This window comes from Mycobacteriales bacterium (assembly GCA_035504215.1).
Lineage (GTDB): Bacteria > Actinomycetota > Actinomycetes > JAFAQI01 > JAFAQI01 > DATAUK01.
Genome location: DATJSI010000104.1, coordinates 1 through 57,671 on the forward strand (window position 1 = coordinate 1; position 57,671 = coordinate 57,671).

At 70.0% G+C, this 57,671-nt stretch carries 56 protein-coding genes (1 of these 56 running past the window's edge); 9 read left to right on the forward strand and 47 right to left on the reverse strand.

Annotated features, from left to right (window positions below; translation table 11 throughout):
* A partial coding sequence (locus VME70_12695; GenBank protein ID HTW21056.1) for a deoxyribodipyrimidine photo-lyase occupies positions 1 to 1,088 on the reverse strand: 1,088 nt, incomplete at its 3' end.
* A gap of 6 nt (positions 1,089 to 1,094) precedes the next feature.
* Between VME70_12695 and VME70_12700 the strand changes: the two genes are divergently transcribed.
* Positions 1,095 to 2,252 carry a hypothetical protein gene (locus tag VME70_12700; protein HTW21057.1) on the forward strand — a complete coding sequence of 386 codons (1,158 nt, stop codon included), beginning with the start codon at positions 1,095 to 1,097 and terminating at the stop codon, positions 2,250 to 2,252.
* A 37-nt stretch (positions 2,253 to 2,289) separates the two neighbouring features.
* Here the strand turns inward: VME70_12700 and VME70_12705 are convergent, their stop codons facing one another.
* Complete coding sequence (locus tag VME70_12705; protein HTW21058.1) at positions 2,290 to 3,696, reverse strand: glycine--tRNA ligase; 1,407 nt, start codon at positions 3,694 to 3,696, stop codon at positions 2,290 to 2,292.
* A 98-nt stretch (positions 3,697 to 3,794) separates the two neighbouring features.
* Between VME70_12705 and VME70_12710 the strand changes: the two genes are divergently transcribed.
* Positions 3,795 to 4,025 carry a DUF6703 family protein gene (locus VME70_12710; GenBank protein HTW21059.1) on the forward strand — a complete coding sequence of 77 codons (231 nt, stop codon included), beginning with the start codon at positions 3,795 to 3,797 and terminating at the stop codon, positions 4,023 to 4,025.
* Positions 4,026 to 4,029: 4 nt separating this feature from the next.
* On the opposite strand, the gene VME70_12715 is transcribed toward VME70_12710, so the two are convergent.
* From VME70_12715 to lepA, 19 genes are all read right to left on the reverse strand, one after another.
* The gene (locus VME70_12715; protein HTW21060.1) at positions 4,030 to 4,404 is read right to left on the reverse strand and encodes a VOC family protein; all 375 of its coding nucleotides are present in this window, start codon (positions 4,402 to 4,404) and stop codon (positions 4,030 to 4,032) included.
* The gene (locus VME70_12720; GenBank protein HTW21061.1) at positions 4,401 to 5,210 is read right to left on the reverse strand and encodes an isoprenyl transferase; all 810 of its coding nucleotides are present in this window, start codon (positions 5,208 to 5,210) and stop codon (positions 4,401 to 4,403) included. Before VME70_12720 ends, VME70_12715 begins: the two co-directional genes overlap by 4 nt.
* The gene (gene recO / locus VME70_12725; protein HTW21062.1) at positions 5,207 to 5,938 is read right to left on the reverse strand and encodes a DNA repair protein RecO; all 732 of its coding nucleotides are present in this window, start codon (positions 5,936 to 5,938) and stop codon (positions 5,207 to 5,209) included. The genes VME70_12720 and recO overlap by 4 nt, the downstream gene beginning before the upstream one ends.
* A gap of 59 nt (positions 5,939 to 5,997) precedes the next feature.
* Complete coding sequence (era, locus tag VME70_12730) at positions 5,998 to 6,891, reverse strand: GTPase Era (protein HTW21063.1); 894 nt, start codon at positions 6,889 to 6,891, stop codon at positions 5,998 to 6,000.
* Positions 6,888 to 7,412 (reverse strand): GNAT family protein, encoded by a 525-nt coding sequence (locus VME70_12735; protein ID HTW21064.1) that lies wholly within the window; start codon positions 7,410 to 7,412, stop codon positions 6,888 to 6,890. Before VME70_12735 ends, era begins: the two co-directional genes overlap by 4 nt.
* Complete coding sequence (locus VME70_12740) at positions 7,409 to 7,723, reverse strand: cytidine deaminase (GenBank protein HTW21065.1); 315 nt, start codon at positions 7,721 to 7,723, stop codon at positions 7,409 to 7,411. Before VME70_12740 ends, VME70_12735 begins: the two co-directional genes overlap by 4 nt.
* Positions 7,720 to 8,472 (reverse strand): DUF2071 domain-containing protein, encoded by a 753-nt coding sequence (locus VME70_12745; GenBank protein ID HTW21066.1) that lies wholly within the window; start codon positions 8,470 to 8,472, stop codon positions 7,720 to 7,722. Before VME70_12745 ends, VME70_12740 begins: the two co-directional genes overlap by 4 nt.
* A 55-nt stretch (positions 8,473 to 8,527) precedes the next feature.
* Complete coding sequence (locus tag VME70_12750) at positions 8,528 to 9,814, reverse strand: hemolysin family protein (GenBank protein ID HTW21067.1); 1,287 nt, start codon at positions 9,812 to 9,814, stop codon at positions 8,528 to 8,530.
* Positions 9,811 to 10,278, reverse strand: coding sequence for an rRNA maturation RNase YbeY (gene ybeY / locus VME70_12755; GenBank protein HTW21068.1), 468 nt, complete (start codon positions 10,276 to 10,278; stop codon positions 9,811 to 9,813). The genes VME70_12750 and ybeY overlap by 4 nt, the downstream gene beginning before the upstream one ends.
* 24 nt (positions 10,279 to 10,302) lie before the next feature.
* Positions 10,303 to 11,292, reverse strand: coding sequence for a PhoH family protein (locus VME70_12760; GenBank protein HTW21069.1), 990 nt, complete (start codon positions 11,290 to 11,292; stop codon positions 10,303 to 10,305).
* 115 nt (positions 11,293 to 11,407) lie between these two features.
* Complete coding sequence (locus VME70_12765; GenBank protein ID HTW21070.1) at positions 11,408 to 11,758, reverse strand: histidine triad nucleotide-binding protein; 351 nt, start codon at positions 11,756 to 11,758, stop codon at positions 11,408 to 11,410.
* A 10-nt stretch (positions 11,759 to 11,768) separates the two neighbouring features.
* A complete protein-coding gene (locus tag VME70_12770; protein ID HTW21071.1) occupies positions 11,769 to 12,512 on the reverse strand; it encodes a 16S rRNA (uracil(1498)-N(3))-methyltransferase in 744 nt (247 codons plus the stop codon).
* 4 nt (positions 12,513 to 12,516) lie between these two features.
* Positions 12,517 to 13,665 carry a molecular chaperone DnaJ gene (gene dnaJ, locus VME70_12775; protein ID HTW21072.1) on the reverse strand — a complete coding sequence of 383 codons (1,149 nt, stop codon included), beginning with the start codon at positions 13,663 to 13,665 and terminating at the stop codon, positions 12,517 to 12,519.
* Positions 13,666 to 13,672: 7 nt separating this feature from the next.
* The gene (hrcA, locus tag VME70_12780) at positions 13,673 to 14,698 is read right to left on the reverse strand and encodes a heat-inducible transcriptional repressor HrcA (GenBank protein ID HTW21073.1); all 1,026 of its coding nucleotides are present in this window, start codon (positions 14,696 to 14,698) and stop codon (positions 13,673 to 13,675) included.
* A 150-nt stretch (positions 14,699 to 14,848) separates the two neighbouring features.
* Complete coding sequence (locus VME70_12785; protein HTW21074.1) at positions 14,849 to 15,505, reverse strand: maleylpyruvate isomerase N-terminal domain-containing protein; 657 nt, start codon at positions 15,503 to 15,505, stop codon at positions 14,849 to 14,851.
* Between the two features lie 219 nt (positions 15,506 to 15,724).
* The gene (gene hemW / locus VME70_12790) at positions 15,725 to 16,945 is read right to left on the reverse strand and encodes a radical SAM family heme chaperone HemW (protein ID HTW21075.1); all 1,221 of its coding nucleotides are present in this window, start codon (positions 16,943 to 16,945) and stop codon (positions 15,725 to 15,727) included.
* 9 nt (positions 16,946 to 16,954) lie between these two features.
* Positions 16,955 to 17,530 carry an adenylate kinase gene (locus VME70_12795; GenBank protein ID HTW21076.1) on the reverse strand — a complete coding sequence of 192 codons (576 nt, stop codon included), beginning with the start codon at positions 17,528 to 17,530 and terminating at the stop codon, positions 16,955 to 16,957.
* A 2-nt stretch (positions 17,531 to 17,532) separates the two neighbouring features.
* A complete protein-coding gene (locus VME70_12800) occupies positions 17,533 to 18,765 on the reverse strand; it encodes an MFS transporter (GenBank protein HTW21077.1) in 1,233 nt (410 codons plus the stop codon).
* 25 nt (positions 18,766 to 18,790) lie between these two features.
* The gene (gene lepA, locus VME70_12805; protein HTW21078.1) at positions 18,791 to 20,632 is read right to left on the reverse strand and encodes a translation elongation factor 4; all 1,842 of its coding nucleotides are present in this window, start codon (positions 20,630 to 20,632) and stop codon (positions 18,791 to 18,793) included.
* Between the two features lie 127 nt (positions 20,633 to 20,759).
* Between lepA and rpsT the strand changes: the two genes are divergently transcribed.
* A complete protein-coding gene (gene rpsT / locus VME70_12810) occupies positions 20,760 to 21,020 on the forward strand; it encodes a 30S ribosomal protein S20 (protein ID HTW21079.1) in 261 nt (86 codons plus the stop codon).
* A gap of 36 nt (positions 21,021 to 21,056) precedes the next feature.
* On the opposite strand, the gene VME70_12815 is transcribed toward rpsT, so the two are convergent.
* The 6 genes from VME70_12815 to leuS form a co-directional block, all read right to left on the reverse strand.
* Positions 21,057 to 22,049, reverse strand: a complete 993-nt coding sequence (locus VME70_12815; GenBank protein HTW21080.1) for a DNA polymerase III subunit delta — start codon at positions 22,047 to 22,049, stop codon at positions 21,057 to 21,059.
* Positions 22,037 to 23,527 (reverse strand): ComEC/Rec2 family competence protein, encoded by a 1,491-nt coding sequence (locus tag VME70_12820; protein HTW21081.1) that lies wholly within the window; start codon positions 23,525 to 23,527, stop codon positions 22,037 to 22,039. The genes VME70_12815 and VME70_12820 overlap by 13 nt, the downstream gene beginning before the upstream one ends.
* 122 nt (positions 23,528 to 23,649) lie before the next feature.
* On the reverse strand, positions 23,650 to 23,823 hold the full coding sequence (locus VME70_12825; GenBank protein HTW21082.1) for a hypothetical protein: 174 nt from the start codon (positions 23,821 to 23,823) through the stop codon (positions 23,650 to 23,652).
* A gap of 86 nt (positions 23,824 to 23,909) precedes the next feature.
* Complete coding sequence (locus VME70_12830; GenBank protein HTW21083.1) at positions 23,910 to 24,422, reverse strand: MarR family transcriptional regulator; 513 nt, start codon at positions 24,420 to 24,422, stop codon at positions 23,910 to 23,912.
* A 66-nt stretch (positions 24,423 to 24,488) separates the two neighbouring features.
* On the reverse strand, positions 24,489 to 25,418 hold the full coding sequence (locus tag VME70_12835) for a ComEA family DNA-binding protein (protein ID HTW21084.1): 930 nt from the start codon (positions 25,416 to 25,418) through the stop codon (positions 24,489 to 24,491).
* Between the two features lie 90 nt (positions 25,419 to 25,508).
* On the reverse strand, positions 25,509 to 27,989 hold the full coding sequence (leuS, locus tag VME70_12840; GenBank protein ID HTW21085.1) for a leucine--tRNA ligase: 2,481 nt from the start codon (positions 27,987 to 27,989) through the stop codon (positions 25,509 to 25,511).
* A gap of 306 nt (positions 27,990 to 28,295) precedes the next feature.
* Between leuS and VME70_12845 the strand changes: the two genes are divergently transcribed.
* A complete protein-coding gene (locus VME70_12845) occupies positions 28,296 to 29,534 on the forward strand; it encodes a L,D-transpeptidase family protein (GenBank protein ID HTW21086.1) in 1,239 nt (412 codons plus the stop codon).
* Between the two features lie 9 nt (positions 29,535 to 29,543).
* Here VME70_12845 and VME70_12850 read toward each other — a convergent pair whose 3' ends face one another.
* The 5 genes from VME70_12850 to VME70_12870 form a co-directional block, all read right to left on the reverse strand.
* Positions 29,544 to 30,116: a DUF1684 domain-containing protein gene (locus tag VME70_12850; protein HTW21087.1), complete on the reverse strand. Its 573-nt coding sequence runs from the start codon at positions 30,114 to 30,116 to the stop codon at positions 29,544 to 29,546.
* A 21-nt stretch (positions 30,117 to 30,137) separates the two neighbouring features.
* Positions 30,138 to 31,181, reverse strand: a complete 1,044-nt coding sequence (locus tag VME70_12855) for a glucose 1-dehydrogenase (protein ID HTW21088.1) — start codon at positions 31,179 to 31,181, stop codon at positions 30,138 to 30,140.
* Between the two features lie 50 nt (positions 31,182 to 31,231).
* A complete protein-coding gene (locus VME70_12860) occupies positions 31,232 to 31,933 on the reverse strand; it encodes a sterol desaturase family protein (protein HTW21089.1) in 702 nt (233 codons plus the stop codon).
* A 16-nt stretch (positions 31,934 to 31,949) separates the two neighbouring features.
* A complete protein-coding gene (locus VME70_12865; GenBank protein HTW21090.1) occupies positions 31,950 to 33,143 on the reverse strand; it encodes a cellulase family glycosylhydrolase in 1,194 nt (397 codons plus the stop codon).
* Between the two features lie 82 nt (positions 33,144 to 33,225).
* Complete coding sequence (locus tag VME70_12870) at positions 33,226 to 33,930, reverse strand: GntR family transcriptional regulator (GenBank protein HTW21091.1); 705 nt, start codon at positions 33,928 to 33,930, stop codon at positions 33,226 to 33,228.
* A 114-nt stretch (positions 33,931 to 34,044) separates the two neighbouring features.
* On the opposite strand from VME70_12870, the gene aroA reads away from it, so the two are divergent.
* The 4 genes from aroA to efeB all read left to right on the forward strand — a co-directional run bounded on the left by aroA (position 34,045) and on the right by efeB (position 39,323).
* On the forward strand, positions 34,045 to 35,343 hold the full coding sequence (gene aroA, locus VME70_12875; protein ID HTW21092.1) for a 3-phosphoshikimate 1-carboxyvinyltransferase: 1,299 nt from the start codon (positions 34,045 to 34,047) through the stop codon (positions 35,341 to 35,343).
* A gap of 215 nt (positions 35,344 to 35,558) precedes the next feature.
* Positions 35,559 to 36,797, forward strand: coding sequence for an alkaline phosphatase family protein (locus VME70_12880; protein HTW21093.1), 1,239 nt, complete (start codon positions 35,559 to 35,561; stop codon positions 36,795 to 36,797).
* A 49-nt stretch (positions 36,798 to 36,846) separates the two neighbouring features.
* Positions 36,847 to 38,043: an EfeM/EfeO family lipoprotein gene (locus tag VME70_12885; protein HTW21094.1), complete on the forward strand. Its 1,197-nt coding sequence runs from the start codon at positions 36,847 to 36,849 to the stop codon at positions 38,041 to 38,043.
* Positions 38,040 to 39,323 (forward strand): iron uptake transporter deferrochelatase/peroxidase subunit, encoded by a 1,284-nt coding sequence (gene efeB, locus VME70_12890; protein HTW21095.1) that lies wholly within the window; start codon positions 38,040 to 38,042, stop codon positions 39,321 to 39,323. The genes VME70_12885 and efeB overlap by 4 nt, the downstream gene beginning before the upstream one ends.
* 16 nt (positions 39,324 to 39,339) lie before the next feature.
* Here the strand turns inward: efeB and VME70_12895 are convergent, their stop codons facing one another.
* The 13 genes from VME70_12895 to VME70_12955 form a co-directional block, all read right to left on the reverse strand.
* Positions 39,340 to 41,016: a peptide ABC transporter substrate-binding protein gene (locus tag VME70_12895; protein HTW21096.1), complete on the reverse strand. Its 1,677-nt coding sequence runs from the start codon at positions 41,014 to 41,016 to the stop codon at positions 39,340 to 39,342.
* Entirely contained in the window at positions 41,013 to 43,070 is a 2,058-nt protein-coding gene (locus VME70_12900) for an ABC transporter ATP-binding protein (protein ID HTW21097.1), read from the reverse strand. Before VME70_12900 ends, VME70_12895 begins: the two co-directional genes overlap by 4 nt.
* Positions 43,067 to 44,029, reverse strand: a complete 963-nt coding sequence (locus VME70_12905; protein ID HTW21098.1) for an ABC transporter permease — start codon at positions 44,027 to 44,029, stop codon at positions 43,067 to 43,069. Before VME70_12905 ends, VME70_12900 begins: the two co-directional genes overlap by 4 nt.
* Positions 44,026 to 44,991 (reverse strand): ABC transporter permease, encoded by a 966-nt coding sequence (locus VME70_12910; GenBank protein HTW21099.1) that lies wholly within the window; start codon positions 44,989 to 44,991, stop codon positions 44,026 to 44,028. The genes VME70_12905 and VME70_12910 overlap by 4 nt, the downstream gene beginning before the upstream one ends.
* Before the next feature lie 15 nt (positions 44,992 to 45,006).
* Positions 45,007 to 46,353 (reverse strand): aspartate aminotransferase family protein, encoded by a 1,347-nt coding sequence (locus tag VME70_12915; GenBank protein ID HTW21100.1) that lies wholly within the window; start codon positions 46,351 to 46,353, stop codon positions 45,007 to 45,009.
* A gap of 26 nt (positions 46,354 to 46,379) precedes the next feature.
* Complete coding sequence (locus VME70_12920; GenBank protein ID HTW21101.1) at positions 46,380 to 47,990, reverse strand: NAD(P)/FAD-dependent oxidoreductase; 1,611 nt, start codon at positions 47,988 to 47,990, stop codon at positions 46,380 to 46,382.
* Positions 47,987 to 49,435, reverse strand: coding sequence for a DUF4147 domain-containing protein (locus tag VME70_12925; protein HTW21102.1), 1,449 nt, complete (start codon positions 49,433 to 49,435; stop codon positions 47,987 to 47,989). Before VME70_12925 ends, VME70_12920 begins: the two co-directional genes overlap by 4 nt.
* Positions 49,432 to 50,730, reverse strand: coding sequence for a phosphopyruvate hydratase (gene eno / locus VME70_12930; protein HTW21103.1), 1,299 nt, complete (start codon positions 50,728 to 50,730; stop codon positions 49,432 to 49,434). Before eno ends, VME70_12925 begins: the two co-directional genes overlap by 4 nt.
* Before the next feature lie 124 nt (positions 50,731 to 50,854).
* On the reverse strand, positions 50,855 to 52,228 hold the full coding sequence (locus tag VME70_12935; GenBank protein HTW21104.1) for a transaminase: 1,374 nt from the start codon (positions 52,226 to 52,228) through the stop codon (positions 50,855 to 50,857).
* A gap of 82 nt (positions 52,229 to 52,310) precedes the next feature.
* A complete protein-coding gene (locus VME70_12940; GenBank protein ID HTW21105.1) occupies positions 52,311 to 53,492 on the reverse strand; it encodes an MFS transporter in 1,182 nt (393 codons plus the stop codon).
* Positions 53,489 to 54,037, reverse strand: coding sequence for a TetR family transcriptional regulator (locus VME70_12945; protein HTW21106.1), 549 nt, complete (start codon positions 54,035 to 54,037; stop codon positions 53,489 to 53,491). The genes VME70_12940 and VME70_12945 overlap by 4 nt, the downstream gene beginning before the upstream one ends.
* Positions 54,038 to 54,099: 62 nt before the next feature.
* Positions 54,100 to 55,182 carry a diguanylate cyclase gene (locus VME70_12950; protein HTW21107.1) on the reverse strand — a complete coding sequence of 361 codons (1,083 nt, stop codon included), beginning with the start codon at positions 55,180 to 55,182 and terminating at the stop codon, positions 54,100 to 54,102.
* Entirely contained in the window at positions 55,179 to 56,048 is an 870-nt protein-coding gene (locus VME70_12955) for an ATP-binding protein (GenBank protein ID HTW21108.1), read from the reverse strand. The genes VME70_12950 and VME70_12955 overlap by 4 nt, the downstream gene beginning before the upstream one ends.
* 165 nt (positions 56,049 to 56,213) lie before the next feature.
* Between VME70_12955 and VME70_12960 the strand changes: the two genes are divergently transcribed.
* On the forward strand, positions 56,214 to 56,924 hold the full coding sequence (locus tag VME70_12960; protein ID HTW21109.1) for an RDD family protein: 711 nt from the start codon (positions 56,214 to 56,216) through the stop codon (positions 56,922 to 56,924).
* Here the strand turns inward: VME70_12960 and VME70_12965 are convergent.
* Both VME70_12965 and VME70_12970 read right to left on the reverse strand, forming a co-directional pair.
* Entirely contained in the window at positions 56,849 to 57,331 is a 483-nt protein-coding gene (locus VME70_12965) for a hypothetical protein (protein HTW21110.1), read from the reverse strand. The two genes, VME70_12960 and VME70_12965, sit on opposite strands and share 76 nt — an antisense overlap.
* A 211-nt stretch (positions 57,332 to 57,542) precedes the next feature.
* On the reverse strand, positions 57,543 to 57,671 hold the 3' portion of the coding sequence (locus VME70_12970) for a response regulator transcription factor (protein HTW21111.1). The gene runs 537 nt beyond the window's last position; 129 of the gene's 666 nt are visible here — the last part of the coding sequence; its start codon lies beyond the right edge, outside the window — the gene reads right to left on this strand; the stop codon is at positions 57,543 to 57,545.

Here is a 57,671-nt window from a genome sequence, read left to right on the forward strand (position 1 = left end):
CGGTTCGGTCGGCTGTCGGTTCCGGTTCCCGCGACCCACTGCCAGTTCAACGTGTTGTTGGCGATGTCCCCGTCGACGAGCAGGTCGAAGAAGTGCCGCGCCCCGAGCCGCCAGTCGAGGTAGAGGTGCTTGGTCAGAAAGCTCGCGGTCACCAGGCGGGACCGGTTGTGCATCCAGCCCTCGCGCGCGAGCTGCCGCATGCCGGCGTCGACCAGCGGATAACCGGTGCGGCCCTCCCGCCAGGCCTCGAACGCGGCGTCGTCCGTGCGCCAGCGGTCGTGCTTGGTCCGCCAGTCCGCGTCCACCACCTCGGGGCGGTCGGCCAGCACCTGGTGGAAGAAGTCGCGCCAGGCGAGCTGGCGGAGGAACGCATCCGCGCCGCGCCGCCGGCGGTCGACCTTCGACGCGAGCTCGACCGGGCTGACGCAGCCGAAGTGCAGGTACGGCGAGAGCCGGCTGGTGACGTCGGCGGCGAGGTCGTCGTGGCCGTCGTCGTACCCGGCGAGGTGCCGGGCCAGCCAGGGGGACATCCGCTTGCGGCCGGCCGTCTCGCCGCCGGCGGCAACATCGGGGCTGCGCGCGCCCCGGCACAGGTCGGCGGCATCGGGCAGGCGGCCGGTCGCGAGCCCTTCCGGGAGCGTGAGCCGCCGGGGCGCGGGCAGGACCGAACGCGGGTGATGGTGCTGCCACTTGCGGTGGTACGGCGTGAAGACGCTGAACGGCCGGCCGTCGCCGGTGGTCACCGAGCCGGGAGGCGCGATCACGTGGGCGTCGTGGACGACCAGCTCACGCCGGCCGAGAGCAGCGGCGAGGCGTTGCTCGCGGCGAACGGCGTACCGGCTGTAGTCGGCGCTGATGTGCACCGCGGCTGCGTCGAGGCTCGCAGCCAGCCGCGCGACCTCGCGCGCGACGTCGCCGCGGCGGATGACGAGCGCGGCGCCGCGCGAGCGCAGGGATGCGTCGAGGTCACTGAGCGATTGGGCAAGGAACGCGGCCGGGTTCGGACGGTTGAACGGAAGGCCGGTGATGGCGGCGTCGACGACGAACAGCGGTACGACGAACTCCGCCGAGCGCGCGGCGGCATGCAACGCAGGATGATCACGAACCCGCAGGTCCCGAGTGAACACCACAACCGCAACCGTCACCCCCCGATCCTCCCCTGCCGCGCACTTCATGGCCGGCTGGCCTGGCTAGAGCGTGTTCAGACGGCCACCGGCTTGGCGTTGCTGTCCACAGATCGGCCCGACGCGCCGATTGGAGGTCACTGGCGACCGCACCCTCGACAAATGCCGCGACGATGCCACACCGATCCTTCGTTTCCCGCCCTGATCCAGAGCCAAGACGAGATCGTGCATCGGGATCAGGCCCTGGATGCGGGTTTGACCCGGCGCGCGATCGACTACCGGCTGGGCACTCACGAGTGGTCCACCCTGCTTCCAGGGGTGTACCTGACCCGCCCCGGCGAAGCCCACCGCCGCCAACTGCTCATTGCCGCTGTTCTCTTCGCGGGCCCCGAGAGTGCAATCGACGGCCCGGATGCATGTCGGTTCCACGGCATCAAATCCGCTCCGGTCGACGACAGTGCGGTACACGTCGTGCTTCCGTGGGGCACACCGATCCGCAGTCGGGGCTTCGTCGTCGTCCGACGGACGATCTTCCCGATCCCGATCGTGCGCACCGACCGAGTGCGATACGTCGACGCAGCAACAGCGGCGATCGCGGCGAGCCGCCTCGTTGGTGCGGACCGAACCGCGCTGGCAATCATGAGCGAAGTCCTGCAGCGACGGCTGACGACGTACGACGAGCTGGTCCGTGCGCACATTCAGGGGCAACGACGCAACGCGCGTCGCGGCGACGCCGCGATCGCGTACCTCGGTGCCGGCATCCGTTCGACGCCTGAGGCCGACTTTCTCCGACTGGTGTCTGCCAGCACTGTTCTGCCAAGACCGCTCTTGAACCCGACGCTTCGACTACCAGGTGGACGTGTGGTCAGCCCCGATGCATTGTTCGTAGATGCAGGCCTCGTCCATGAGACCAACGGCCGCCTGGCGCACGAACGCGCGGATCTCTTCGAGCAGATGCAGCAGCGTCATGACCTCATGACCGCTGCTGGGTTGACGATCCTGCACAACTCCCCACGCCGGCTCGTCACCCACGGGCGCGAAGTGATCGGCGAGATCGAAGCTTGCTATCGACAACTCGCCGGTCGCGGCCTCCCCCGCGGCGTCGCGGTGCTGAGTATGGCCGCCTGACCACGCTCTAGCCAGGCCAGACGGCCATGAGTGCGGGTCAGCAGGCGGGGAGGGTTTGCAGCAGGTAGGACTCCACCTGGTCGATGGCGATGCGGTCCTGGCTCATGGTGTCCCTCGAGCGGATGGTCACCGCGTTGTCGTCGAGCGACTCGAAGTCGATCGTGACGCAGAACGGCGTACCGATCTCGTCCTGGCGCCGGTAGCGCCGGCCGATCGCGCCCGCGTCGTCGAACTCCACGTTCCACCGCTGCCGCAGCGCCGCCGCCAGGGCCTTCGCTCGCGGCGAGAGGTCGGCGTTGCGCGAGAGCGGCAGCACCGCGACCTTCACCGGCGCCAGCCGCGGATCGAGCCGCATCACCGTGCGCTTTTCCATCACGCCCTTGGCGTTCGGCGCCTCGTCGGTCGTGAGCGCCGCGAGCAGGAACGCCAGCACACAGCGCGTGAGCCCGGCCGCGGGCTCGATGACGTACGGCGTCCACCGCTCGCCCTTGTCCTGGTCGAAGTAGGTGAGGTCGGCGCCCGAAGCCTTCGCGTGCGTCTTCAGGTCGAAGTCGGTGCGGTTCGCGATCCCTTCGAGTTCGCCCCACTCCGAGCCGCCGAACCGGAAGCGGTACTCGATGTCGACGGTCCGCTTCGAGTAGTGCGACAGCTTCTCCTGCGGGTGCTCGTAGCGGCGCAGGTCGTCGACCGGGATCCCGAGGTCGACGTACCAGTCCCAGCGGGTCTGGATCCAGGTCTCGTGCCACTCCTCATCCGTTCCGGGCTCGACGAAGAACTCCATCTCCATCTGCTCGAACTCGCGGGTGCGAAAGATGAAGTTGCCCGGCGTGATCTCGTTGCGGAACGACTTGCCGACCTGCGCGATCCCGAACGGCGGCCGGCGCCGCGCCGCCGTCATCACGTTGAGGAAGTTGATGAAGATGCCCTGCGCGGTTTCCGGCCGCAGGTAGTGCAGCGACCCCTCGTCCTCGGTCGCGCCGAGATGGGTGGTCATCAGGCCGTTGAAGGTCCGCGGCTCGGTCCAGGCGCCGCGGGTTCCGCAGTGCGGGCAGGCGATGGTCGACATCGCGATCGAGTCGGGGTCGTCGATCTTCTTCCGCTCCGCCTGCCCCTCGCGCAGGTGGTCCTGGCGGAAGCGATGATGGCAGGACTGGCACTCCACCAGCGGGTCGACGAACGCGTCGACGTGGCCGGAGGCACGCCACACCTCCGGCGCGAGGATGACCGCGGAGTCGAGACCGACGATGTCGTCGCGGGTCTGGACCATCGCACGCCACCACTGGCGGCGGATGTTCTCCTTCAGCTCCACCCCGAGCGGGCCGTAGTCCCAGGCGGAACGGCTGCCGCCGTAGATCTCTGACGAGGGAAACACGATGCCCCGCCGCTTGCAGAGGCTGACCAGCTCCTCGATGCGTACGGCGTCATGAGCGGCGTTGGCAGCCATCGTTCGGTCTCCATCCGGCTGGCGGTCGGCGGCGAAGACGCCAGCCTAGCGGCGATCCGATCGACCCCGCACCGGGCTTCCCTGTGAAGATGGCTTCCATGCCACGCCGGGCCGTCACGTTCGGGATCGCCGTCGCGGTCGGCGCGCTGTTCATCGCCGGCCTCTTCCTGCACGGCGTCGCAAGCTTCGGGCTGCTCGCGCTGACCGACCTGGTGCTGGTCACGCTCGCCGTGACCACGTGGCCGGTGCTCCGTCGCGGCGACCGGCTGATGCGCAGCGTAGTGATCGCCGCGATCGCCGCGGTTGCCGTCGCGCGCCTGGTCGGCTAGCGGGCTACGCCGACCCGAGCCGGCCGCCCGCTTCGAGCAGCTCGATCCGGTTGCCGAGCGGGTCGCGGGTCGACCCGCGTCGAGCACCGAAGATCTCGGCCTGCGGCTGCCACGCCGCACCGGCCCGCTCGAGCCGGCCGAGCACGTCGTCGAAGTCGTCCAGCACCAGCGCGAAGTGGCTGTCGTCGTGCATCGCGGCGTCGGCTCGCTCGCTGATGTGCACCTGCGCGCCGTCGTTGACGTCGAACCACGCACCGCCGGGCGTCGTGCCCTCGGCCGGTTTCTCGACCCGCCGCAGCCCGAGCACGTGGGTGTAGAACGCAGCGACCCGCCCGGTCTCGCCGGGACGGACGACCACGTTGACGTGATGCAGTCTCACAAGTCCTCCTCGGCCCCACCGTAACGCCGGTCCCGCCGGGCATACTCCTCGATCGCCGCCCACAGCGCGAGCCGGTCGTAGTCCGGCCAGAGCGTGTCCTGGAAGACCATCTCGGCGTACGCCGCCTGCCAGAGCAGGAAGTTCGACGTCCGCTGCTCCCCCGACGAGCGCACGAACAGATCAACGTCCGGCATCTCCGGCTCGTCGAGATAGCGAGCGAACGCGCGCTCGTTGACCTTGCCGGGTGCCAGCCGGCCGGCCTCGACATCGCGAGCGAGCGCAGCCGCGGCGTCGGCGATCTCAGCCCGACCGCCGTAGTTGACGCACATGGTGAGCGTCAACACGTCGTTGGCGCGCGTCATCTCCTCCGCGATCTCGAGCTCGTCGATCACCGACTTCCACAGTCGCGGCCGGCGCCCGGCCCAACGCACCCGCACCCCCATCGCGTGCATCTCGTCCCGCCGCCGCCGGATGACATCGCGGTTGAACCCCATGAGGAACCGCACCTCGTCAGGTGACCGCTTCCAGTTCTCGGTGGAGAACGCGTACGCCGACAACCACTTCACGCCGATCTCGATCGCACCTTCGACCACGTCGAACAACGAGCTCTCGCCCTGCTCGTGACCGACCGTCCGCGGGAGGCCGCGCTGCTTGGCCCAGCGCCCGTTGCCGTCCATGACGATCGCGACGTGGTTCGGCACCAACTCCGGCGGGATCACGGGCGGGCGGGCACCCGACACATGTGGCGCCGGAGGGCGGATCGGCTCGCTTCGTCCCCCGCGCCTTCGCGTCGACCTCGACCTCACGGCCGCTCGACCAGACGCAGCGACCGCAGCCCGCGCTCGAGATGCCACTGCAGGTGCGACGCGACGAGACCACTCGTCTCGCGCTGGACCTTCGTGTCCGCCGCGTCCGCGGTAGCCCAGTCGCCCGACAGGAGCGCCACCATCAGCTCGATCGAGGCCGCGGACACGAGCGCTGCACCGGGCGGCCGGTGCTCGGTGCACACGACCCCGCCCAGCGCAGGCGAGAAGTACCGGTGCGGTCCCGGCGTCTCGCAACGCGTGCACGCGTCGAGAACCGGCTCGTAGCCGGCGATCGCGAGCGCCCGCAGGATGAACGCGTCCAGCACAAGGGTCGGCGAATGCTGGGACTCCGCGAGCGCTCGGAGGGCACTGACCACGAGGAGGTAGAGCCGCAGCGACGGCTCGCGCTCCTCCGCACTCAGCCGCTCGGCGGTCTCCAGGACCGCGGTTCCGGCGGTGTAGCGGCCATAGTCGGAAGCGATCCGCTCGCCGTACGGCTCCAGCGTCTCGGCCTGCGTGACCGTGTCCAGCGACCGCCCCTCGTAGAGCTGGAGGTCGACGTGCGAGAACGGCTCGACCCGCGAGCCGAACCTCGAACCGGTACGCCGCACACCCTTGGCCACCGCGCGCACCCGCCCGTGGCGGCGTGTCAGCAGCGTGATGATCCGGTCCGCCTCACCGAGCTTCTGGGTGCGAAGCACGACAGCTTCGTCTCGGTAGAGCGGCACCCGCTCATTGTCTCCCGGGCAGCCGCCGGACCACCGGATCCGGCGCCGCCGCGCCACGGCTAGAAGCCGAGCCGGCGCAACTGTTTGGGATCGCGCTGCCAGTCCTTCGCGACCTTCACCCGAAGGTCGAGATAGACCTTCGACCCGAGCAAGGCCTCGATCTGCCGGCGCGCTTTGGTCCCGACGTCGCGCAGGCGCTCTCCGCCGGACCCAATGACGATGCCCTTCTGGCTGTCGCGCTCCACGTAGAGCTGCGCGTCGATCTCGACCAGGCCGCCGGGCTCGGCCGGGCGGCGGATCTCCTCGACCACTACCGCGATCGAGTGCGGGAGCTCGTCGCGAACCCCCTCGAGCGCAGCCTCCCGCACCAGCTCCGCGACCATCTGTGCCTCCGGCGAGTCGGTCAGCTCGCCGTCGGGATACATCGGCGGTCCTTCCGGCAGCCGGCCGAGCAGCACCTCGGTGAGCAGGTCGACCTGGAAGCCGTTCACCGCGCTCACCGGCACGACCTCGGCCCAGTCGCCCAGCTCGGCAACCTGCAACAGCCGTGCACCGACCGTGTCCCTGTCCACCAGGTCGGTCTTCGTGACGACGGCGACAACCGGCGTCTTCGGCGCCGCGCGGCGGATCTGCTCCGCGATGAACCGATCGCCGGGGCCGACCTTGTCGGAGGCGGGCACGCAGAAGACGACCACGTCGACCTCCGAGACCGTCGCCACCACGAGCTCGTTCAGCCGCTCGCCGAGCAGCGTGCGGGGTCGGTGGAACCCCGGGGTGTCGACGAGCACGAGCTGCGCATCCGGTCGATGCACGATCCCCCGGATCGCGTGCCGCGTGGTCTGCGGGCGGTCCGACATGATCGCGACCTTGGTACCCACCAGCGCGTTGGTCAGGGTCGACTTGCCGGTGTTGGGCCGCCCGAGCAGGCAGGCGAACCCGGAGCGGAAGGTCACTGCTCGCCGCGCACCTTGCTGTACAGAACCATGTCGCGCCACTCACCACCGCGGAAGCAACCCCGGCGGATGACCCCCTCGCGGGTGAACCCGGCGCGCTCCAGCGCCCGCTGCTCGGGAATGTTGCCGGTCTCGGTCGATGCCTCGACCCGCTCGTACAGCGTGTGCTGGAACAGGTACTCGGCCGCGAGCCGCTGCGACTCGGCGCCGTACCCCTTGCCGCGATGCTCCGGCGCGACCCAGATCCCCATGTTCCAGCAGTCCCCGTTCGGCGGCGGGCCGTGGAAGACCTTGATCCACGTCACCGCGCCGACCACGGTGTCCTCGTCGTCGACGATCGCCAGCATCCCCTGGTCGCGGCGAAGGGTCTCGCCGCTCTCGACCCGCTTGCGCACCCGGCCCGCGTCGCTGAAGCCGAACCAAGCGAGGTCGCCCGCGACGTCGGCGGACGCATACTCCGCCTCGAGGATCTCGACATCCGCTGCCTCGACCCGGCGCAGCCTGATCGCGGCGGGGCTCATGGCGCCACTACATGCACGACCGGTTCGCCGAGTCCCGCGAGCACTCCGTCGTCAACCGCGCCGGCGGGCGTCACTACCACGGCTGCCTCCAACGTCGTGGCGCCACTCGATGCCGCGGATGCCACGGCGGCCTGAAGCGCGGTCAACGTCAGCGCGGGCAGCGCAACGCTCGCGGCCACATACGTCCGGCCGATCTCATCGCGAACCGCGGCGCCCTCATCGGCACCGGTACGCGCCCGAGCCGACCGGGCAAGGGTCAAGAGCTTCTCGTCCTCCGGATCCACGGCCACCAGGCTACGGATCGGGGTCACGCGCGTGCACCTACACCTGCCGGTAGCCGGCGCGGCCAGCCGAAGACGGTGTGCACACCGTGGCTGAACCGGGCAGGCACGGTCGGCAGCCCGTCAACGGGCAGGCCGGCCGCAGCGACGAGCTCATCGGACAGCTCCAGCACCCGCGCCTCACGCAGCGGCCACGCGCCGTGCGCGTTGGGCGTCCACACCGTGCGGCCCGCGAGTTCGTGATGCAGCCCCCAACGAGAGGTCAGCCAGAGGTCGAGGGCGGTCGGGTCCGTGACCTCCTGACCCACCTCGATGGCGATCCGGGTCGACCACCCAGAGCCCGGCCAGCGCCGCCGGCTCGTCCAGACCCATACGTCGCCGGTGCGCTCGACGTGCATCCGCGCCCACATGTACGGCAACCGGTAGCCCCAGCGCGCGACCAGCACCGTGCCGAGCCGGCTGGCCTCGAGGCTGCGGAAGACCACCCCGTGATGACCCTCGGCGTCGACGCCGTACAACCGCACGTTGGTCTCGAGGAAGTCACCGAAGTACGGCGCGGCATGACCGCGACCCGGTCCGGCCCGGCGCATGTGGAACGGGATCAGCCCGACGTAGGTCACGCCGTCGACCACGTCGGGTTGCACCCCGGCCGGGAGCAGCGGCGCGACGACGTCAGGATCCACCGACCAGTGCAGGAAGGCCAGATCGGTCCACTCCTGGTCGAACAGCACCCGGCCCGGCAGTGGCGGCGCGACCTCGGGCACGCCGCCGATGTCCACGTCCGCAGGATGGCATCCGCGACGGCGGCAGCGGACGGCCGCCCGGTGCCCGGCGTCAGGCCGGCGAGGCGGCGCCGTTCTCGCCGGCCCTGGTGATGAGCACCGTGCCGATCTGACGTCGCCGTCCTTTGGAACCCTCGGCCAGGAAGGTCAGCCCGTGCGCGGTCACCGACGCGCCAGGGATCGGCACCCGGCCCAGCTCGGCCGCCAGCAAGCCGCCGACCGTATCGACGTCGTCGAGCTCGAAGTCGACGTCGAACATCTCCTCGATGTCGTCGACGGGCACGCGGACGTTGACCCGCACGTGGTCGGGATCGAGCCACTCGACCCGCGGCTCCTCGCGGTCGTACTCGTCCGCGATCTCGCCGACGATCTCCTCGAGGATGTCCTCGATCGTCACCAGCCCGGCCGTCCCGCCGTACTCGTCGATGACGATCGCGAAGTGCACCTGCTTGGCCTGCATCTCCCGCAGCAGCTCGTCGACCGGCTTGGACTCCGGGATGAAGTACGCCGGGCGCATCACCTCGGTGATCCGCTCGTTGCTCTGGTCCTCGACGTCGAACGCGGTGCGCGCCAAATCCTTCAGGTAGGCGACGCCGACCACGTCGTCCTCGTTGGCGCCGACCACCGGAATCCGCGAGTAGCCGCTGCGCAGAGCGAGCGAGAACGCCTGGCGGACCGACTTGCTCTGCTCGATCCACACCATGTCGGTGCGCGGCACCATGACCTCGCGGGCGATCGTCTCGCCGAGCTCGAAGACCGAGTGGATCATCTGGCGCTCGCCGCTCTCGATGACCTGGCGCTCCTCGGCGAGGTCCACGAGGTCGCGCAGCTCGGCTTCGGAGGTGAAGCCGGCGTCGCGTGCGACCGTGCCGGGGATCAGCGCACTGCCGATGCCGATCAACACGTGCAGCAACGGGCCGAGCACCCGGCGCAGCCAGATCGCCGTGCCCGCCGACGCGAGCCCGATGCCCGCCGAGTGCTGACGCCCGACCGTCCGCGCGCCGACGCCCACGACGACGAAGTGGACGACGGTCATCCCGAGCCCGGCGACCAGCACTGCTTCCCACGAAGCCGGTAGCTGCCGTTCACAGACAACCGCGACCAGCGTGGTCGCGAGCAGCTCGGCGGCGGTGCGGACGAGCAGCAGCACGTTCAGGTGCGGTCCGGCATCCGCGACCACGGCCGCGAGCCGGCGGGCGCCGCGTCGGCCGTCATGCTCGAGCTCTTCGACCCGGCTTCGGGACACATGGGCGAGGGCTGCCTCGCTCGCCCCGAACAGGGCGGCCGCGAGGACGAGCACGCCGGCCAGAACGAGGGCCCAGACGTCCGCTGCCGTCATCGTCGGCGAACCACGTTCCAGCCGGTGACCAGCCGGTTCTGCTGGCCGAACATCTCACGCTCCTGCTCCGCCTCCGCGTGGTCGTAGCCGAGCAGGTGCAGGATGCCGTGGGTCAGCAGGATCTCGAGCTCGGCCTCCGTCGAGTGCCGTGCCTGCTTTGCCTGCTCGGCAGCGACCGCCGGGCAGAGCACGACATCACCGAGCAGCGTCGGCGGCAGGTCGGGGCTCTCGACGTCGTCGCGGTGGTCGTGCAACTCGTCCATCGGGAAGGCAAGTACGTCGGTCGGCCCTTGCTCGTCCATGAAGTGCACGTGCAGCGCGGTCATCGCCTCGACGTCGACCAGCCGGATCGACAGCTCGACGAGCGGATGCACGCCGAGCTCGTCGAGCACGAACCGTGCAAGCCGCTCGAGATCTCGCTCGTCGACCGCCACGCCCGACTCGTTTGCAACCTCGATGCTCACCGGACCCCCGACGTCCGTGCGAAGTCAGCGGCCGGACCGCGTCTGGCGACGCGGACCCTGTGAGCGGCGCTGCTGCGGCGAGGGCGCCGACGTCGCCGCGGCGTGCTCGGCGTCGAAGCGGGCGTAGGCATCGACGATGTCACTGACCAGACGGTGGCGTACGACGTCGCGAGACGTGAGCCGGCAGAACAACACGTCCTCGATCCCGTCGAGGATCTCCTGGACGATCTGCAGGCCGCTGCGCGTCCCCGTGGGCAGGTCGATCTGCGTGACGTCGCCGGTCACCACCATCTTCGCGCCGAAACCGAGTCGGGTGAGGAACATCTTCATCTGCTCGGGGCTGGTGTTCTGCGCCTCGTCGAGCACGATGAAGGAGTCGTTGAGCGTGCGGCCGCGCATGTAGGCGAGCGGCGCGACCTCGATGACCCCGGAGGCCATGAGCCGCGGAATCGAGTCCGGGTCGATCATGTCGTGCAGCGCGTCGTACAGCGGACGTAGGTACGGGTCGATCTTCTCGTTCAGCGTCCCGGGCAGGAACCCGAGCCGCTCGCCGGCCTCGACCGCCGGACGGGTCAGGATGATCCGGTTGACCTTCTTGGCCTGCAGGGCTTGCACGGCTTTGGCCATCGCGAGATAGGTCTTGCCGGTGCCGGCCGGCCCGATCCCGAACACGATCGTGTGCTCGTCGATGGCGTCGACGTACCGCTTCTGGTTCAACGTCTTCGGTCGGATAGTGCGGCCGCGACTGGAGATGATGTTCAGGCTCAGCACGTCGGCCGGGCGCTCGTCGGTCTGCTCGCGGAGCATCGTGATCGAGCGCTGTACGGCGTCGGGCGTCAGCACCTCGCCGCGTTCGATCAACGTCATCAGCTCGGCAAAGAGCCGGGCCGCCACGGCGACCTCGATCGCGTCGCCCGCCAACGTGATCTCGTTGCCGCGGACATGAATGTCGCAGGAGAACGACCGCTCGATCAGGTGGAGCAGCTCGTCGCTGGATCCGAGCAGTGCCACCATGCTGCGCTCGCTGGGCACGACGATCAGCGTCGACGTCGTCCCCGCACGTTCGGCCATGGTCGCCATCGATGCTAATGCCACCGGTCCGGCCAGCGGCGGGCTCGGGACCCCGATCTCAACCGGGCGGCCAGCCCATCGCCCGGCCGCCGAGCACGTGCAGGTGAGCGTGCATGACGGTCTGGTGGGCGTCCGGTCCGGTGTTGGCGACCAGCCGGTACCCGCTCGTGTCGATCCCTTCGATTTCGGCCACCTCGGCCGCGAGCCGCACCATCGCCGAGACGCCGGTGCCGTCTGCGGCCGCGACCTCGGCGAGGTTCGCATAGTGGTCGCGCGGGATGACGAGAACGTGGGTCGGCGCCTGCGGAGTCAGGTCGCGGAATGCGACCGCGGCATCCGACTCGGCGACGATGTCGGCCGCGATGTCCCCGGAAGCGATCTTGCAGAAGATGCAGTCGGCGTCAGCCACAGCCCGGAGCCTAATGTGCGACGTCAGGGCCCATCCGCCACCGCGTCATGGCGCAGATCACGGCCAATGCCGCGGTGCCCGCGGTCGAGCTGCGCAGGATGCCGGGGCCGAGGCGGACCGCGGTTGCACCCGCCCCTGTCAGCACCGCGAGCTCCTCCTCGGTGATGCCGCCCTCCGGGCCCACGACCACGAGTACGTCGGTCACCCCGTCGATCCGCTGGGTCGCGAGGGGTTCAGCTGCGGACTCGTGCAGCACGAACGCCCGGCCGGCGCGAGCACACCGCTGCGCGAGCGACTCGGTCGTCGCCGGCCCGTCGATCAGCGGCCACCACGCCCGCCGCGACTGCTTGGCCGCTGATCGCGACGTCGCGGCCCAGCGAAGCGCCGTCCGGTCACTCCACCGAGCGACACATCGCGCGGCGGCCCAGCCGACCACCTCGTCGACGCCCACCTCGGTCATCGACTCGACCGCCTGCTCGTCGCGGCCGCCACGCGCCAGCGCCTGTGCGACGACCAGCCGCGGCGACGGCGCCGGCACGACCTCGCGTTCGGCGATGACGACGGTCAGCTCGCCGCGACGCACCTCGCCGACCTGGCCATGGGCGAGCGTGCCCGCGCCATCGGTCAGGTCGACGTGCTCGCCCGGTCGAAGCCGGCGTACGTCGGCCGCATGGCGGCCTTCGTCCCCCGTGACCGCGACCGGCGCCCCCGGGGTAGCGGTCGAAAGCTCGGCGAAGAACAGCGGCGGCGTCACGCGCTCATTTGAACGCGTCGCGCAGCCGCGAGAACAGCCCCTGCCCACCGGGCGAGGTCGCCGGGTTGGTCACGGCCACCTGCGGGTCCTCCTCGTTGCGGAGCTTGGCGAGCTCGCGAAGCAGCCGTTCCTGCTCGGCATCGAGCCGGGTCGGAGTGACCACCTCGACGTGCACGTGCAGGTCGCCGCGGCCGACGCCGCGGTTGAGGTGCGGCACGCCCCGCCCGCGGAGGGTGTGCACCGAGCCGGCCTGCGTGCCCGCCTTGATGACGACGTTCTCCTCGCCGTCGAGGGTCTGCAACGAGATGTCGGTGCCGAGCGCAGCAGCCGTCATCGGAATGGTCAGCTTGCAGTGCAAGTCGTCGTGGTCACGGGTGAACTGGGGGTGCGCCTGCTCGTGGATCTCGACGTAGAGGTCTCCGGGCGGGCCGCCGCCGGGGCCGACCTCGCCCTCACCGGACATGCGCAGCCGCATGCCGTCCTCGACGCCGGCCGGCACCTTGACCGTCACCGTGCGCCGTGCCCGCACCCGCCCGGCCCCGCCGCAGTCCGCGCAGGGATGCGTGATCTTCGTGCCCACCCCGCCACAGTCCGGGCACGGCCGCGAGGTGACGATCTGGCCGAGGAACGAGCGCTGCACGGACTGGATCTCGCCGCGTCCACTGCAGGTCTGGCAGGTCTCCGGATGCGTGCCCGGCGCGGTCCCCGCGCCGCTACAGGTGGCGCACAGGATGGCGGTGTCGAGGGTGATCTCGCGCGACACCCCGAACGCGGTTTCGGACAGCTCGAGGTCGAGGCGGACCAATGCGTCGGCGCCGGGCCGGATCCGTGACCGCGGCCCCCGGGCGCCCATGCCGGTCGCGCCGCCGAAGAAGGCGTCCATGATGTCGGAGAAGCCGCCGAACGGACCCGCGCCACCGGCCGCACCGCCGGGCGAGAGCGGGTCGCCGCCGAGGTCGAACACCTCGCGTTTGGCCGGGTCGGACAGCACTTCGTACGCCGCGGTGACGTCCGAGAACTTCTCCTTGGCGTCGGCGCTCGGGTTGACGTCCGGGTGCAGCTGGCGAGCGAGCTTGCGGTAGGCCTTCTTGATCTCGTCGGCGCTCGCGGTGCGCGGCACCCCGAGGATCGCGTAGTAGTCGCGTGGTGGCATGCCGGCCTCAGCCGCCGGCCAGGATCTGGCCCACGTAGCGCGCCACGGCGAGCACGGCACCCATGGCGCCGGGGTAGTCCATCCGGGTCGGCCCGACGACGCCGAGGGACGCGAGCGCCGTCGAGGCGTCGGCGCCGTACCCGGTAGTGACGACCGAGGTGGTCTGCAGGCCCTCGTAGGCGTTCTCGATGCCGATGCTCACGTGCACGGTTTGCGGGTCGCGTGCCTCGTCGAGCAGCCGGAGTAGTACGACGTGCTCCTCGAGTGCCTCGAGCACGGGCCGGATCGAGCCAGGGAAGTCCAGCGCGGCGCTGCGCGCCAGGTTGGCCGTCCCGGCCAGCGCCACGCGTCCGTCGACCCGCTCGACGAGGGTCTCGAGGACCGTGGAGAGCACCGCGACGATCGTGGGCCGCGCGTCGGCGGCGACGGTCTCGGGAAGGTCGGTGAGCAGCCCGGCCGCGTCGGCCAGCCGGCGGCCGACCATCCGGGAGTTGAACGCCGTACGCAGCTCCGCCACCTCGTCCTCGCTGAGCGCACCGGGCAGCTCGACCACGCGCTGCTCGACCCGTCCCGTATCGGTGATCAGGACGATCATCAACCGGGTCTCGGAGAGCCGGACGATCTCGAGGTGGCGCACGGAGGACCGGCTGAGCGACGGGTACTGCACGACCGCAACCTGGCGGGTGAGCTGCGCGAGCAGCCGGACGCTTCTGGTCACGACGTCGTCGAGGTCGACCGCGCCGCGAAGGAACTCCTCGATCGCCCGGCGCTCCGGCGGCGTCAGCGGCTTGACCGTCGAGAGCTTGTCGACGAACAGCCGGTAACCCTTGTCGGTCGGCACCCGGCCGGCGCTGGTGTGCGGCTGGGTGATGTATCCCTCGTCCTCGAGGGCGGCCATGTCGTTGCGGATGGTCGCGGGCGAGACGCCGAGATGGTGTCGCTCGACCAGCACCTTGGATCCGACCGGCTCGTTGGTCGAGACGTAGTCCTCGACGATGGCACGCAGGACCTCGAGCTTGCGGTCGTCAAGCATGCCGACCCTCCTCGAGCCTTCGTGCGCCGGCGCCGGGGCTCAGCCGGCAGTCGGCTGGCACTCAGTCGTCCCGAGTGCCAATTCTACGCGAGTCCGGCGGTCCGCCCGGGGAACGGACGCGCCGTACCCCATCGGCCACACGGATCGGCGTCACCGCAGGTAGTGGTCGGGCCGGTGCTGCCACGGGGCGAGCTCGAGGTGGGTGGGCAGGTCGGCCCGGCCGAGCAGCCAGGCGAGCAGCGCGCGCTGATCCGCGCCGCCGAGCCGCTCGGGCAGCAGCCGCAGGCTGATCGCCAGCTCGCGGTCTACGTACCCGTCCGGCCAGTCCATCGGCTCGTAGCCGAGCCCGAGATCGACGTGATGGATCTCGACCTCGCGCCAGCGGTGCATCGGCATCGCCGCGCACGGCCAGGTCTCGCCGCCCGCGTTGAGACCGTGCCCCGCCCACGCCTCGGCGGTCATCGCATCCCAGGTCGCGTCGAGGGTGGCCGAGCTGGCGGCGACGTCATCGACGAGCTCGCGCGCCGAGCGGGCCGCGCCGGCCTCGATATCGGCGGCCCGCCGCTCGTGCCCGCCGGCGTACTGGCTGACCGAGTCGCCGGCGATCGCCGCCCGCAACATCCGGGTGTGGGAGTCGCCGTTGCGGGCGATGTGGGTCAGCGCGTGCCCGACCGTCCAGCCGGGCAGGAGCGACGGGCTGCGCGCCTGGTCGTCGGTGAGCCCGGCGATCGTGGCGTTCAGCCGGTCGTGACCGACCTTCGCGGCAGCGACGACCTGGGCGATCTCGTCGGGATCGGGCTCGGGCACCGGCCCATCATCACACCGGCGAGAGAACCGGACCTACGCCGACGACGACAACGCCGCGAGCGTGCGGCTGGGCGACGCGTCAGTGCTCTTCCCACCAGCGGGCGAGGGTCAGCAAACCCACGGCGACGAGTCCGACGATCGCGAACAAATCGGCCATGGCATCAGCGTGCCCCCGGCCTATGACACGAACCCCCACCTTCGGTGACCTGTGGACAAACATCACGCGACAAGATCGCGGACCACGGCGTCGGCGAGCAGCCGGCCGCGCAGCGTGAGCACGGCACGCCCCTCGTCGTACGCCGCGGCTTCCAGCAGGCCGTCATCGCGGGCTCGGGCCGCCGCGGCCAGCCCGGCATCACTCAGCGGCTCGAGCCGCAGACCCTCGCGCAGTCGCAGCCGCAGCAGGACGTCCTCGGCCGCGCGTTGCTGGGCGTCAAGGCGCTCCCGCGCCGCGGCCGGCGAGCGACCTGCTGCAATGGCCGCTGCATAGTCGCGCGGGTGCTTGACGTTCCACCACCGCACGCCCCCGACATGGCTGTGCGCGCCCGGGCCGATCCCCCACCAGTCACCGCCGGTCCAGTAGAGCAGGTTGTGCCGGGCCCGGTCCTCCGGCCGGCGCGCCCAGTTGGACACCTCGTACCACTCGAACCCGGCCGCGGTCAGTGCGCGCTCGGCCAGCTCATAGCGGTCGGCGAGCAGGTCGTCGTCGGTCGCAGTCAGCTGTCCGCGCGCAACCTGCGCAGCCAGCCGGGTGCCCGGTTCGAGGATGAGTGAGTACGCCGACACGTGGTCGACGTCCGTCGCTGTCGCGGCGTCCAGCGATGCCTGCCAGTCCTGGTCGGACTCGCCGGGCGCGCCGTAGATCAGGTCGACGCTCAGATGGTCGAACCCGGCCGCCTTCGCCTCGGTCACGGCGGCCGCCGCCCGGCCCGGCGTGTGCCGGCGGTCGAGCACGGCGAGCACGTGCGGAACGACCGACTGCATGCCGAAGCTGACCCGCGTGAAGCCGCCGTCGCGAAGCGCCGCCAGCGAGCCCGGCGTCACCGACTCCGGGTTCGCCTCCGTGGTGACCTCTGCGTCGGGCACGAGTCCGAACAGCTCGTCGATCCGGCGCAGGATGCGAACCAGGTCGCCGGCAGGAAGCAGGGTCGGCGTGCCGCCGCCGAAGAACACGGTGGATACGGGTGCCGCGCCCGGGCCGAGCACGCGTCGGGAGAGCTCGAGCTCGGCGATTGCTGTCTCGGCGTACTGCGACTGTGACGCGCCGCCGCCCAGCTCGGCCGCGGTGTAGGTGTTGAAGTCGCAGTAGCCGCAGCGGGTCGCGCAGAACGGCACATGCACGTAGACCCCGAACGATCGGTCACCGGCGCCATCCAGCGCGGCGCCGGGCAGCCGGCCGTCGGCGGGCGCCGGCTCGCCGACTGGCAACGTCGAGGGCATCAGCCCGGCTCAGCGATCGCTGACGTCGCCGATCGCCGCGAGGATCTCGGCGGTGACCTCTTCCTCGCTGAGATCGCCGTTGACAACCCGCAGCAGGCCGCGGCTGCGGTAGTAGTCGATCAGCGGCCGGGTGGCCTCGTCGAAGACCTCGAGCCGGTTGTGCACGACCTCGGCCGTGTCGTCACTGCGCCCCTCGGTCTTGGCGCGGGCGAGGATCCGCTCGACGAGCACGTCACGTGACGCGTCGAGGTAGATCACGGCGTCCGGCACGGCACCGATCTCCTCTGCCATGCCGCGCGCGACCACCGCCTGACCGACCGAACGCGGGAAGCCGTCGAGCACATAGCCGTTCCGCTCCACCGCGGCGGCGACCACCGGCATCACGAGCTCGATCACGAGCTCGTCCGGCACCAGCTCGCCCTGGTCGAGGTACTCCTTGGCCTTCGTACCGATCGGCGTACCGGCCTCGACCTCGGCGCGCAGCAGGTCACCGGCGGCGATGTGCTCGAGCCCGAACTTCTCCGCCAGCCGATCGCCCTGCGTGCCCTTGCCCGAGCCGGGCGGGCCGATCAGGAGGAGCTTCACGCCTACAAGGGTTGCACGGCGGCACTCAGCGCGGGCCGGTTCGCTTCCGCCCACCGGCCGACCGGGCCGGTCGCGAACGCGACGACGAGGAACAGGACTCCGATGCCGATCCAGCCCGCCAGCCCATCGCTGACCACGAACGTCGTGACGATCACCGGCGCGAGCATGTTGGCGATGGCGTAGCTCATGCTGAACAGGCCTTGGTACTGCCCCTGCAACAGCTCGGGCGCGAGGCCATACCCGATACCCCATGAACCGGCGGCCTGGAACAGCTCCCCGGTGACATGGATCAGCTCGGCCACGATGAGCAGCACGATCGCGACATCCCGGTCGCGGCCGCCGGTCAGTCCGTACACGGTGCAGGCGAGGAGGAACAGCACCCCGCAACGACGTACGGCGCGAACGGACGACTTCAGGTCGTCCACACCCCGACTCGCCCGCACCTGGAACAGCACACACATCGCAGTGTTGAGCACGAAGATCACGGCAACCATCGCGCGCGGTGCGGACGTGTGTCGCACGACCCAGAGCGGAACGCCGATCTCCAGCAGGCCGTTGTGCACGCACAACAGCGAGTTGAGAGCGACCAGCGAGAGATAGGGGCGGTCTCGCAGCGCGACCAGCCGCGGTCCTTCGCCGACGTCGCGCGGCAGCGGAGGCACGTGCGGCAGCCGCGTGATCAGTGCGGCGGTCACGACGAAGGTCACCGCGTCCGCGATGATCAAGGTCATGTACGCCGCGCGGGTGTCGACGTGCAGAGCGACACCAGCGAGCGCGGAGCCGAGCCCGATCCCGAGGTTGGTCACTGACCGCAGGTAGGCGCGGGTGTGCACGCGGTCCTCGCCGGCAACCGCGGTAGCGATCAGGCCATTGCGCACCGCGTTGGCCGCGTTGGTCGACACCAGCTCGCCGCACGCGATGATCAGGAACACCCAGAACGAGTGGACGAACGCGTACGCCACCATGAACAGCCCGGCGAAGACCTGCACGGCGACGAGCACCTCGCGGGGCCCGACCAGCTCCGCGATCCGCCCGGCGGGGACGTTGGCGAACAGGCCGACGAGTCCGGCGATCGTCAGGCCGACACCCACCTCGCGCACCGAGAACCCGACGATGCGCGTGAGGTAGAGCGCAGACGCAGTGAAGAACAGTCCGTTGCCGAGCATGTTGACCAAGGTCGCGACGGCCAGCACTCTCGGCGCGCCCTTCGCCGGAAGCACGCTGGTGAGGGGCACACCCTCACCCTAGGAAGTGCCGCAATCAGGATTTTGCGGGTTCGCCGGTGGAGAGCGCCGCGATGAACGCCTCCTGCGGAACCTCGACGCGCCCGACCATCTTCATCCGGCGCTTTCCTTCCTTCTGCTTCTCCAGCAGCTTTCGCTTGCGGGTGATGTCACCGCCGTAGCACTTCGCGAGCACGTCCTTGCGCATCGCGCGGATGTTCTCCCGCGCGATGACACGGGTCCCGATCGCTGCCTGAATCGGCACCTCGAACTGCTGGCGCGGGATCAGCTCGCGCAGCTTGGACGCCATCAACGTGCCGTAGCCGTAAGCCTTGTCCTTGTGCACGATCGCACTGAACGCGTCGACGGGCTCACCTTGGAGCAGGATGTCGACCTTGACCAGGTCCGCCTCCTGCTCGCCGGCCGGTTCGTAGTCGAGGCTGGCGTAACCACGGGTCCGCGACTTCAGCTGGTCGAAGAAGTCAAAGATGATCTCTGCGAGCGGCAGCATGTACTTCAGCTCGACCCGGTCCTCGGAGAGGTACTCCATTCCTTTCAGGGAGCCGCGTCGGGTCTGGCAGAGGTCCATGACGGCACCGACGTACTCGGTCGGAAGCAGCAGCATGGCATCGACGACCGGCTCGAAGACCTCGCCGATCTTGCCGGTCGGCCAGTCCGCAGGGTTGGTGACCGTGACCTCGCCGCCGGTCTCGAGCTCGACCCGGTAGACCACGTTGGGTGCGGTCGAGATCAGCGCAAGGTCGAACTCGCGCTCCAGCCGCTCACGAACGATCTCCAGGTGCAGCAGGCCGAGGAAACCGCAACGGAAGCCGAAGCCGAGTGCGGTCGAGGTCTCGGGTTCGTAGAGAAGCGCTGCGTCGTTGAGCTGCAGCTTGTCGAGCGCATCGCGCAGGATCGGGTAGTCGCTGCCGTCGATCGGATACAGCCCGGAGTAGACCATCGGCTTCGGGTGCCGGTAGCCGCCGAGCGACTCCACGGCCGGGCGGGTCGCGCTGGTGATCGTGTCGCCGACCCGGGCCTGGCGGACGTTCTTGACGCCCGGGATGACGTAGCCCACCTCGCCGACGCCGAGGCTGCCGGTGGGCGTCTGATCCGGTGCGGCGACCCCGACTTCGAGCGTCTCGTGCGAAGCACCGGTCGACATCATCAGGCAGCGGTCGTGCGTGCTGAGCCGGCCGTCGACCACGCGGACGTAGGTGATGACGCCGCGGTAGACGTCGTACACGGAGTCGAAGATGAGCGCGCGCGGCGGCGCCTCCGGGTTGCCGACGGGGGCCGGCACCTGCCGGACCACCTCGTCGAGCAGGTCGCGCACGCCTTCGCCGGTCTTGGCGCTCACCCGAAGCACCTCGTCGGGGCGACAGCCGATGATGTGCGCGATCTCTTCGGCGTACTTGTCCGGCTGCGCAGCGGGCAGGTCGATCTTGTTGAGCACCGGGATGATCGTGAGGTCGTTGTCGATCGCGAGGTAGAGGTTGGCGAGGGTCTGCGCCTCGATGCCCTGCGCCGCATCGACGAGAAGGACCGCACCCTCGCAGGCGGCCAGGCTGCGGCTGACCTCGTAGGAGAAGTCGACGTGGCCGGGGGTGTCGATCAGGTCGAGCACGTACTGCTCGCCGTTGACCGACCACGGCAGCCGGACGTTCTGTGCCTTGATCGTGATGCCGCGCTCACGCTCGATGTCCATCTTGTCGAGGTACTGCGCCCGCATGTTGCGGCTCTCGACGATGCCGGTGATCTCCAGCATCCGGTCGGCGAGCGTCGACTTGCCGTGGTCGATGTGCGCGATGATGCAGAAATTGCGGATCCGGGCCGGATCGGTACGCCGGGAGGCGGCGGCATCGGAGTCGGCGGGCACATTCCATCGTGTCACGAATCCGGCTCCGGACCGGGGCGCCGGGCTGCTCGGCGTTCGCTTCGGACGGCGGTCGGCTGATAACCTGTCAGGCCGAATCTCCACACCCGTCGATCGAGGTAGTTCCCGCGTGGCCAACATCAAGTCCCAGATCAAGCGCAACCGCCAGAACGAAGCGCGCCGGTTGCGCAACAAGGGTGTGAAGTCCGAGCTCAAGACCGCCGTGCGCCGCTTCCGCGAGGCGGCCGACTCCGGCGACACCGATGCCGCGACGACCGCGATGCGCAGCGCGTCCCGGCTGCTCGACAAGGCGGCCAGCAAGGGCGTCATCCACGGCAACCAGGCCGCCAACCGCAAGTCGGCGATGGCGCAGCGCGCCCAGTCGCTCTAGCGCAGCGCCGCACAGCGGGTTCAGCGCGGCGTCGGTCTAGCGCCCGCCGGAATGGCTGGCCGCCGCAGCCACCGCCAGCACCGCCCGCTCAACGGCGTACGCCGCATCGTCTGCCGCGCCTTTGAGGTCGGCGTCCGCGACGGCAACCGCCCGGATCGCTTCGCCCACCGACTCGGGCCGCCAGCGCCGCAGCCAGCCCTGAGCCCGGCGGACCTTCCACGCCGGCATCCGCAGCTTCGCCGCGAGCGCGTCCGGCGAGCCTTGACCGGCGGCACCGACCTGGGCGATCAGGCGCAGGTTGGCGGCGAGCGAGCTGCTGACCAGAACTGGGTCCAGGCCGGTCGCGAAGGCCCACCGCAAGGTCTCGAGGGCGGCCGCGGCATCCCCGTCGACGGCTCGGTCCGCGACCGCGAACCCGGTCGACTCGGCCCGGCCGCGGTAGTAGACGGCGACCTCCTCGACCGAGATCAAGCCACCGACGTCGGCAGCGAGCTGCATCGCCGCCGTGGACAGCTCCCGCAGGTCGGTGCCGATCGCGGCGACCAGCTCGGCGGCCGCATCGTGGTCGAGGCTGGCCCCGGCCGCCCGCACCTCGTCGACGACGAACTGCTCGCGGTCGCGCATCGTCTTGACCGGCGACACCGTGACGACGTGCGCCCCTGCGCCGCGAAGGGTCTCGAGCCCGGCCTTGCCCTTCACGCCCCCTGCATGCACGCCGATGATGCTCACGCCCGGCTCGGGGGACTGCGCGAACTCGGTGAGGGCGGCGACGAATGCCTTGTCGGCGTCCTGCAGGTTGCGGACCACGACGGGACGGTCTTCCGCGAACAGGGACGGGCCGAGGATTTCGGCCAGCTCGTCGACGCTGGCCTGCCCGGCATCGATCTCGTGCGAGGTGCTGATCACTTCGGCGGGCTCGTCTCCCGGCGAGGCAGCCGCGGCAGTCGCGGCGACCGCGCCGAGTGCTCTCGCCACTGCCCGGGAGACCAACAGCTCCTCGTCCCCGACGACGAGCGTCATGGCGGCCACCGGCCAAGAATGTCACGCGGCTGCGACGCCCGACCGACGTACCGACGGGCGATCGCGATCACGACGACCAGCCCGACGGCGACGACGGCCACCGGTGGTGCACCGGGCCAGCGCAAGCCGGCGCCGGGCAGCCCGGCCAACGAGCGCGCGACCAGCGCGATCACCGCGGTCGCCAGCGCGGCCAGCCATGCCACCGGCGGTGCCAGGACGGGAACAAGCGTCGCGAGCAACGCGCACACAACGCCGAGGATCGTGGCCGGCACGACCGCGGGCGCGGCGAGCAGGTTGGCCGGAACGGCGTACGGCGTCAGCTGGCCGAACGTCATCACCAGCAGCGGCGTGCAGGCCAGCTGCGCCGCGGCCGGCACCGCGATCGCCACCGCCAGCGGTCTCGGCATGTGCCGGGCCAGCCGATCCGTCCAGCCCGGCGCGACCAGCAGGAGCGCCGCCGTCGCGCATACGGACAGTCCGAACCCGACGGTGCGGGCGAGGAACGGGTTGACCAGGACCAACCCGAGCACGGCAAAGGCCAGCAGCCGGATCGGGCGCACCTTGCGGCCCACGGCCAAGACGAACAACGCGACTCCGCCCATCACTGCGGCCCGCAGCACGCTCGGCGAAGGCCTGGCCAGCACCACGAACCCGGTCAGCGCGGTTGCGGCGACGGCGATCCGCGTGCGGCGGCGTACGCCGAGAGCACGGGCGAGCGCGAGCGTCACCGCCAGCACGACGCTGACGTTCTCACCCGACACCGCTTCCAGGTGCGTGAGCCCGGTGAGCCGCATGTCGGTCTGTAACGACGGTGGAACGTCGGAGACGTCACCGTCAACGAGGCCGGGCAGCAGGCCGCGCTCGTCCACGGGCAGGCCGCCGCAGGCTCGGCGCAGCGCGGCCCGGGCCCGGCCGGCCAGGCGCTGCCACCACGGCGGCACCCCGATCGCGATCGGTGGCCCGCGGGCGTCGAGGACCGCGGCGACGTCGTCACCCCGCCGCGCCGCCTCGAGCCGACCGGTCAGCTCGACCCGCTGACCGGGTAGCAGCCCGGTCCACCCGTCCGAGTACGACAAGACCAGGATCGGACTGCTCGCTCGACGCCAGCCCTCCGCGTGCACCGACGTGGCGGTCGCATCGACGATGGTCAGCCCGACGGCGGCCGTGCTCGCGATCGGGTCGCGCACGAGTCGCGCAACCAGGTCGACATCGGCACGGTGGGCAGCGAGTCGCGCGACCGTGCTGGCGCGAAGGTCGTGCACATGCCACACCGCCGCGAGCGACCCCAGCAAGACGCCGAGCATGGACGCAACGACCAACGCCGCGACCGGCCCGGCCCGCGCGCGACCGACAACGCCGAGCACGGACGCCGCAGCCGCAACGGCCAACCCGGTCCGGACCGCGAGCAAGGTGCAGACAGCGGTCGACGACCAGGCGCCGACTGCGGCCGCGATCAACCTTCGGTCAGCGGTCGTGAGCTCAGGCACGCGGCGACGGTAGGAGCCTCGCGATCGAGCCGACCGGTCGCAGAAGCAACGGTGGACAACGCGGCCGGGAGCGAGATCTGTGGACCGCCCGGCAGGTTCCGCACGGGCCGCTCAGGCGGCCCCTATCCCCAGTTCCACGGGCCGAGGCCGGGCCGCCCTGCCGAGCGGCGGATCCGCTCGGCACGCGCGACCCTGCGCGCGAACGCTCGGCGCTTCACGCGCGTCTTCCACATGTACGCCGTGTAGAGAAGCGCACCGATGGCGATGCCGCCGATGATCAGGACATCGTGAAGCACGAGCACATCATGCCGCTCCTGAACACGGCGTCGCTGTCCGTCTCTCGCGGCCCCCGGCGCGCCAACCACGAGATGCCGCCGGGGGGTCAGGGTTCGTCGGGCTCGCCGGCCATTTCGTGCTTGATGTGGGCCAGCGCGTGCAGTCCGGCCCGAAGGCCGGCCAGCTGCTCCGCCGTGATCATCTGCACCAGCTCGGTGTCGACGTCATCAACGCCTGCAGCGGTCGCCCGCGCAGCCTCGCGACCGCGCTCGGTGAGCTGCACGACCGTCCGGCGGCGGTCGTCCGGGTGCGGCTCGCGGACCAGGTAGCCCCGCGCGACGAGCGTCTCGATCAGCTGGCTCGCCGCCTGCTTCGTGATGCCGAGCCCGCGCACCATGTCTCCGGCCGACCCGGCACGGTTCGCCATGCCGCCCAGCACGAAGGCACCGTTTCGTGGCAGGTCGTCCAGCCCTCGCGCGGCCAGGTGGCCGCGGATCGCGTTCGCGTAGGTCCCGCGGGCCGCGCGCATCAGCGCCGGCAGCGCAATGTCGTCCAGATCGTGCGGGTCGTGCGCCAGTCCGTGCGGATGTTCGCCGCCGGCAGCGGGGGGTTCGGCCATGACGAGCACAGTACGGCGCCTCCGCACACTGGTCAATTTGGTTGACCGTCAAGCCAGTGGACAGATCTATGGCGTCACCAGCGGTGACAGCTCGGCGTACCGGGCGGGGCCGATGCCGGGCACCTGCTGAAGCTGCGCGACGCTGCTGAACCCGTTGTGGGCATCGCGCCAGTCGATGATCTTCTGCGCGGTCACCGGGCCGACGCCGGGAAGCGTCTCGAGCTGGTCGAGCGTGGCGGAGTTCAGCCCGATCGGTGCCGGCGAGCCGCCGGAGCCGTCGACCCCGCCGGAGTCCGTGCCGTCGGTGGCCGTGCCGGATGTGTTCTGCACGCCGATCAGAAGGAGCTGGCCGTCGCTGACCCGAGCCGCGAGGTCGATCGTCGCCAGCTCGCGGTGGTGCAGCGGGCCGCCCGCCGCCGCGATCGCATCGGCCACCCTCGCGCCGACCGGCAGCGTCACGAGCCCTGGCTTGCGCACCCGGCCGCCGACATCAACGACGATCGAGGAGCCCGCATCGCTCGCCACGGGTGCGGGGTCGGACGGCTGGCCGATCGGGACCGATGCACCCGCGCTCGGTTGGTACGGGTCAGCCGGGCCGGCGGCGTGGTGACGGACCAGCAGCACGCCGGCCGCGACAAGAGCGACCAGGGCGAGCACGGTGCCCGCTGCCGCCCGGCCCGTGAGCCGGCCCAGCACGCCGTGCGACCAAGGCGGCGAGCGGTCGATCGCCCAGGCGCGGGCGAGCTCGCCGAACGGCGGTGGACCGGCTGGCCCACTCGACTCCACCCGATTCAGGTCCGCGGGCGCCGTGGTCGCGGGCGCTGCTTGTCGCAGGAGCGGGACGTCGCCGTCGGTCGGCGGCGGCGGGTCCAGATCGACCGACGACAGCGCGGGAGTCCAGCCGCTCGCGGGCCGGCCGAGTCCGAGCGCGGCCAAGCGTTCGCCGGCCCGCGCCCGATCGTCGGCCGTCGCTGCCGCCCGGCTCGATCGCACCACGGCGCGACCGTAGGTCGGTTCCCCGGCGCGATCTCAGCGTCGCGTCGTGCTGTGGAAGACCGCGCCTCGCGCCCGACTGGTGGACGCGGCTCAGGCAGCCACGACGTTGACCAGCCGCGGCGCGCGGACGATCACCGTCCGCACCTCACGGCCGGCCAGGGCGCGCGCCACGCCGGGCGCGGCCAGGGCGAGCTCGCGCAACGCATCCTCAGAGACATCCGCCGCGACGGTCAGCCGGTCGCGGACCTTGCCGTCGACCTGGACCACACACGTGACCTCGTCCTCGACCAAGAGCGTCTCGTCGTACCCCGGCCACTCGGCGAAGACCACCGAAGGAGCGCGGCCGAGCAGCGACCAGGCCTCCTCCGCGGTGAACGGCGCGAAGATCGACAGCATCCGCGCCAGCGCCTCGGCCGCCTCGCGGATCGCGGCGGCGCGCTCGGGCGTCGACAGCCCGCCACCATCGATTGCCTTGCGGACCAGCGAGGTCAGCTCCATCAACCGCGCGATCGTGACGTTGAACCGCTTGGTCCGCGCATGCTCGGTCGCGTCCGCGATCAGCTTGTGCACCGCGCGCCGGATCTCCGCATCGCCCGTCGTCGGGTCCGAGTCCATCGCGGCCGACCCGACGTCGCTGGCCACGCGCCAGACCCGGGCCAGCCACTTCACCGCGCCGGTGGGCGACACATCGGCCCAGTCGATGTCGTCCTCGGGCGGCCCGGCGAACAGCATGGTCACGCGCACTGCGTCCGGACCGTACTTGGCCAGCTCTTCCTGCAGGTTGACCAGGTTGCCCTTCGACTTCGACATCGCCGCGCCGTCCATGATCACCTGGCCTTGATTGGTCAGGCGGGTGAACGGTTCGGTGAACCCGACCATGCCCATGTCGTACAGGGCCTTGGTCAGGAACCGGGAGTACAGCAGATGCAGGATCGCGTGCTCGACGCCGCCGATGTACTCGTCGACCGGTAACCAGTCGGCGGTGCGCTGCGGATCGAACGCGGCCTGGGAGTCGTCCACCGACGGGTAGCGCAGGTAATACCACGCCGAGTCGACGAACGTGTCCATCGTGTCGGTGTCACGCGAGGCGGGGCCGCCGCACGACGGGCAGTCGACCTTCACCCACTCGGTCGCCGAGGACAGGGGTGACTCGCCGCCGGTGGGGCGCAGCTCGTAGCCCTCCGTCGGCAACAGCACCGGCAGCTGGTCGTCCGGCACCGGCAGCTCGCCGCAGGACGGGCAGTGCACGATCGGGATCGGGCAGCCCCAGTAGCGCTGCCGTGACAGCAGCCAGTCGCGCAACCGGTAGGTCACCGCCGGCTCGCCCTCACCGGCCGACTCCAGGTCCGCCGCGATCGCGGCGATCGCGTCGTCCTTGGTCATCCCGTCGTAACGCCCGCTGTTCACCAGCACGCCGTCACCCGTGGTTGCGACGCCCGTCTCGGCCGGGTCCGGCTCGCCGGTGTCCACGACCATCCGCACCGGCAGGTCGAAGACCCGCGCGAAGTCCAGGTCGCGCTGGTCGTGCGCCGGGACCGCCATGATCGCCCCGGTGCCGTAGTCAGCCAGGACGTAGTCCGCCGCCCACACCGCGATCCGCTCGCCGTTGACCGGGTTGATCACGACCCGGCCCAGCGGCACGCCGGTCTTGTCACGTCCCTCGCTCAGCCGCTCGATCTCCGTCGAGTGCCGCACCTGCTCCAGGTACGACGTGAACGCCTCGCGCTGCTCGTCCGCACACAGCTCACTCGCCAGCTCCGAGTCGGCGGCGACGACAAAGAAGGTCGCGCCGAACAACGTGTCGGGCCGGGTCGTGAAGACCCGGACCGGCTGGTCGCGACCCTCGATCCGGAAGTCGACGTAGGCGCCGGTCGAGCGGCCGATCCAATTGCGTTGCATCGTCAGCACCGGACCGGGCCAGACGCCGTCCAGCCCCGCCATGTCGGCCAGCAACCGCTCGGCGTACTCGGTGATCTTGAAGAACCACTGGGTCAGGTTGCGTTTCGTGACCTCGGTGCCGCAGCGCTCGCAGCGGCCGGCGATCACCTGCTCGTTCGCCAGGACGGTCAGGTCCTTCGGGCACCAGTTGACCGGTGCCGATTTCCGGTAGGCCAGCCCACGCTCGTACAACCGCAGGAACAGCCACTGGGTCCAGCGGTAGTACTCCGGGTCAGAGGTGTGCAGCCGGGTCCGCCAGTCGAAGGACATGCCCATCCGCCGGTAGCCCTCGGACTGGACCTCGATGTTGGCGTAGGTCCAGTCCCGGGGGTCCAGCCCACGGGCCAGTGCGGCGTTCTCGGCCGGCAGCCCGAAGGAGTCCCAGCCGATCGGGTGCAGCACGTCGTGACCGGTAGCGCGGGCGAACCGCGCGACCGCATCGCCGATGCTGAACGCCTCGGCATGACCCATGTGCAGGTCGCCGCTCGGGTAGCTGAACATGTCGACGACGTACGCCCGCGGGCGGGATCCGTCGTCGACCGGCTCGAAGACGTGCAGGTCGTCCCAGACCGGCAGCCACTTGTCCACGACGCCCAGCGGGTCGTATCCCGACTCGGGTGCGGCCTCACTCATCGCTGTCTCGCTCTCTCGTTCTCAACCGAGGGTCAATCGGAGCTTCCGGGCACAGAAAAGGCCCTCACGCAGGAGGGCCGCCGCGCTGACGTGGTGCGTAGTCAGCGCGGCCCGGGAAGGAGCAAGCAACGGGTCGCAGACACGAGAAGATCGTATCGCAACCGGCGCATCACGCCCGCCGATAACCCGACGGCCGTCAACCAAAGCGATCCCCGCAACGTCTCAATAACGAATGAACCGAGCGAGGGTGTCAACCGTCCGAGAAGGCGGAAGACCTCACATAGAGTGCAAGCGCGGGGGATGTTGATGGCTGGAGACCGGATGCGGGTCAACAGGTCGGCGGCGGGCGTCGCCGCCGCGCTTGCCGCCACCCTCGTGCTCGCCGGTTGCGGCGGCCACTCCTCGCCATCGGCCGCCGGCGGCGGCTCGAACCCCAGCAGCTCCGCGAGCCCGGTCAGCGCGACGCCGCTGAAAGTGGTGTGGGTCAAGCCGCACCACCTCTCCGCGACCGGTTCGATCCGCGTGCGGTTCGCGAAGCAGCTGACCTCGGCGACTCCGCTTCCGACCCTCACGCCCAAGGTGCCCGGCAGCTGGGCCCGCCAGGGCACGACCGCGGTCTTCACCCCGAGCCACGCCTACCCACCGGACACGACAGTGACGGTGAGCTACGTGAAGAAGTCGGGTACGACGAAGACCCTCGCGAGCGCAGCGACACCGACCGGCTCGCTGCTGCGCGCCGAGCAGATCCTCGCGCGGTTGCACTACCTGCCACTCACGACGACCGCTCCCACCCTGACCACCGCCGCCGACGAGGCCAACGCCGTATTCAACCCACCGGCGGGCACCTTCTCGTGGCGCTACCCGAACACCCCGTCCGTCATCAAGCAGGGCTGGTCGGCGGGCAAGTACGGGATCGTGGTCCGGGGCGCGATCATCGCCTTCCAGCACCAGCACGGCCTGCCGATCGACGGCACGGTCGGCATTCATACCTGGCGCGCGCTGATCAAGGCCGACCTCGCCGACAAGCTCGACCCGGACAAGTACAGCTACGTGACGGCGGACCTCTACCTTCCGCAACGCCTCTCGGTGTGGGTCGACGGCAAGACCGTGCTGACAAGTCCGGTCAACGGTGGCGTCGCGGCCGCGCCCACCCCGCTCGGGACGTTCCCGGTCTACGAGCGCTTCACCTCGACCACGATGCAGGGCACGAACCCCGACGGCACCAAGTACAAGGACCCGGGCGTTCCGTGGGTCAATTACTTCTCGGGCGGCTCCGCGGTGCACGGCTTCCCGCGCGCGTCGTACGGCTTCCCGCAGTCGGTCGGCTGTCTCGAGCTCCCGATCCCGACCGCCGCCGAGGTCTTCAAGCTGATCGACTACGGGACGCTGGTCAACGTCCACGGGCCCTACGTCAAGCCGCCGCCGGTCGCGACCCCCGCGCCGCCCAGCCCGTCACCGAGCTCGTCGAGCAAGCCGACGCCAACCCACTCCCCCAGCCCGAATCCCAGCTCGACGAAGTCGCACGCCAAAAAGCCCGCGCACTGACGCACGGCGCTAGCCCGGAAGCAGCTCGCCGCCGGTGACCTCGACCTCGAGGACGTTCCCCGGTGGCGCGAGCGGGCAGGCCCACGCCTCGTCGTACGCGCAGGAGGGGTTGTAGGCGAAGTTCAGGTCGACGACCAGCCGGCCATCCCGGCCGCCGAGGTCCGCACCCTTGACCGTGTCGAGCACGTACCGTCCGCCGCCGTAGGTGTCAGGGTTCGGGTCGCGCAAGGGCAGCCACACACCACCGCCGTAGGAGGCCAGCCACCACACGTCCAGTACGCCGATGCCGTCGAGCCCGACCCGGCCGATCCGCTCGAACGGCACGATGCCGTCCGTGCCGGTCGCGACCTCGATCCGCTGCGGAGCGACCGCGGTGTCCAGTGCGACGTCGAAGCGCAAGGCCGGGTCGTAGGCCGCGTGCCGCAGCACGGCACGACGGTTCGCCGAGGCCGGGTGCGCACGGAACAGCTGCTGGCGGCGCTCGCACCACATCTCGTGGGCGGCGACCGGATCCGGCTCGGCGCGGACGTCGCGATAGAGACCGAACACCTGCCGCCGCCAGTCGAGCACCTGCAGGCTCATGGTGGCGACCCTAGGCCGTCATCACGCGGTGAGGTCGACGACCACCTTGATGTCGTCGGGCTGGCGCTCGAGCGCCTTCGGCCAGTCCGCCATCGGCACCGTTCGCGTGATGATCTTTGCCAGCCACCCCTTGTCGGCCGCCGACAACGCATCGGCGGCCTGCGCGTAGTTGACCAGGCCGGCGTTGACCGATCCGAAGACCACCTCGTTGCTCAGCACCATCGACTTGTTGACCTCGTCGGTGGCGACGCCGACCTCACGCGTACCGGAGGAGATGCCGGTCAGGCAGACCACCGCGTCCGGCGCCGCCTTGCCGATGACGTCGAAGACCAGCTGCCCGATCCCGGTCGCCTCGATCACGACGTCCGGCGGGTGCGGCAGGTCGTCGACGGAGGTGACGTACGTCGCGCCGAGCTCGCGGACCATATCGGGCTTCGGGCCGTCGGTGACCCGGTCGAGCACGGTGACGTCGAGCCCGCGCTGGCGGCCGATCAGGGCAGCCAGCAGGCCGATCGGACCGGCGCCCGTGACCAGAGCCTGCTTCGGGGTCCACGCCGAGCGCCCGGCGATCTTGCCGACCTGGTCCCAGGCCTTCGCCACGACCGAGGTGGGCTCGAGCAGCACGCCGAGCTTGTCCAGCGACGCATCGAGCTTGATCCCGAACTTTGCCGGCACCCGCCACTGCTCCGAGCCGTAGCCGTCGTGGCCCTTGATGCCGCGCTCGGTGAACTGCCCGTTGCGGCAGAAGTCCCACTGGTCGCTGCCGCACGGCTCGCACGGCACCGGGTCCGGCCGGCGCACCACGCCGGCGATCAGGTCCCCTGCCGCGAACCCGGAGCCGGCCGGGGCATCGAGGACCCGACCGAGCGACTCGTGGAACAGCACGATCCGGTCGTGTCCCGCGGGCGCCTCGCCGTACCCCTCGACCGAGACCTCGACGTCGGTGCCGCAGATGCCGACGTACAGGCCTTGGACCAGCACCTCGCCGTCGGACTCGGGCGGCGGCCCGATCTCCTCTACCCGCGCGCTCGATACGTCGCCGGGCTTAACCGTGCACGCCTTCACGTCGGCTCCTTCGATGACCCCCGCTTGACGCTACCTACCCGGATCGCCGGCTAGGCAGTCGCGTCGACGCCGAGGGTGAACGCCGTCGGGGAAACCGGCACGGCGTCCTTGGCGGGGAAGGTCCGCAGCACGTGGTCCGCCACGTGCACGGTGACGCCGAACCAGTAGTTCTCGTTGCGGAAGTGGTGCAGCCGGTGCGCCCGCCAGATGTAGCGGTAGTACCAGTGCTGCGGCCGGTAGCTGGAGTGGATCAGGAAGTGCACCCACTCGTAGGTGAGGTACATCGCGTACGACGCGGCGATGCCGGTGAGGGCGAGCCGCAAGTCCGGAGTCACCAGCCAGAACACCAGCACCGCTACCGCGCAGGTCCCGATCATCACCGGTCGAGGCACCAGCACGAGGCCGAGCACCTTCGGATCGGCGTGATGCTGGCGGTGCCGGCGCGAGCTCAGCGGGTCGATCGTGATCGGCCCGAGGCGGCGCGGCTTCAGGTGCAGGACGGTGACATGGACGATCCACTCCGTGAACGGCTGGGCGGCCAGGATGATCGCGAGGACGCCGAGGTCCCACCAGCGCCAGCCACCCAAGGCGATCCGAACCGCCAGCGCGATGATGACCAGCGGGCCGAGGAAGCGTGCGCTGAAGGTCCGCGTGAAGATCCCGAAGGCACCGCGTAAATCCAGGCCGGGCGCGGTGTACGCGTCGGGCTGGGCCTCACGCCCGCGAACCACACCCAGCGCAGTGAGCGTCACGCGCCGATGGTCTCACCTATGCGCGGTGGCTTTGCTTGTCAGCTCGAAGATCCGCCTTGACGCGAACGCCGTACGGGCTGGTCGGCGCGCCCGCGAAGTTCTTCACCAATGCCAGGCAGTTGTTCCACGGGTTCCACGTCCATGCCAGCCAGCTCGCGCCGTGTGCGTCCGCCCAGCCGATCAGCGCCTTGTCGAACCCCGTGGAGCCCGAGTACTTCGGCAGGCAGTTGGCGGCGATCACCTGGTAGCTGGCGGTCAGGTCCGCGCCGAACTCCCCGATCACCAGCGGCACCTTCTTGGCAACCGCCGCCGGTGCGCCGTTGTAACAGGACACTGAGGTGCAGCCGCCGAAGGAGTACAGGTGGATCGACGCGGCCATCTCGTGGTCCGGGTCGGTCGGCTCGTAGCGCAGCCACTCGCCGAGTGACGACGCGAAGTTCAGGCCGCCGACCAGCACGATGTTGCGTGCGCCGGCCGAGCGAACGGCCTGGATCAGCTGGTTCATCCCGACCGCGGTGTACATCAACGGCCCGTTCTGCGAGTGCAGGACGCAGCCGCCGTCACGCCAGCACTTCCAGGCCGAGCTCGACAGGGACTGGTTCATCGGCCAGGGCTCGTTGAACAGGTCGAACAGCACGGACCGGTTGCCCTTGAACGCCGCGGCCACCTGCGACCAGAACGTCACGCTGTGCGCGTCCGGCATCTGCTCCTGGAACAGCGACGACTCGTTGCCGGGCGCGCTGTTGTGCAGGTCGAGGATGACCGCGAACCCGTGTGCGTTGAGCTCGCTGACGTACGCCTCGATCGCATGCTGGTAGCTCGCCCCGCCGTACTGCGGTTTGACTCCGCCGATCCCGAGCCAGCACTGCTCGTTGAGCGAGACGCGTACGGCGTTCGCGCCGCTCCACTTCGCCATCGCGACGACGTGCGAGGTCGGCACCGAGGTGTTCGTTGCGGTGTCGACGTCGAAGATCCCCCAGCCCTCGATGCAGGCGTACTCGGCACCGGAGTTGTTGAACCCGAGCAGCCGAACCCGCTGACCCTTGGAGTTGGCGAGGTGATTGCCGACGACATGCAGCGGCAACGCTGCGTGCCCCTTGGGCTTGGCCGCGTGGTGGGACGGGAACGGCAGTGCGGCGCCGGCCGAGGGCACGGCGATGCAGATTGCCGCCAAACCGGCCGCTGCGACCCCCCGCCGCCATCGACTCATAGGAAATTGGTCGGATCGGCACGAACGCCGCTGTGTACTCCGAACGGCTCCGAAGGCGGGCAAACGGGTGCTACCAGCGAGCTCAGCCCGCGGGTGCCGCTTCGCCGGCTTCCGCCTTCGGCACCGACAGCCGCGCCGCGGAGGCATCCATGTGCAAGCTGATCAGCCGGTCGGCGGCCGCCACGTCGCCGTCGCGAAGCGCGTCGAGGATGCGCTGGTGCTCGGCGACGACGTCCGAGCCGCTCTCGTAGAACGGTTCCAGCCGGATCAGGCACAGCCGGGTCTCGGCCAGCAAGGTGCGGAACATCCGGGTCAGCCGCGGGCTGCCCGCGGCCTCGACCAGGGTCTGGTGGAAGGCAAGGTCCTCGGTGATGACGGCGTTCCAGTCGAGCCCGGGGACCGCCAGCCGGTCGACGATCGACTGGAGTGCCGCGAGCGCGCCGCCGGGCATCTGCTGGGTCACGATGGCGGCGGCGGCGCGCTCGATCACCCCACGCGCGAGGTAGACGTCGCGCGCATCGTCCTGGTCGAGCTGGACCACGAACACGCCACGGTTGCGCTCGGCGCGCAACAGGCCTTCCTGGATCAGCCGCTGCATCGCCTCGCGAATCGGGCCGCGACTGACCCGCAGCTGGCGGGCGAGCTCCATCTCGGACAGCTGCGCATCGGCCGGAAAGGTGCCGTCGAGGATCTCCGCCCGCAGCCGGTCGGCGATCAGCGCCGGCGTGCTCTGCAGATGGAGCGGCTCGAGCGAACCCGCACCCGAACCCGAACTCGGAGTCGACACCGCTCACCCTCTTCCGGCCACGGCGCCCGACCCCGGCCCGCGACGGCGGATTGCCTACAATGAGACAACTATGGTAGCCGGGGTGCAGCGGTCGCGACCGCGCTCGACACGGCCGTGAGCGAGCCCACCGCACCGGCCCCACCCGACCCGGCCACGCTCGAGGTCACCGGCGGCACGCCGCTTCGAGGCCGGCTGCGCATGCCCGGCGACAAGTCGATCTCGCATCGGGCGATCCTGTTCTCGGCGCTCGCATCCGGAACGAGCACGATCAACGGCCTGTCGGATGGCGCCGACGTCCGGCACACGCTGGCCGCGGTCGAATCGCTCGGTGCCACCGTCGAGCTCACCGATGCCGGCGTATGCATCGAAGGCGGCCGGCTGCACGCGAGCGGCCAGGTGATCGACGTCGGCAACTCCGGCACCGGCATCCGCCTGCTCGCCGGAGTCGCCGCCGGGCTCCCCGGGCGCACCGAGCTCGACGGCGATGCGTCGATCCGCTCCCGGCCGATGGACCGGGTCGCCGAGCCCCTACGGCTGATGGGCGCAACCGTCGGCGGGCCGGCCGCGGGACGGTTCGCGCCCCTCGTCATCACGGGCGGCTCGCTTCACGGCATCGACTATTCGAGCCCGGTCGCGTCCGCTCAGGTGAAGTCCGCGGTCCTCATCGCCGGGCTGGCGGCCGACGGCGTAACCGTGGTCAGGGAACCGGCGGTGAGCCGGCGGCACACCGAGGAGATGCTCGCCGCGCGCGGCGCGGACGTGAGCATCGAGGGCACGACCGTCAGGCTGCGGCCCTCATCACTGCACGCGCTCGACGAGTCGGTGCCCGGCGACCCGTCCCAGGCCGCGTTCTGGATTGCCGGCGCGGCCGGCGTCGCCGGCAGCGAGATCACCGTCGAGGACGTCTACCTGGGCCCGGCACGCGACGGCTTCCTCGACGTCCTCCGGCGGATGGGGGCCGACATCGACATCGATGCGACCGGCGGCAGCGCCGCCACGATCTCGGTGCGCGGTCGCTCGCTGGTCGCGACCGAGGTTGCACCCGATGAGGTGCCCGGCCTGGTCGACGAAATCCCCGCGCTCGCCGTGGCAGCCGCCCTCGCGAGCGGTACGACGGTGATCCGCGGTGCCGGGGAGCTCCGCGTCAAGGAGTCCGACCGGTTGGCGACGATCACGCAGCTGCTGACCGGCTTCGGCGTACCGGCCGTCGCCGAGGGCGACCGGCTCACCATCACCGGCGGTGCGCCGCTTCGGGCCGCCACGGTCGACAGTCACGGCGACCACCGGATCGCGATGGCGGCGGCGATCGCGGCGACCGCTGCCACCGGGCGCTCGACCATCACCGGCTTCGAGGCGGTCGCGACCAGCTACCCCGCGTTCGCCGCGGACCTCGCCATCTGCACCGGCGCCTGAGCCCCGCCCGTTTCAGCACACAACCGCCCGCGGTTCGTACCGCTTTCGGCGCCGCTGAAGCGTTGTGCGCTATCCCCGAGCTTCGGTTGTGTGCTGAAGCGGGCATCCCGGCCGCATCGTCGGACTGTCCTGTTGTCTTGTTGTCTGCAATCTGTTAGTTTCCCGCCGACGAGCGCCCTCGATCAGCCCGAGCAGAGGAGCCTGCTGTGCCCAACATGCTGTCCAGATCCCGACTCGCGACGGTCGCGACCGCCGGCCTCGCACTCGTGGTGGGGCTCGCGATCGCGATCCCGAACGCCACTGCGACCGGTGCCGGATCCCGGCCGGCAGCGGCCCATCCGGCCGCGGCGTTCAAGCAGCCGCCGATCAAGCACGTGTGGATCATCGTGCTCGAAAATGAATCCTTCGGATACACGTTCGGAAAGGCAGGCGAAGCCCAGGCGCCGTATCTCACCAAGACCTTGACGGCGAAGGGTGCGCTGCTCACCCACTACTACGGGATCGGGCACGACAGCCTGGACAACTACACGGCGATGATCTCCGGGCAGAACTCGAACTACGAGCTCGGCCAGGACTGCGGCCTCTACGAGCCGTTCATCCAGTTCGGCGGAGAGAACTACGACAAGTGGACGCCGAAGCTGCACCAGCTGTCGGGCGAGGGCTGCGTCTACCCGAAGTACGTCAAGACCGTGGTCAACCAGCTGACCGCGAAGGGCCTGACCTGGAAGGCCTACGAAGAGGACATGGGCAAGATCCCGAGCCGTGACAAGACGGTGAAGACGGCGAACGGCCCGGCCTGCGGGCACCCGAAGCTCGGTGGGGTCGACCTCACCGACTCGACGTCACCGAAGAACGACAGCTACGCGACCCGGCACGACCCGTTCATGTACTTCAAGTCGATCACGGGCGACCCGGCGTACTGCGACAGCCACGTTCTCACGATGAGTCCGCTTACGAGCGACCTGAAGAAGATCTCGACCACGCCGAACTACTCGTTCATCACCCCGAACACCTGCGCCGACGGGCACGACACCCCGAAGTGCCAGGACGGTCGCAAGGGCGGACTGCCGCGGGTCAACGACTTCCTGAAGAAGTGGATCCCGACCATCATGGCGTCACCGGCATACAAGAAGAACGGCATGATCGTCATCAACTTCGACGAGTCCGGCTCCGACGAGGACGCCACGGCGTGCTGCGGCGAGCACGACAGCCTCGGCTACTCCGACCCGTCGCACCCCAACATGAACGAGCCGGGGCTCTACGGTCCGGGTGGTGGCCGGGTCGGTGCGGTCGTCCTGTCGCGCTACATCAAGCCCGGCACGGTCAGCAGCAAGCCGTACAACCACTTCTCGCTGCTGCGGACGATCGAGGACATCTTCGGGCTGTCCCACCTCGGCGATGCCCGGCAGACGAAGGTCGTATCGTTCGGCGCGGACGTCTACACGAAACGCTGACAATCCACCCGCCGTCCGGTTCCGGACGGCGGAAGCAAGGCAGGCAAGCGTGCGGCAGGCAAGAGCGGCAGTGGTGACGGCGGCGTTCGCCGTCACCACTGCCGTCTCCGCATCCGGCCCGGCCAGCGCCGCTGCGAGGCACCCGAGCGGCGAGCTGATCAAGGTGAGCACGACAACGTGCGCACCGAGGTGGTGGGCACCGAACTCCGGTCGCCGGCACTTCCGGATCGCGAACCGGTCCGCCGAGTCGCTGACGATGTACCTGTTCCACCCGCAGACTGACCGGATCGTGGCCGCGGCAAAGCGGATCAAGCCGCACTCGACCCGCCGGATCGCGGTCCGCCTGAGTCGGGGCGAGCACCTGCAGTGGGGCTGCTACCTCGCCGGCCGGCCGTCGCGCGTCTCCGACGTCGAGACCGTCCCGCTCGAGCACGTGTACGGCGGCCACGGCAAGCCGATCGTGCCACTCTCCCGCGACGAGCTGGTGCCCGCGATGAAGGCCTACCGGGCGTACGTCGTGCGCGAGCTCGGCCTGCTCACCACGCAGACGTCGACACTGATGGCCGACCTCGGCAGCGACGACGTAGACGCGGCCGAGAGCGAGTGGCTGGTCGCTCACCAGACCTGGTTGCGGATCGGTCAGGACGACGGCGCCTACAGCGCATTTGGGGCGCTCGGCCGCAAGATCGACGGCACGACCGCGGGCTTGAACGGCGGCACCTCCAGCCCGCAGTTCACCGGCTTTCACCGGATCGAGTGGGACCTCTGGACCGACCAGGACGTGAGCGCCGCGGCGGCGGACAGCCAGGTGCTCGTCAAGGACGTCGGCCGGCTGACGGGACGGCCGATCGCCAAGTGGCTGCCCTACGACCTGGCCGGCGTGAGCGGGCTTCCCTTGCGCTGCCACGAGATCCTCGAGGACGCATTGCGCGACTCGCTCAGCGGCGAGGACGACTACGGCAGCGGCACGAGTCTCGCGTCGGTGCACGCCGACGTGGCCGGAACGCGCGAGTTCCTCACGCTGCTCGGCTCGCTGCTCAAGCCCCGAGCCCCGCACCTGGACACACACGCCCGGGCCGCGCTGTCCCGCCTGGACCGGACGCTCGACGCAACCAAGTCCGACGGCAGCTGGGTCGCCGTCACTGACCTGCCGCGGCGCCAACGCGAGGCGGTCGACTCCGCAACCGGTCACGCATTGAACGTCCTGGCGCCCATTCCTGACCTGCTCACGATCGGCAAGTCATGACGATCGACCGCCGTCAGTTCCTCGGCCGCAGCGGCCTCGGCGCGGTGGCGGCAGCTGCCGTGCTCGGAGCGCTGGATCCGGCCGCCGCGAAGGCCGCGACGAGCGGCCGCCGGGAAGGTGAGCGCGACGAGGCGCCAGAGGTCCCCACCGTTCGGGACCCGGCGGCGCACCTGCCCGCCGTACCGTTCCACGGCCTGCACCAGGCGGGCATCATCACGACTCCCCAGCCAGCTGCGTGCTTCGCCTCCTTCGACGTCACCGCCGGAGACCGCAAGGAGCTGCGCGAGCTGTTCCGGGAGCTGACCAACCGGGCCCGGTTCCTCACGGCCGGCGGCACTCCACACAACCTCGGTGCCGGCGCACCGCCGGCGGACAGCGGCACGCTCGGCCCGATCGTCCCGCCGGACGGCCTCACCGTCACCGTCGGTGTCGGCTCGACGTTGTTCGACGACCGCTACCGGCTTGCCGCCGCGAAACCGCGCCACCTCACGCCGATGCGGTCGTTCCCCAACGACAACCTGGACCCGGCGCAGACCGGCGGTGACCTGCTGCTACAGATCTGTGCGGGCAGCGCCGACACCGCGATCCACGCCCTTCGCGACATCGCCAAGCACACCCGCGGCGCGATGGCGGCGCGTTGGCGGATCGACGGGTTCATCTCCCCTTCGCGGCCCTCGGGCGTGCCGCGCAACCACCTCGGCTTCAAGGACGGCATCGCCAACCCGCGGGTCGACGACTCTTCTGTCGCGCGCCAGCTGCTGTGGGTCGAGCCCGGCCACGGCGAGCCCACGTGGGCGATCGGCGGCAGCTACCACGTCTGCCGGGTCATCAAGATGTTCATCGAGTTCTGGGACCGGGTCTCGTTACACGAGCAGGAGACGATGATCGGGCGGTTCCGTACGAGCGGTGCTCCGCTGGACGGGACCAAGGAGAGCGACATCCCCGACTTCAGGGCGGATCCGGACGGCAAGGTGATCCCACTCGACGCCCACATCCGGCTGGCCAACCCGCGCACCCTGCGCACCGAGCCGAGCCGGATCTACCGCCGGGGCTACAACTACGACCGTGGGATCGACCTCAACGGCAACCTCGACATGGGCCTGGTCTTCAACTGCTTCCAGCAGAACGTGAGGCGGCAGTTCGAGGCCACCCAGCTCCGGCTGGTCGGCGAGCCGATGGTCGACTACGTCAGCCCGGTGGGCGGCGGCTACTTCTTCGCGTTGCCGGGCGTGCGCAACGACAAGGACTGGTACGCCCGCCGGATGTTCCAGTCGTCGTAGCGGGGACCGCGAAGCATCAGGTCGCGCCCGGCGCCAGCCGGATCGAGGTCTGCCCGTCGCAGGAGAACTGGTTGAACCACCCGTCCGGCGACTGGATGATGTCCTGCCAGCGCGGGTTCCACGCCTCGAGCACGTCGAGGTCCTGCAGCACGATGTAGGGCCGGGCGTTCGCGACGATCTCCTGCATCCGGTAGACGATCTTGCGCCGCTTGGCGACGTTGGTCGTGGCGCCCTGCTCCTTGTACAGCTTGTCGTACGTCGGGTTGCAGTAGCCCGAGTCACTGTTGTCGTACCACTGCGAACAGGTCATCGCGTCGAGGATGTACGTCGGGTCGATGAACGTGTCCCAGCCCCACATCGCCAGGTTGAACTTCCGGTAGTGATCCGCGGTCAGGTCGTCGTTGAGCGCGTCGTCGTCGGTGTACTGGAAGCTGAGCTTGACCCCGATCTTCTTGAAGTCGTTGGTCATGATCTGGCCGGTCCGGATCCCCTCACCACCGTTGTCGGTGGATAGATACACGGTGTACGACATCTGATGCCCGTCGGCGACCCTGACCCCGCCCGGACCCATCTTGTAGCCGGCGGCGTCGAGCAGCTGGTTGGCCTTCGCGATGTCGTAGGGCAGCGGCTTGACCGCCGGGTCGTACCACTTCCCTGATGCCGGCGGAACGATCGACTGCGCGGCCTGCGCGTACCCGAGGTAGGCGACGCGATCGATCGTGTTGCGATCAGTGGCGTACTCGAAAGCCTTGCGGACGTTGGGGTTCAGCAGCTCTCGGTGATTGGTGAGCTTCGGGTTGGTGTTGATGATCAGGTCGTTGAACGCGACTGCGGGCAGGGCGATGATCCGGAAGCCGTTCTTCTTGAGCGGCCGGACATCGGTCGGCGGAAGGTTGGGGTCGCCCGTCGCGGCATCGACTTCGCCCGCGCGCATCGCCGCGACCAGCGCATCGTCGTTGGAGAACAGCTCGACCCCGAAGCCCGCGATGTGGGCCGGCGGCCCGTAGTAGTGCGGGTTACGGGCGAAGACGATCGCTTCGTTGTAGGTGTACTTCACGAAGATGAACGGTCCACCCGAGACGATCGGATGACCGGAGGTCGGCGTGTTCGGGATGCTGTGCAACGCCTTGCCGTTGCCCACGGCGTACTTCGCCCAGACATGCTCGGGCAGCACAGGAATCTGCTCGAGGTTCGCGAGCGCGTCACCTTCGGGCTTCTTGTAGGTGACGACGAGTGTGGTCGGGTTCGGCGCGACCGCGGTGAGAACCCCCGCGACCGCACTCGCCCACAACGCCGCTGCGCCCTTGTGCAGGCGCACCATCGTCGAGATCGTCCACGCCGCATCCTGCGCGGTCAGCGGCTTGCCGTCGGACCATTCGGCGTCGGGCCGCGTGGTGAAGGTCCAGGTCCGGCCATGGTTCGACAACACCCACTTCGTCGCGAACGCAGGCTCGAAGTCGAGGGTCTTGAGGTTGTACTGGATGATCCGCGGATACATGTCGCTCTGCGTGTCAAGTGCGAGCTGGTCGTCGGTGATCCAGGGGTTCATCGAGTTGATGATCGAGATGGTGCCGATCCGCAGGAAGCCTCCCGGACCAGGGATGCCGGGGTCGTTCAGTGAGACTCCGCGGTCGCAGCCGGCGAGCAGCATCGCCGCCGCCAGCACCGCGAAAGCGGTCCGCCGCGCCCTCACGTCGCCACCGTCCCGGCGACCTGCAACAGGACGCATGCGGCCGAGTGCCCCTCCGCGACCGGCAGCAGCGGTGGGTCGACGTCCCGGCATTCGGGCACTGCGAGCGGGCAACGCGGCGCGAAGCGGCACCCGGGTGGGATCGCGGCGGCGTCGGGGATCTCGCCCGAGATCACCGTCGGCCGGCGGTCGCCGCCGCGAACGACCGGCACCGCGTCGACGAGCGCACGGGTATAGGGGTGCCGCGGGGCGGCCACCACGTCGGCGGCCCGGCCTTGCTCGACGATCCGGCCGAGGTACATCACGGCGATCCGGTCCGCGTAGTGGGCGGCCGTCGACAGGTCGTGCGTGATCATCACGATCGACACCGACTGGGTACGCCGCAACGTGTCGAGCACCTCGAGCACCTCGGCGCGCACCGAGACATCCAGCATCGACACGGGCTCGTCTGCGACCAGGATCGCCGGGTTCATGACGAGCGCGGCAGCGATCGCGACCCGCTGGCGCTGACCGCCGGACAGCTCGTGCGGGAACCGGCCGAGGAACAGCTCCGGGGGATCCATCCCCACCTTCGACAGTGCTTCGGCGGCGAGACGCTGCCGCTCCTTGCGACCGCTTCCGATGCGGTTCACGCGCAACGGCTCGTCGAGGATCGCGCGCACCCGCATCCGCGGGTCGAGGGACTCGTAGGGGTCCTGGTAGACCAGCTGCACGGAGTGCCGGAGCCGCCGGCGGGCCTTGCGATCCATCCGCGACAGCTCGTGGCCGGACACCACCACCGTGCCCGCACTGGTGCTGACGTTGCCGACGATCGCGTGTGCGGTGGTCGTCTTGCCCGATCCCGACTCACCGACCAGAGCGACCATCTCTCCCGGCACGAGCCCGAGCGACACCCCGTCGACGGCACGCACGATCTCTCTCGGCCGGCCGCGGAGCAGCTTGCCGAGACTTCGCCGGCGCGGGAACCGAACCGCGATGCCGTCGAGCTCGAGCGCGGGATCCCCGGAGGACACCGGCTGGACGGGGACCTCCGCGCGGGCCGCAGCGTCGTCCGCGGAGCCGGGCAAACCTGCCGCCGCAGGCGCTCCGGGACCGGCCAGGTGACAGGCCGCTTCCCAGCTCGCGCCGACCCGGAGCAGGACTGGGCGCTCGTGGTCGCATCGGCCGAAGCGCACGTCGCAACGCGGAGCGAACGCGCAACCGAGGACCTCGTGGTCCAGCCGCGGCGGTGCACCCGGGATCGCTCGCACCGACCGGCGGTCGTAGAGATCCGGGATCGCGGTGAACAGCTGTCGCGTGTAGGGGTGCTCCTGGCGCTCGGCGATCGAGCTCACCGGCCCGGACTCGACGATGCGCCCGGCGTACATCACCGCCAGCCGCCCGCAGGTCGAGGCGGCAGCGGCCAGGTCGTGGGTGACGAGGATCAGAGCGAGGTCCAGCTCGTCGCTCAGCCGACGCAGCAGGTCGAGGATGCTCGCCTGTACGACGACGTCAAGCGCGGTGGTCGGCTCGTCGGCGAGCAGCACCTTCGGCTCACAGGCGAGCGCCATCGCGATCGCCGCGCGCTGGCGCATCCCGCCGGAGAGCTGATGCGGGTAGGAGTGCTCGATCGCGGCCGGGAGACCGACCAGCGAGAGCAGCTCACGCGTGCGCTCGCGCGCTGCGGTGCCGGTGTCCGTGTCGTGCACGCGCATCGGCTCGCAGATCTGCCAGCCAACGGTGCGGACCGGGTTCAGCGCATTCATCGCGCCCTGGAAGACGGTCGCGATGTCGCGCCAGCGCCATTCGTCCGTCCCGCGTTCACCGCGAGAGAGCAGGTCCCGGCCGCCCAACCGGACCGTGCCACGAAGCGACGCGCTCGGCGGGAGCAGCCCCATCAGCGCAAGAATCGTGGTCGTCTTGCCGGACCCCGACTCCCCGACGATCGCCAGCCGCTCACCCGCATCGAGAGCGAGGTCGACGCCCTGGACCGCGTGCAGCTCGCCGTTCGGCAGGTCGAAGAAGACCTCGAGGCCCTCGACCTCGAGCAGGTGGTCGCCTCCGGTCGGGGCGCTCATGTGGCGTCCTTCCCGAGGCCGACCAGCGGTCGCAACCGCCAACTACGGAAGGCGAAGTGCGAGATCCGCAGCCGTGGGTTCAGTGCGTCCTCGAGCGCCTGGCCGAGCAGGTAGCAGCCGACGATGACGGCGGCGATGCAGATGCCCGGCGGCACGACGGTCCACCATGCGCCGTAGCTGACCGCGGTGCGTTCGTTCGCGTGCTCGAGGATGATCCCCCAGCTCGTGCCGTTCGGGTCGCCGAGCCCGAGGAAGTCCAGCGAGGTCTCGTCGAAGATCGCGATCGCGACGCTCAACACCGTGTTCGCGATCAGCAGCGGTGCGACCTGCGGCAGCACATGGCGGAAGATCGTCGTGGTGTGGCCCGCGCCGATCGTCCGCGCGCGCCGGACGTACACCCGCTCGCGCACGCTCTTGACCTCGGCCCGGACGATGCGGGCGGTCGAAGTCCAGAGCAGCAGGCCGATAACCAGGATCACGTGCGAGAGGCTCGGTCCCCACAACGTCGCGACGACGATCATCAGAACGAGGTCGGGCACGACGAGGAAGTAGTCGGTGATGCGCATCAGCAGCATGTCGATCCAGCCACCGAAGTAGCCGGACAGTACGCCGATCACGCCACCGACACCCATCGCCACCGCGGTCGCCGCCGCACCCACGATCAGCGAGACCCGGCCACCGACCAGCACCAGGCTGAGGACGTCGACGCCGCCGTCGTCCGTCCCGAACCAGTGCTTCGCCGACGGACCGGCATAGACCGGGCCGCTCGGGTTCTGGGTCGAGTGCGGCGCGATCCACGGTGCGATGACCGACAGCACGATGAAGAACAGCAGGATTCCGAGCCCGACCGCGGCCGACGGACGCTGCCTCAGCAACGACGTGAAGCTCTTCAGAGCACGCTTCGGTCCAGAACCCTGCACCGGCACCGTCTCGGTCGGTGCAACCGCGACGTCGGTCACTGGGAGATCCTCGGGTCGAGCTTGAAGTAGAGCAGGTCGGCGAGCAGGTTGAACAAGACCACCGACACGGTGAACAGCAGGAAGCCACCCTGCAACATCGGGTAGTCGCGCTGCACCACGGCCTGGTACAGCGCGGAGCCGATGCCCGGCCACGAGAAGACCACTTCCATCAGGATCGCTCCGGCAACGATCGAGCCCAGCGACAGCGTGACCAGGGTGACGATCGGCAACATCGCGTTACGCAGCGCGTGCGACCACATCATCCGGCCACGCCCGATTCCCTTCGCGCGCGCGGTGAGCATGTAGTCCTCACCCAAGGTTTCGAGCAGCGCCGACCGAACGATCAGGGTGTTGCCGCCGTACAACGTCAGGACCAGGGTCAGCGCCGGCAGCACCATGTGCGCGGCGATGTCGTCGAGGTGTTGCCAGAACGGTGGCGGAGTGACGGCGAACGGGTTCGACGCACCCGCCGTCGGCAGGTACTTCGAGAACGCGATCAGCAGGACCAGTGCGATCCACTGGGTCGGCAGCGCGTAGAGCACGATCGCCGCGTTGGTGCTGATCTGGTCCCCGATCGACCCGCGCCGCCAGGCCGAGTAGACCCCGGTGGCGATGCCGACGATCAACGAAAGGATCGTCGCGATGGTGACGACGGGGATGGTGTTCTCCAGCGCAAGCCGGAGATTCTTGGAGACCGGTTGCTGGTTCGCGAAGGAGTTGCCGAGGTTGCCGTGCGCGAGCTGCTTCAGGTAGTCCCAGTACTGCCGGCCCAATGACTGGTTCAGACCGAACTCCGCGCGCAGATGTCGCTTGAGCTGGATCGAGGCGTCGGGGATCCGGGCCAGGTTGGTTACCGCTGTACCCGGAAGGACCCGGAAGAGCAGGAAGTTCAGCGAGATCGCGACGAAGATCGTCACGATCGTGAACGCCACCCGTTTGATGACGTACTCGGTCCAGTTCACGGGCCGCCTCCCTTCCTAGGTACCGTCCTCGGCTCTCGACTCGGCCGCCCGGATCGAATCGGCGACGATCCCGGCCGCCTGGTCGAGGACGTCGAGTGGGGTGATCAGCGAGGGCTGGATGTTCAGTGACGTCGTGCTGGAGTCCGCAACCAGCCCGCGGCTGAACATCTCGTGTGCCACCGCATCCTGAAGGTCCGCCGCCCGCTGCTTGCTCGCGTGATCCCTGACGAACTCGATGGCGGTCAGCGCGCCGACGCTGCGAACGTCCCCGATGGCATCAAAGCTGTCGCGAAGCCCGCCGAACACCTGTCGCGATCGTTCCTCGATCGCGCGCACGTGGTCGAGGACTCCGGGTGCGGTGATCTCCTCGAGCATCGCCAGCGCCGCTGCACAACTGGCCGGCAGCCATGCCCACGTGCTGCCCGTCGACAGGTCGTCGAACGCCCCGAGCGCGCGCTCCGAGCCGAGCACCGCGCCGATCGGCATGACGCCGCCGCCGAGCGCCTTTCCCATGCAGATCAGGTCCGGATCGACACCGAGCCGCTCGACCGCGAGGAAGGTGCCGGTGCGGCCACATCCGGTCTTGACCTCGTCCGCGCACAACAGCCAGTCGTGCTCGTCGCACAGCCGGGCGAGTGCGGGAAAGAAGCTCGGTGGTGGCAGCACGACGCCGCCCGACCCCAGCACCGGCTCGATGACCAGACCGGCCACGTCGCCGGGATCGACCGCATGGAACAGCAGGAAGTCGTTGAGGTAGTCGACGGTTGCGTCGCCGGTGCCGCCGGTGCGCGGCTCGCCGAACGGCGATCGGTACGAGTTCGGGTACGGCACGTGCAGGAAGCCGGGAACCAAGCCACGCGCGCCGCGACCGATCTCGGCTGCTTCGGCGCCGAGGGTGGCGGTCACGGACGTCTCGCCGTGGTAGCCGCCGAGGAACCCGATGATCACGGGCCGGCCGGTGGCGCGGCGCATCACTCGGACGGCGGTCTCGACCGCCTCGGTGCCGTTGAGCGCGAAGTCCACCCGCGTGCAGCGCGGCGGCGACAGCTCGATCAGCCGTTCGGCCAACGGCGCGACGTACTCGGTGGTGAAGACGTGGCTGTCCTCATTGCCGAATCGCGCGATCGCACGGCTCGCCGCCTCGACTAATCGCGGTGGAGCGGCGCCGAGTGGCACCGATGCGGAAGCGCTCGCCATGTCCAGCAGCAGGTTGCCGTCGACGTCCTCGATGACGAACCCCGACTTGCGCGTCATGACGATCGGCGCGAGGTGCTCGCCCGTGCCGCGGTAGAGCACGGAGCGCTCCCGAGCCCGAAGTGCGCGGCTGGCCGGCCCCGGCATCGGCGTGATGATGTCGGGCACGGGCCGACCTTGGAACTCGAACGGCGTCACGACCGCGACCTCCCGCGGCGGCGGCGCCGGTCGGAGAGGACGGCCGCGGCGCAGTTGCGTCCGTTCGCACCGGTGACGCCACCACCGGGGTGGGTGCCGGCACCGCAGAGGTAGAGACCGGCGACCGGAGTCCGGTAGTCGGAGTAGTGCAGGGCGGGCCGGAAGACGAACAGCTGGTCGAGCGTCATGTCGCCGTGCAGCGCATGACCGCCGGTGAGACCGAGTACGCGTTCCAGATCCAGCGGTGAGAGCACCTGCCGCTCGAGAACGGCACCGGGCAGGTTCGGGAGGAGCTGACCCAGCTCCTCGACCACGCGGTCGGCGACCGCATCCTTGATCGAGTCCCAGCTGCCGTCGGCGCGCCGATAGGGCTGGGAGTTCACGTCGATGGTGGCGATGTGCCGACGTTCCGGGGCCAGCGTCGGGTCGTGGACCGTGGGGAAGCAGATCTCGACGTGAGAGCCGGTCGCGGCGATCCCCCGTCGCGCATCGGCCTGCTGGACGTCGAGGACGTCAAGCGGCGGGCCGATCTCGAGGATCCCACGGTGGTAGGGCTGAACGTCGGACGAGCGGTCGTCCCGTACCCGCGGCAGCTCGGCCAGAGCGAGGTTGATCTTGATGCTCGTGCCCTCGCAACGGAAGTTCTGGATCGCACTGACGAACTCGTCCGGCAGGGCGACCTTGTCGCAGAGGGTCAGGAAGGTGTGCCGCGGATCAGCGTTGGACAACACGATCGGGGCGGTGATCTCCTCGCCGTCGTCGAGCACGACGCCGGTCACGCGGTCGCCTGCGACAGTGACCGACATGACCGTCGTACCGGTGCGGATCGAGGCGCCGGCCTCGACGGCGGCGTCGGCCATGGCGGCGGTGACCCGCCCCATCCCACCGTCGACGAAACCCCACTGCCGGATCCCGCCATCGGGGTCACCGGATGCGTGGTCGTGGAGCAGCACGATGCCGGTGCCGGAGCTGTACGGCCCGGCCAGGCTGTCGTTGATCGCATGCCAGCCCATTGCGGCCTTGACGATGGCGCTGTCGAACCACTCGTCCAGGTAGTCGCCTGCGGACGCCACCAGCAAGCGCAGGGTCTTTGCAAGCAGCTTTCGCTGCCGTGCACCCAAGCGGCCGAGCCGGGCGGCGGTAGACCAGTCGCGCAGATGACTCAGCGACGGGTCCGGCGCCGGAAGGTCCATCGTGGGCAGGAGCACCTGGGAGAGCGCACCGAGCTCGGACTCGAAGCGCCCGACCGCGTCCGCATCGTGCGCCGAGTGATGGGCGATGGCAGCGGTGGTTTCGCCCGGGTCGTCGCCGATGAGCAACGAGGTGCCGTCGGGCAACAGGTTGAGGGTCGGTCCGGCCGGGCTCACCGTGATGCCGCGCCGGCGCAACCCGAGGTCGCGCCACACCTCCGGTCGCAGCATCGCAAGCACGTAGGCACCCGTGCTGGCCCGGTACCCGGGGGCGAACTCTTCCGTGACGCACGCGCCGCCGACGAACGGCCGCCGCTCCAGCACGAGTGGCCGCAGCCCTGACCGCGCCAGGTAGTACGCCGCGACAAGGCCGTTGTGCCCGCCACCCACGATGACGACGTCTGCCCGCTCGGTCATGACGGTCCGGTCCCCGGCTCGGCGGTCGACGTCTCGATCGCCACCACGAGCAGGTCGGAGATGTTGGTCCCGGTCGGCCCCGTGACGACGAGGTCGCCCAGCCGCTCGAGGGTGGACTGGCAGTCGTGACGGATCAAGGCACTGTCGAGATCGACGCCCATTGCCCGTGCCGACGGCAGCGTGCTGCTGTCGACACACCCACCGGCCGCCTCGGTGCCACCGTCGGAACCATCGCTGTCGACGAACCCGGCAGCGGCACGCGCGCCCCCCGCGACCGCGCGCGCGAACGCCACCGCCACCTCCTGATTGGGACCGCCGGCGCCGATCGTGACACCTTCGCGCCGTTGGATTGACACGGTTGCCTCGCCACCGGCAGCGACCAGCACCGTCCCTGCGGCGAACGGGCGACCGTGCACGGAGGACTCCGAGGCAAGGGACCCGAGCAACGCTCCAAGGGCCCCCCCGTCGCCGGCGAGGGACGTGCCCAGGATTGCCGGAGTGCAGCCGAGCGCACGCACCCGCTCGGCCATCCGATCGACGACCGTCGCCCCGGTCACCAGCACCGTGGTCGTGATGTCCAGCCCGGCGAGCGAGGGCGATTCGGCCTCCGGCGTACTCAGGTGCGCGCGGATCGCCGGGTCGACCGCTTCCCACAGGCCGTAACGACGCAGTACGGCGACCGCGCCATCGCAGTCCGTGCTGTCGGGAACGACCACGTCGCACAGCAGGTCGACCGCATCACCGACGACGTCCGACAGCGTGAGGTTCACGATCGTCGCGCCGTTCGCGAGCGCCGCCAGCCGGCCGCCTTTGATCTGCGACACGTGCTTGCGCACGGTGTTGACCTCGGCGATCGACGCGCCGCTGTCCAGGAGCATCGCGTGCAGCGCCTGCTTCGCGACGAAGTCGACGCCATCGGGCGGCACGCAGGCGAGCGCGGACGAGCCACCGGTGAACGCCGTGATGAGCAGGTCACCCGGCCGGCACTGCCCGGCAGCGTCCACCAGCCGGCGTCCCGCGACCAGGCTGGCTTCGCTCGGCACCGGATGGTCCGCGTCGAGCACCTCGATCCGGTCGAGCCCACCGGGCTGCCCACGCCGGCGGACGACCAGCCCCCGGTCGATCCGGTCGCCGAGCTTGCGTTCGAGGCCGGCCGCGATCGAGAGGCTCGCCTTGCCGGCTCCGAGCACGACGACCGCGCCGTAGTCGTCGAGATCGAACGACCGCCCACCGACGCGAAGGCTCGATCCACTGACCGTGACGGCCTCGTCCACTGCCGCAACAGGATCCGCCGCTCGTAAGCCGGTCGCCAGGACATCGAGGACGACGCCGCGCAACCCGGCGAGGCCGTGGTCGAGCAGGGTCGCGGCGTTCGCCACCGGCGCGAGGTCAGCCGGGCGCGCCGCAACCGCGTTCGGCTGAGCCTGCGCGGCTTCGACCGTCACGCGCCGCGGCTCACGCTGGTCGACGGGAACTGCGGTCCGGGGTAGCGCGCGGCGACGCCGAGCTCCTCCTCGATCTGGAGCAGCCGGTTGTACTTCGACGTCCGCTCGCCGCGCACCGGTGCACCGGTCTTGATCTGGCCGGCGTTCAATGCAACGACGAGGTCCGCAATGATCGGGTCCTCGGTCTCGCCGGAGCGCTCGGACACGCAGACGGCGTACCCGTGGCCGGTCGCGATCGCGGCGGCGTCCATCGCCTCGGACAAGGTCCCGATCTGGTTGACCTTCCACAGCAGCGCATTCGCGGCGCCCTCGGCAATCCCGCGCAGCAGCCGGGCGGAGTTGGTGACGAACAGGTCGTCGCCCACGATCTGGATCCCGCCCTGCGCGGTCAAGGCGGCGAAGCTCTCGAAGTCGTCCTCGGCGAACGGGTCTTCGATGGTCACGATGCCGAAGTCCTGGATCAGCTCGAGATAGAGCGCGAGCAGCTCGGCCGCGGGCATCGCCTTGCCCGCCAACCGGTAGACGTTGTCGTCGGCGTCGTAGAAATGGGTGGCCGCGCAGTCCAGCCCGTAGGCGAACCGGCCGGTGTGGCCGGCCTTGTCGACCCCGGCGTGAAGCAGCTCCAACGCCTCCCGCGGATCGGAGATCTGCGGGACGTAGCCGCCTTCGTCACCGAGGGCCAGCGCGCTGCGGCCGTACTTCGCCTCGAGCACGTCGGCGAGCGCAAGGTTGACCTCGGAGCTCTCGGCGAGAGCGGCGCCGAACGTCGGGGCGCCGATCGGTACGACGATGAACTCCTGGAACTGCAGCTGGCCGGCCGCGTGCCGGCCGCCGTTGATGAGGTTGACCAGCGGGACGGGGAGCAGGTGGCCGTCCGCGTTCAGGTAGCGGTAGAGCGGCAACCCGGCTGACGCCGCGGACGCCCGGGCCGCTGCGAGGGAGACCCCGAGCAACGCGTTCGCGCCGAGGGCGGACTTGTCGGGCGTGCCGTCGAGCTCGACCAGCCGACGGTCCAGCGCGCGCTGGGAGTCCGCCGCCCAGCCGGCCACCCCCGGTCCAAGGACGTCAACCACGTTGGCGACCGCCTGCCGCACGCCGTACCCGCCGTAGCGGCTGCCGCCGTCGCGTAGCTCGCGGGCCTCGTAGGCCCCGGTCGAGCGCCCGGACGGCACGTCCGCCCGACCGAGCGAGCCGTCGGCGAGAACCACGTCGACCTGCACGGTGGGCAGCCCGCGGCAGTCGAGCACCTCCCGGGCCGCCACGGTGCGGATGGTGCGGTCACCGGCGTTCGGCACGGAGGCTCCTTCGCGGGGCGCGGTCGGCGATGGGCCGGCCTTCCGGCTCGGCTCGCGCCACCGTATTGTCGGCTGTGAGGATTGTCAACAACCTGCAATACGCCCGTCGACGCAGCCGGCGGAGCTAGCCGAGCAGGTCGCCCACGATCTCGGCAAAGGCCTCGGTGTGCCGGTCGATCTGCTCCGCGGTCGTCGCCGGCGACATCAACGCCATGTTGTGGAATGGCGTCAGCACCACGCCGCGGTTCAGCATCGCGAGGTGGATCAGGCCGTCGAGATCGGCGTCGCCGGCTGCGGCGGCCTCGGCACCGTTACGCGGCATCGCCGGACTGAACAGGTACTCGGCACGGCAGCCGAGCCGGGTCACGTGCCACGGCGCCTGACGCGCCTCGATCACCGACTCGATGCCGTCACAGAGCCGGACCGCGAGTGCCTCCATCCGTTCGAACGCGTCGCCGGTCAGGACCTCAGACAGGGTCGCGCGGGTCGCCGCGAGCGAGAGCGCGTTTCCGGCCAGCGTTCCGCCGATCCCCCCGACGTCGGCCTCCTGCCAGAAGGTCTGCTCGACGATCTTGGCGGCGACCGCCTCACTCACGCCGTACGCCGCGACCGGCACTCCCCCGCCGATCGTCTTGCCGATGGTGAGCAGGTCGGGCTCGAGGGCGTGCCGCGCGGTGTAGCCGCCCGGTCCGGCACAGATCGTGTGGGTCTCGTCGATCACCAACAACGTGCCGGTCTGCTTGGTGATCCGCCGCAGTTCGGCGTGGTAGTCGGGATCGGGCAGCACGATCCCGATGTTGGTCAGCGCGGGCTCGACGAGCACGCACGCAACCTGCTCGTCAGCGAGCGCCTTCTCCAGTGCAGGGATGTCGTTGATCTCGACCACACGGGTCGACTGGCGCACGTCGAGCGACGGGCCGACGCTGCCCTCTCGGGGCACAACCGCCCCCGACTCGTCGAGCGTTGCGACGGTCTCGTCGACCGAGCCGTGGTAGCACCAGTTGTGGACGACGACTTTCGAACGCCCCGTGATGTGTCGCGCGAGTCGCAGGACGAACCGGTTCGCGTCGGATGCCGTGAGGCAGAACTGCCAGTACGGCATCCCGAACCGGCGGGCCATCTCCTCGCCGACCCACCGGGCGTCCTCGGTGGGCAGCATGAAGGTGGCGCCCTTGCTCATCTGCTCGCTGACCGCGGCGACCACGGGCGCCGGCCCGTGGCCCGCCATCGCGCCGGTGTCGCCCAGGCAGAGATCGACGTACGTGTGCCCATCGATGTCCTCGAGCTCGGCGCCGTGCGCGCCGGATACGACGATCGGGGTCGGGCTCGCCCAACGGGTCATCCAGTTCATCGGTACGCCGTAGAGCAGCGAGCCCGCGGCGGCCCGGCGGAACTCCACCGACCGGGGATGGTTCGCGACGAAGCGCTCTCGTTCCCGGGTCAGCAGCTCCTGAACCCGTTCGGGTTCGACGCCGGTTGATGCGGAGGACGTCCCCATGCTCGCTGCCCTTCTCGCGACGAGCGCAGTCGCCGCTGTTCAGCTCGGATCCACCGAGGAGTGGGCGCGATCGTAACCGGCGTCAGACCACGACGCTCACTTTGCGGTCGGCGACAACGGTTTCTTGCTGCGGCACACCGTGTCGCCAGATCAGTGGCAGGCAGCCGATCAACACTGCAGCCGATGCTGCGGCACCGACGAACGGAACCCACGGCGCGATCCCGAACAACGCGCCGGCCGCCGCCGCAGAGACGGCCATCGCCGCGGTCTGGGTCGCGTTCGACAATCCTTGTGCGCGGCCCAGCGCAGCAGCCGGAACGCTCTGTGCGAGCAGCGACTGCGCCGCCGGATAGGCGACCGCGACGCCGATCGACTCGATCGAGCCGAGCCCGATCAACAGCGGAAGCGTGTGAAGGAACGGGTAGAGCGCGGCGAAGAACACCGACGACGTCAGGGCGGCGATCGTGAGCACGATCCGGTTCAGGTGATCCGTCATCCAGCCCGCGACCGGCGAGAACGCGGCGAACGGCGCAGCGAACAACGTCCAGGACAAGCCGACCTCCCACGCGTGCGCGCCGCGCAGGTCGAGGAGCAACGTCCAGCAGGTCTCGTAGACGCCGGTGATCAGACCGCCGACGACGCCGGTCACGACGACGCCGAGCAGCAACCGGCTCACCACCAGGCGGGTGTGGGTCGCATCGCGCATCGCAGCGACCTTCGGCAGGCTGGTGACCACCCACAGGCTGGCGACCGTCGAGGTTGCCGCCGTGGCGACGAACAGCCAAGCCATCCCCGAGATGCCGGCGAGGCTGCCGGCCAGCGGGCCGATCGCCATGCCGCCGAGCTGGCCGGCGAACAGCCAGGAGAACGCGCGGCCGCGGCGGTCGATGGGTACGACGGCACCGACCAGCGCGAAGGAGGCGACCTGCACGGCGCCGGCACCGGCGCCTTGCGCGCCACGCAGCACGATGTAGCCGATCGCGTCCGGATGCAGGAGAAACCCGAGGCTTCCGACCGCGTAGCTCAGCAGGCCGCCGATCAGCACCGGCCGCTGTCCGATCCGGTCACCGAGGCGGCCGAGCGGGTACTGCACGAGCAGCCCGGCGAAGAAGTACGCCGACATGACCAGGCCGACCCCACCGGTGGACGTGCCCTGGTGACGAAGGTAGGCGGGCAGCAGCGGAAGGATCGCGCTGGCGCCGAGCCATTCGACGAACGCCGTGCCGGTGAGCACGAGAATGAAACGACGAGCCGACCTGGTCATCGCGCCAGCTCCTCGACGAAGGCCGCCACCTTGGTGCGCAGCGGCTCGTCCAACGGTGCGAAGCCGAACAGCTCCACCAGCCAGAGTCCATCGGACACCAGCCGGGCGACCGTGGCGGCCACCGGGTCGATGCCGTCGTCGAGGAACTGCGCCTGGGAGCGGTCGAAGGACTCGCGCATCGGCTTCAGCAGCTGCGGCTCACAGGCCATCGCGGCGAGCACTGCGGCGCCGGCTCGCTCGCGGCGAATCTCCTCGGGGGTGCTGGCCCGCCGCACGCTGGCACGGATGTAAGCACGGGTGTACCGGCCGGCCGGCGGACCGTCGTCGGCTCCTGCCTCGGTGTCGAGCTCGGCATCGAACCCGGCCACCATCCGCTCGACCATCGCGGAGACGAGCGAGTCCCGGGTGTGGAAGTGGTAGAGGACGCCGCCCTTGCTCAGCCCGGCCTCGGCCGCGGCCGCCTCCAGGGTCAACCGGGCCACGCCGTCGCGGATCACGATGCTCTCCGCGGCGTCGAGGATCCGATCCCTGGTGCCGGTGGCCATGGCCTTAGTATACCGTCCGGACGGTACACTAAGCAAAGCAAATAGCGTGCTTTGTCCGGGTTTCAGCCCCCCATCGCCGAGGGCTCGCGGGGCTCGCTCTCGACCGGCCCGACGTAGCCGCGGTCGAGCGAGAGCGGCCGACCGGCCGACAGGTCACCGGCCTGCGAGCCGGTGAATGCGGCGTACTCGACCCGGTTGCGGCCGAGTCGCTTGGCGTCGTACAACGCGTCGTCCGCCGCTTTGAGGACCTGGCTCGCCGACCACCCGTCGCGCGCATCCAGGATCGCGACGCCGGCGCTGAGCGTCACCATCCCCTCCGGGCTGGCGGGATGCGGGATTCCCAACGCCTGAACCCCTGCGCGGAGGCGCTCGACTGCGGTGACGCCCGAGTCGACACCCTGCTCGGCAAACACGCACAGGAACTCCTCGCCGCCGTAGCGGTAGACCGAGTCCCCGGTGCGCAGCAGCCCGATCAGGCGCGCAGCGACTGCCTGCAGCACCTCGTCACCCGCCTGATGCCCGAACGCGTCGTTGTAGCTCTTGAAGTAGTCGACGTCGGTGACGGCCATGCAGTAGCGATGTGCGTAGCGCCGCACCCTGGCCTCGAGCATCTCCAGGTCCTCGCTCAACGCGCGCCGGTTGCGCAACCCGGTCAGCGGGTCTCGGCGGGCAATCGTCGCGAGCTCGACGTTCAACCGTTCCAGCCGGCTCGCCGACTCCTCGGCAGTGCGCGCCTTGGCACTCAGCTCGGCGGCGTTCGCGTACAGGCCCGCGAACACTGACACCTTGGCCTGCAGCTCCTGTGCGACAACGGGTGCGTGGATGAAGTCGACGGCACCCTGGGCGAAGAAGTCGGTGCGCGCAAGGTCGCTGTCGGCGAACGCCGTGATGAAGATGATCGGGGTGAGCGCGGAACGACTCTGGCGCCGGATCGCCGCGGCGGTCTCGAGGCCGTCCATCACCGGCATGAGTACGTCGAGAAGGATCACCGCGAAGTCCTGCGCGGCGACGCACTGCAGCGCTGCTGCGCCCGAAGCCGCTTCCACCACCGAGTAACCCAGCGGCGCCACGACCGCGCGCAGGGCCAGCCGTTTGGCCGGATCGTCGTCGACCACCAGCACGGGGATCCGTTGCGGGCTGCTCACTGGTGGATCACCGACTCAGCGACCGGTCGCAAGGCGCCCCTGATCCGAACGGTGACCGCCAGATCGTCCTCGCCGTCGCCGGCATGGTCACGCGGCGGGATCAGCGGTACGTCGTTGACCGGGCGGTCGAGCGGAAGGTACAGCGTGAACGTGCTGCCTTCGCCGGGTCGGCTGCTCACGGTGATCCGCCCGCCCAGGAGCTCGGCGAGCTCGCGGCTGATGGCAAGGCCGAGACCGGCGCCGCCCGAGCGGCGGGTGCGACCGTGGTGCGCCTGCGCGAAGCTCTCGAAGATCCGCTCGTGATCTTCCGGCGCGATCCCGATGCCGGTGTCGATGACCGAGACGGCAAGCGCGGGCCGATCGACGGCGATCCAATCGGTCGCCGCGTCCCGCGGAGCATCGGTGATCGCGAAGCAGACCCGGACGTCACCTTGCGGCGTGAACTTGATCGCGTTGCCGAGCAGGTTCGTGAGGATCTGCCGCAGCCGTTGGTGGTCGGTGACGATGAGGTCGGGGACGTCGGGAGCCACCTCGACGAGCAGCTCGAGCAGCTGCCCGCGGGCGAGGTAGGCGAACTCCCGGCACAACGCACTTCGAAGCTCGGCGATGTCGACCTCGGTGAACTCCGCCGTCAGAGCCCCGGCCTCGGATCGTGCGAGGTCGAGCAGGCTGTCGACCACGCCCATCAGGTCCTTGCCGCACGCGTGGATGACCCGCGAGTACTCGACCTGCTGTTCGGTCATGGTGTCGCCGTCGTTTGCGGCCAGCTGCTCGGCGAGCAGGAGCATGACGCTCAACGGCGTGCGCAGCTCGTGCGCCATGATCGCCGTGAGCGCGGTTCGGTCCCTGTGGCTGAGCGTGGACATCCGGCGTCCGATCTAGCGGAATACGGCTAGAGCGACGGTCCGGGCTCTGGTGCGGCTCCTGGAACCCGACGGTACTCCGATCCCCGCGCCGCGGTGGCCGAACCGGGGACCTGACTCCGAGTCCGGACGATCAACCGCGGCCCGAGTTCGGTCGATGCTCTGACCATGGCCGAACCGAGCCGGTACGTCGTCGCGCCGATCGGCCGACGCGTCGCCGCCTGGTCGATCGACGTCGCTCTCGGCGCCCTGCTCGCGACCGGGTTCGTGCTGGCCGTCGGCGGGGAGCGTGACCTTCGGGAGATCGCGCACCTGGTCGCACTGAAATCGGCGAACAGGCAGACCGGTCACGCCCTCGCCAGCGCCGCCAACCTCAGCTCCCCGGACCCCGAGGCCCTCAAGCCGATCCTCGGCTTGCTCGGCTGCTTCGCGCTGATCGCGATCTCGTCGGTGGCCTACCGCGTCGTGACGAACGCGCTCTGGGGAGCCGGCGTGGGCAAGCTGTTGCTGCGGTTGCGCGTGGTCGTCGACGACAACGAAGCCGGGCAGTTCCAGCCACCGGGTTGGGCGCGGTCCTGGCGGCGGTGGCTCGTCCCGCAGCTACCCGGACTCATTCCGCTGCCCGCAACCGGCCTGCTCGCCTACCTGCCCGCGTTCAAAGACGGTCGCCGGCGTGGGCTGCACGACCGCGCGGCCGGAACGATCGTGGTCGACCTGCAGCCCGCGCGACCGAGCGCTGAGCCGGAACCGGCTGTGACCCGGGAAGTCATCGGCGACTACTACGTATCGCCGTCGCCGGCGAGCTACGCGGCGCAGACGACGGACGACCCCGACTCCGCTGCCTCCGCGTCGCCGGCCGCCGTGACCATCCGCAGGTAGAGCAAGACGCTCACCCAGGTCCCGGTCCACGCGCCGCCATCGGGGGCCGGCACGGCGGCCTGGTTCAGCCGGCGGGCCATCGACCGGATGGTGCCACCGCCCTGGTGCCAGCACCACAACCGCTCGATGTGCCAGCCCTCGACCGGCCGCCAGTCGCGGACCATGCGCAACAGTGCCAGCCGCCGGAACGCCAGCAGCGGGTCGGCGTCATCGTCAGCGTCGGCCGCAGGCCGAAGGGCGGGTTCGGCGAGCAGTGCCTCGACCTGCCGGCCGTGCCACCGGCCGCCGTTCGGATCGGCCCACACCGAGTGGTTGAGCGCGGACGCAATCGTCTGCGGCGAGGCGCCGGTCGCGCGGAGGCCGTCGACGAACCAACCGAACGCGGGATCGCTCGGCAACGGCACCATGCACGGCTCCTTGCGGCGGATCGACCGCTCGCGCGGCCGGAAGAGTTCGCAGCGCGGATCCCACGGTTCACTAGCCGCCCGATCCGGCAGCCTCGAAGAACCCGCGCACCTTTTCAACGGCATCGGCGGCGGCCCGCAACAGAAGCCTTCACACCGTCTTGCGGGGTGCGAATGCGCTAGGCCATCCGGGTGACACCCGACGGTCGAGCGGTCACCGTCCAGCCGGGTATTCGACGAGTCCCTCGCGAACCGCCTTCGACACCGCTTCGAGCTTCGAGTGCGCGCCGAGCTTCGCGAGTATCGACTGCGTGTAGTTGCGGACCGTGTTGACGCTCAGGAA

Bases quoted from the DNA above. Each gene is read 5' to 3' on its own strand.
- efeB (HTW21095.1), top strand. From the start codon at position 38,040: ATGACGATCGACCGCCGTCAGTTCCTCGGCCGCAGCGGCCTCGGCGCG.
- leuS (HTW21085.1), bottom strand. From the start codon at position 27,989: ATGAGTGAGGCCGCACCCGAGTCGGGATACGACCCGCTGGGCGTCGTG.
- VME70_12920 (HTW21101.1), bottom strand. From the start codon at position 47,990: ATGACCGAGCGGGCAGACGTCGTCATCGTGGGTGGCGGGCACAACGGC.
- VME70_12760 (HTW21069.1), bottom strand. From the start codon at position 11,292: ATGGTGGCACTGCTCGGATCCAGCGACGAGCTGCTCCACCTGATCGAG.
- hrcA (HTW21073.1), bottom strand. From the start codon at position 14,698: ATGCTTGACGACCGCAAGCTCGAGGTCCTGCGTGCCATCGTCGAGGAC.
- VME70_12965 (HTW21110.1), bottom strand. From the start codon at position 57,331: ATGGTGCCGTTGCCGAGCGATCCCGCGTTCGGTTGGTTCGTCGACGGC.
- hemW (HTW21075.1), bottom strand. From the start codon at position 16,945: ATGCCCTCGACGTTGCCAGTCGGCGAGCCGGCGCCCGCCGACGGCCGG.
- VME70_12705 (HTW21058.1), bottom strand. From the start codon at position 3,696: ATGGCTGCCAACGCCGCTCATGACGCCGTACGCATCGAGGAGCTGGTC.
- dnaJ (HTW21072.1), bottom strand. From the start codon at position 13,665: ATGCCACCACGCGACTACTACGCGATCCTCGGGGTGCCGCGCACCGCG.
- VME70_12955 (HTW21108.1), bottom strand. From the start codon at position 56,048: ATGTCCACGCTCAGCCACAGGGACCGAACCGCGCTCACGGCGATCATG.
- VME70_12830 (HTW21083.1), bottom strand. From the start codon at position 24,422: ATGGCCGAACCCCCCGCTGCCGGCGGCGAACATCCGCACGGACTGGCG.
- VME70_12735 (HTW21064.1), bottom strand. From the start codon at position 7,412: ATGAGCCCCGCCGCGATCAGGCTGCGCCGGGTCGAGGCAGCGGATGTC.
- VME70_12700 (HTW21057.1), top strand. From the start codon at position 1,095: ATGATCACGAACCCGCAGGTCCCGAGTGAACACCACAACCGCAACCGT.
- VME70_12880 (HTW21093.1), top strand. From the start codon at position 35,559: ATGCTGTCCAGATCCCGACTCGCGACGGTCGCGACCGCCGGCCTCGCA.
- VME70_12850 (HTW21087.1), bottom strand. From the start codon at position 30,116: ATGAGCCTGCAGGTGCTCGACTGGCGGCGGCAGGTGTTCGGTCTCTAT.
- VME70_12935 (HTW21104.1), bottom strand. From the start codon at position 52,228: ATGGGGACGTCCTCCGCATCAACCGGCGTCGAACCCGAACGGGTTCAG.
- VME70_12845 (HTW21086.1), top strand. From the start codon at position 28,296: ATGGCTGGAGACCGGATGCGGGTCAACAGGTCGGCGGCGGGCGTCGCC.
- VME70_12940 (HTW21105.1), bottom strand. From the start codon at position 53,492: ATGACCAGGTCGGCTCGTCGTTTCATTCTCGTGCTCACCGGCACGGCG.
- VME70_12900 (HTW21097.1), bottom strand. From the start codon at position 43,070: ATGAGCGCCCCGACCGGAGGCGACCACCTGCTCGAGGTCGAGGGCCTC.
- VME70_12710 (HTW21059.1), top strand. From the start codon at position 3,795: ATGCCACGCCGGGCCGTCACGTTCGGGATCGCCGTCGCGGTCGGCGCG.
- VME70_12960 (HTW21109.1), top strand. From the start codon at position 56,214: ATGGCCGAACCGAGCCGGTACGTCGTCGCGCCGATCGGCCGACGCGTC.
- VME70_12750 (HTW21067.1), bottom strand. From the start codon at position 9,814: ATGACGGCAGCGGACGTCTGGGCCCTCGTTCTGGCCGGCGTGCTCGTC.
- VME70_12945 (HTW21106.1), bottom strand. From the start codon at position 54,037: ATGGCCACCGGCACCAGGGATCGGATCCTCGACGCCGCGGAGAGCATC.
- VME70_12865 (HTW21090.1), bottom strand. From the start codon at position 33,143: ATGAGTCGATGGCGGCGGGGGGTCGCAGCGGCCGGTTTGGCGGCAATC.